The sequence below is a fragment of the Flavobacterium sp. UBA5153 genome, assembly GCA_002413745.1.
In the GTDB taxonomy this organism is placed as follows: Bacteria; Bacteroidota; Bacteroidia; order Flavobacteriales; family Flavobacteriaceae; genus Flavobacterium.
Genome location: DHXP01000049.1, coordinates 1 through 57,671 on the forward strand (window position 1 = coordinate 1; position 57,671 = coordinate 57,671).

52 protein-coding genes and 1 tRNA gene (1 of these 53 running past the window's edge) are annotated in these 57,671 nt (G+C 33.4%); 29 read left to right on the forward strand and 24 right to left on the reverse strand.

Annotated features, from left to right (window positions below):
• The first annotated feature begins 933 nt into the window (after positions 1–933).
• The 7 genes from B2145_RS09690 to hemN all read left to right on the forward strand — a co-directional run bounded on the left by B2145_RS09690 (position 934) and on the right by hemN (position 7,858).
• Complete coding sequence (locus B2145_RS09690) at positions 934–1,410, forward strand: hypothetical protein (protein ID WP_291101597.1); 477 nt, start codon at positions 934–936, stop codon at positions 1,408–1,410.
• A 92-nt stretch (positions 1,411–1,502) separates the two neighbouring features.
• Positions 1,503–1,979, forward strand: coding sequence for a hypothetical protein (locus B2145_RS09695; protein WP_291101600.1), 477 nt, complete (start codon positions 1,503–1,505; stop codon positions 1,977–1,979).
• 3 nt (positions 1,980–1,982) lie between these two features.
• Positions 1,983–2,372 (forward strand): hypothetical protein, encoded by a 390-nt coding sequence (locus B2145_RS09700; RefSeq protein WP_291101603.1) that lies wholly within the window; start codon positions 1,983–1,985, stop codon positions 2,370–2,372.
• Positions 2,373–2,507: 135 nt separating this feature from the next.
• The gene (locus B2145_RS09705; protein ID WP_291101607.1) at positions 2,508–3,119 is read left to right on the forward strand and encodes a GNAT family N-acetyltransferase; all 612 of its coding nucleotides are present in this window, start codon (positions 2,508–2,510) and stop codon (positions 3,117–3,119) included.
• Positions 3,120–3,126: 7 nt separating this feature from the next.
• Positions 3,127–3,516: a hypothetical protein gene (locus B2145_RS09710; protein WP_291101610.1), complete on the forward strand. Its 390-nt coding sequence runs from the start codon at positions 3,127–3,129 to the stop codon at positions 3,514–3,516.
• 596 nt (positions 3,517–4,112) lie between these two features.
• Positions 4,113–6,344 carry a DUF349 domain-containing protein gene (locus B2145_RS09715; protein ID WP_291101613.1) on the forward strand — a complete coding sequence of 744 codons (2,232 nt, stop codon included), beginning with the start codon at positions 4,113–4,115 and terminating at the stop codon, positions 6,342–6,344.
• 149 nt (positions 6,345–6,493) lie between these two features.
• Entirely contained in the window at positions 6,494–7,858 is a 1,365-nt protein-coding gene (gene hemN, locus B2145_RS09720) for an oxygen-independent coproporphyrinogen III oxidase (protein WP_291101616.1), read from the forward strand.
• 196 nt (positions 7,859–8,054) lie between these two features.
• Here the strand turns inward: hemN and B2145_RS09725 are convergent, their stop codons facing one another.
• The 9 genes from B2145_RS09725 to B2145_RS09765 form a co-directional block, all read right to left on the reverse strand.
• Positions 8,055–8,288 carry a YdcH family protein gene (locus tag B2145_RS09725; RefSeq protein ID WP_291101619.1) on the reverse strand — a complete coding sequence of 78 codons (234 nt, stop codon included), beginning with the start codon at positions 8,286–8,288 and terminating at the stop codon, positions 8,055–8,057.
• Between the two features lie 19 nt (positions 8,289–8,307).
• On the reverse strand, positions 8,308–9,009 hold the full coding sequence (locus tag B2145_RS09730) for a sulfite exporter TauE/SafE family protein (RefSeq protein WP_291101622.1): 702 nt from the start codon (positions 9,007–9,009) through the stop codon (positions 8,308–8,310).
• A 67-nt stretch (positions 9,010–9,076) separates the two neighbouring features.
• A complete protein-coding gene (locus B2145_RS09735) occupies positions 9,077–9,526 on the reverse strand; it encodes a FixH family protein (RefSeq protein WP_291101736.1) in 450 nt (149 codons plus the stop codon).
• A gap of 110 nt (positions 9,527–9,636) precedes the next feature.
• The gene (gene ccoG / locus B2145_RS09740) at positions 9,637–11,055 is read right to left on the reverse strand and encodes a cytochrome c oxidase accessory protein CcoG (RefSeq protein WP_291101625.1); all 1,419 of its coding nucleotides are present in this window, start codon (positions 11,053–11,055) and stop codon (positions 9,637–9,639) included.
• A 105-nt stretch (positions 11,056–11,160) separates the two neighbouring features.
• Positions 11,161–12,102: a cbb3-type cytochrome c oxidase N-terminal domain-containing protein gene (locus B2145_RS09745; RefSeq protein WP_291101628.1), complete on the reverse strand. Its 942-nt coding sequence runs from the start codon at positions 12,100–12,102 to the stop codon at positions 11,161–11,163.
• 142 nt (positions 12,103–12,244) lie between these two features.
• A complete protein-coding gene (locus tag B2145_RS09750; RefSeq protein WP_291101631.1) occupies positions 12,245–12,412 on the reverse strand; it encodes a CcoQ/FixQ family Cbb3-type cytochrome c oxidase assembly chaperone in 168 nt (55 codons plus the stop codon).
• 2 nt (positions 12,413–12,414) lie between these two features.
• Complete coding sequence (gene ccoN / locus B2145_RS09755) at positions 12,415–14,607, reverse strand: cytochrome-c oxidase, cbb3-type subunit I (RefSeq protein WP_291101633.1); 2,193 nt, start codon at positions 14,605–14,607, stop codon at positions 12,415–12,417.
• Positions 14,608–14,609: 2 nt separating this feature from the next.
• Positions 14,610–14,801: a cbb3-type cytochrome oxidase assembly protein CcoS gene (ccoS, locus tag B2145_RS09760; RefSeq protein ID WP_291101655.1), complete on the reverse strand. Its 192-nt coding sequence runs from the start codon at positions 14,799–14,801 to the stop codon at positions 14,610–14,612.
• A gap of 126 nt (positions 14,802–14,927) precedes the next feature.
• On the reverse strand, positions 14,928–17,336 hold the full coding sequence (locus B2145_RS09765) for a heavy metal translocating P-type ATPase (RefSeq protein WP_291101657.1): 2,409 nt from the start codon (positions 17,334–17,336) through the stop codon (positions 14,928–14,930).
• 104 nt (positions 17,337–17,440) lie between these two features.
• Between B2145_RS09765 and B2145_RS09770 the strand changes: the two genes are divergently transcribed.
• Positions 17,441–18,121, forward strand: a complete 681-nt coding sequence (locus B2145_RS09770) for a Crp/Fnr family transcriptional regulator (RefSeq protein WP_291101659.1) — start codon at positions 17,441–17,443, stop codon at positions 18,119–18,121.
• A 152-nt stretch (positions 18,122–18,273) separates the two neighbouring features.
• Here the strand turns inward: B2145_RS09770 and mazG are convergent, their stop codons facing one another.
• The 5 genes from mazG to def form a co-directional block, all read right to left on the reverse strand.
• Positions 18,274–19,056 carry a nucleoside triphosphate pyrophosphohydrolase gene (mazG, locus tag B2145_RS09775; protein ID WP_291101661.1) on the reverse strand — a complete coding sequence of 261 codons (783 nt, stop codon included), beginning with the start codon at positions 19,054–19,056 and terminating at the stop codon, positions 18,274–18,276.
• On the reverse strand, positions 19,056–19,376 hold the full coding sequence (locus B2145_RS09780; RefSeq protein ID WP_291101663.1) for a type II toxin-antitoxin system PemK/MazF family toxin: 321 nt from the start codon (positions 19,374–19,376) through the stop codon (positions 19,056–19,058). The genes mazG and B2145_RS09780 overlap by 1 nt, the downstream gene beginning before the upstream one ends.
• Complete coding sequence (locus B2145_RS09785) at positions 19,370–19,621, reverse strand: AbrB/MazE/SpoVT family DNA-binding domain-containing protein (protein WP_291101665.1); 252 nt, start codon at positions 19,619–19,621, stop codon at positions 19,370–19,372. Before B2145_RS09785 ends, B2145_RS09780 begins: the two co-directional genes overlap by 7 nt.
• 116 nt (positions 19,622–19,737) lie before the next feature.
• Entirely contained in the window at positions 19,738–20,253 is a 516-nt protein-coding gene (locus tag B2145_RS09790; RefSeq protein ID WP_291101667.1) for a DUF5606 domain-containing protein, read from the reverse strand.
• Positions 20,254–20,306: 53 nt separating this feature from the next.
• The gene (def, locus tag B2145_RS09795; RefSeq protein ID WP_291101669.1) at positions 20,307–20,894 is read right to left on the reverse strand and encodes a peptide deformylase; all 588 of its coding nucleotides are present in this window, start codon (positions 20,892–20,894) and stop codon (positions 20,307–20,309) included.
• A gap of 189 nt (positions 20,895–21,083) precedes the next feature.
• Between def and B2145_RS09800 the strand changes: the two genes are divergently transcribed.
• Entirely contained in the window at positions 21,084–23,297 is a 2,214-nt protein-coding gene (locus tag B2145_RS09800; protein WP_291101671.1) for an FUSC family membrane protein, read from the forward strand.
• Positions 23,298–23,313: 16 nt separating this feature from the next.
• Here the strand turns inward: B2145_RS09800 and ruvX are convergent, their stop codons facing one another.
• The 3 genes from ruvX to B2145_RS09815 are packed head-to-tail and all read right to left on the reverse strand — an operon-like array spanning position 23,314 to position 24,235.
• On the reverse strand, positions 23,314–23,730 hold the full coding sequence (gene ruvX, locus B2145_RS09805; protein WP_291101673.1) for a Holliday junction resolvase RuvX: 417 nt from the start codon (positions 23,728–23,730) through the stop codon (positions 23,314–23,316).
• Positions 23,731–24,012 (reverse strand): type II toxin-antitoxin system RelE/ParE family toxin, encoded by a 282-nt coding sequence (locus tag B2145_RS09810; RefSeq protein ID WP_291101675.1) that lies wholly within the window; start codon positions 24,010–24,012, stop codon positions 23,731–23,733. It abuts the gene before it with no gap.
• Positions 24,002–24,235 carry a hypothetical protein gene (locus tag B2145_RS09815; protein WP_291101677.1) on the reverse strand — a complete coding sequence of 78 codons (234 nt, stop codon included), beginning with the start codon at positions 24,233–24,235 and terminating at the stop codon, positions 24,002–24,004. The genes B2145_RS09810 and B2145_RS09815 overlap by 11 nt, the downstream gene beginning before the upstream one ends.
• A 99-nt stretch (positions 24,236–24,334) precedes the next feature.
• Between B2145_RS09815 and B2145_RS09820 the strand changes: the two genes are divergently transcribed.
• From B2145_RS09820 to B2145_RS09830, 3 genes are all read left to right on the forward strand, one after another.
• Positions 24,335–25,150 (forward strand): 2,3,4,5-tetrahydropyridine-2,6-dicarboxylate N-succinyltransferase, encoded by an 816-nt coding sequence (locus B2145_RS09820; protein ID WP_291101679.1) that lies wholly within the window; start codon positions 24,335–24,337, stop codon positions 25,148–25,150.
• 18 nt (positions 25,151–25,168) lie between these two features.
• A complete protein-coding gene (locus B2145_RS09825) occupies positions 25,169–26,146 on the forward strand; it encodes a glycosyltransferase family 2 protein (RefSeq protein ID WP_291101681.1) in 978 nt (325 codons plus the stop codon).
• 123 nt (positions 26,147–26,269) lie between these two features.
• A complete protein-coding gene (locus B2145_RS09830; protein ID WP_291101682.1) occupies positions 26,270–27,031 on the forward strand; it encodes a glycosyltransferase family 2 protein in 762 nt (253 codons plus the stop codon).
• Positions 27,032–27,041: 10 nt separating this feature from the next.
• On the opposite strand, the gene B2145_RS09835 is transcribed toward B2145_RS09830, so the two are convergent.
• Together B2145_RS09835 and B2145_RS09840 are read right to left on the reverse strand one after the other, a co-directional pair.
• Positions 27,042–28,007, reverse strand: coding sequence for a hypothetical protein (locus B2145_RS09835; protein WP_291101684.1), 966 nt, complete (start codon positions 28,005–28,007; stop codon positions 27,042–27,044).
• 49 nt (positions 28,008–28,056) lie between these two features.
• The gene (locus tag B2145_RS09840; RefSeq protein ID WP_291101686.1) at positions 28,057–28,944 is read right to left on the reverse strand and encodes a lysophospholipid acyltransferase family protein; all 888 of its coding nucleotides are present in this window, start codon (positions 28,942–28,944) and stop codon (positions 28,057–28,059) included.
• A gap of 82 nt (positions 28,945–29,026) precedes the next feature.
• Here B2145_RS09840 and B2145_RS09845 point away from each other — a divergent pair, with 82 nt between their 5' ends.
• The 8 genes from B2145_RS09845 to B2145_RS09880 all read left to right on the forward strand — a co-directional run bounded on the left by B2145_RS09845 (position 29,027) and on the right by B2145_RS09880 (position 36,028).
• Positions 29,027–29,632: an L-threonylcarbamoyladenylate synthase gene (locus tag B2145_RS09845; protein WP_291101688.1), complete on the forward strand. Its 606-nt coding sequence runs from the start codon at positions 29,027–29,029 to the stop codon at positions 29,630–29,632.
• 42 nt (positions 29,633–29,674) lie between these two features.
• The gene (locus B2145_RS09850) at positions 29,675–30,058 is read left to right on the forward strand and encodes a GxxExxY protein (protein ID WP_291101690.1); all 384 of its coding nucleotides are present in this window, start codon (positions 29,675–29,677) and stop codon (positions 30,056–30,058) included.
• Positions 30,059–30,081: 23 nt separating this feature from the next.
• Positions 30,082–31,497 carry a CCA tRNA nucleotidyltransferase gene (locus tag B2145_RS09855; protein ID WP_291101692.1) on the forward strand — a complete coding sequence of 472 codons (1,416 nt, stop codon included), beginning with the start codon at positions 30,082–30,084 and terminating at the stop codon, positions 31,495–31,497.
• Between the two features lie 56 nt (positions 31,498–31,553).
• Positions 31,554–31,844, forward strand: coding sequence for a hypothetical protein (locus tag B2145_RS09860; protein WP_291101694.1), 291 nt, complete (start codon positions 31,554–31,556; stop codon positions 31,842–31,844).
• 282 nt (positions 31,845–32,126) lie between these two features.
• A complete protein-coding gene (locus B2145_RS09865) occupies positions 32,127–33,149 on the forward strand; it encodes a COX15/CtaA family protein (protein ID WP_291101696.1) in 1,023 nt (340 codons plus the stop codon).
• Between the two features lie 465 nt (positions 33,150–33,614).
• Positions 33,615–34,172 carry a sugar O-acetyltransferase gene (locus tag B2145_RS09870; RefSeq protein WP_291101698.1) on the forward strand — a complete coding sequence of 186 codons (558 nt, stop codon included), beginning with the start codon at positions 33,615–33,617 and terminating at the stop codon, positions 34,170–34,172.
• A 96-nt stretch (positions 34,173–34,268) separates the two neighbouring features.
• Entirely contained in the window at positions 34,269–34,808 is a 540-nt protein-coding gene (locus tag B2145_RS09875) for an IS1096 element passenger TnpR family protein (RefSeq protein WP_291101700.1), read from the forward strand.
• A 161-nt stretch (positions 34,809–34,969) separates the two neighbouring features.
• Positions 34,970–36,028: a nucleoid-associated protein gene (locus tag B2145_RS09880; RefSeq protein WP_291101702.1), complete on the forward strand. Its 1,059-nt coding sequence runs from the start codon at positions 34,970–34,972 to the stop codon at positions 36,026–36,028.
• A 623-nt stretch (positions 36,029–36,651) separates the two neighbouring features.
• Here the strand turns inward: B2145_RS09880 and B2145_RS09885 are convergent.
• Positions 36,652–37,719: a hypothetical protein gene (locus B2145_RS09885; RefSeq protein ID WP_291101704.1), complete on the reverse strand. Its 1,068-nt coding sequence runs from the start codon at positions 37,717–37,719 to the stop codon at positions 36,652–36,654.
• A gap of 538 nt (positions 37,720–38,257) precedes the next feature.
• Here B2145_RS09885 and B2145_RS09890 point away from each other — a divergent pair.
• The 4 genes from B2145_RS09890 (at position 38,258) to B2145_RS09905 (ending at position 48,105) form a co-directional block, all read left to right on the forward strand.
• A complete protein-coding gene (locus tag B2145_RS09890) occupies positions 38,258–40,084 on the forward strand; it encodes a PAS domain S-box protein (protein WP_291101706.1) in 1,827 nt (608 codons plus the stop codon).
• The gene (locus tag B2145_RS09895; protein WP_291101708.1) at positions 40,074–40,475 is read left to right on the forward strand and encodes a response regulator; all 402 of its coding nucleotides are present in this window, start codon (positions 40,074–40,076) and stop codon (positions 40,473–40,475) included. The genes B2145_RS09890 and B2145_RS09895 overlap by 11 nt, the downstream gene beginning before the upstream one ends.
• Positions 40,476–40,681: 206 nt before the next feature.
• A complete protein-coding gene (locus B2145_RS09900) occupies positions 40,682–43,009 on the forward strand; it encodes a T9SS type B sorting domain-containing protein (RefSeq protein WP_291101710.1) in 2,328 nt (775 codons plus the stop codon).
• Positions 43,010–43,032: 23 nt separating this feature from the next.
• Positions 43,033–48,105 (forward strand): T9SS type B sorting domain-containing protein, encoded by a 5,073-nt coding sequence (locus tag B2145_RS09905; protein ID WP_291101712.1) that lies wholly within the window; start codon positions 43,033–43,035, stop codon positions 48,103–48,105.
• 114 nt (positions 48,106–48,219) lie between these two features.
• On the opposite strand, the gene typA is transcribed toward B2145_RS09905, so the two are convergent.
• A complete protein-coding gene (typA, locus tag B2145_RS09910) occupies positions 48,220–50,016 on the reverse strand; it encodes a translational GTPase TypA (RefSeq protein WP_291101713.1) in 1,797 nt (598 codons plus the stop codon).
• A gap of 160 nt (positions 50,017–50,176) precedes the next feature.
• On the opposite strand from typA, the gene B2145_RS09915 reads away from it, so the two are divergent.
• Both B2145_RS09915 and B2145_RS09920 read left to right on the forward strand, forming a co-directional pair.
• Positions 50,177–51,895, forward strand: coding sequence for a PAS domain-containing sensor histidine kinase (locus tag B2145_RS09915; protein ID WP_291101714.1), 1,719 nt, complete (start codon positions 50,177–50,179; stop codon positions 51,893–51,895).
• 5 nt (positions 51,896–51,900) lie between these two features.
• Entirely contained in the window at positions 51,901–52,320 is a 420-nt protein-coding gene (locus B2145_RS09920; protein WP_291101716.1) for a response regulator, read from the forward strand.
• Between the two features lie 51 nt (positions 52,321–52,371).
• Here the strand turns inward: B2145_RS09920 and rpsT are convergent, their stop codons facing one another.
• The 3 genes from rpsT to proS all read right to left on the reverse strand — a co-directional run bounded on the left by rpsT (position 52,372) and on the right by proS (position 54,288).
• On the reverse strand, positions 52,372–52,623 hold the full coding sequence (gene rpsT / locus B2145_RS09925) for a 30S ribosomal protein S20 (protein ID WP_291101718.1): 252 nt from the start codon (positions 52,621–52,623) through the stop codon (positions 52,372–52,374).
• A gap of 36 nt (positions 52,624–52,659) precedes the next feature.
• Positions 52,660–52,731 (reverse strand) — tRNA-Glu (locus tag B2145_RS09930).
• A gap of 78 nt (positions 52,732–52,809) precedes the next feature.
• Complete coding sequence (gene proS / locus B2145_RS09935; protein WP_291101720.1) at positions 52,810–54,288, reverse strand: proline--tRNA ligase; 1,479 nt, start codon at positions 54,286–54,288, stop codon at positions 52,810–52,812.
• Positions 54,289–54,389: 101 nt separating this feature from the next.
• Here proS and B2145_RS09940 point away from each other — a divergent pair, with 101 nt between their 5' ends.
• The 3 genes from B2145_RS09940 to rimO all read left to right on the forward strand — a co-directional run.
• Positions 54,390–55,364 carry a hypothetical protein gene (locus tag B2145_RS09940; RefSeq protein WP_291101722.1) on the forward strand — a complete coding sequence of 325 codons (975 nt, stop codon included), beginning with the start codon at positions 54,390–54,392 and terminating at the stop codon, positions 55,362–55,364.
• A gap of 49 nt (positions 55,365–55,413) precedes the next feature.
• Complete coding sequence (locus B2145_RS09945) at positions 55,414–56,919, forward strand: OmpP1/FadL family transporter (RefSeq protein ID WP_291101738.1); 1,506 nt, start codon at positions 55,414–55,416, stop codon at positions 56,917–56,919.
• 272 nt (positions 56,920–57,191) lie between these two features.
• Positions 57,192–57,671: the 5' portion of a 30S ribosomal protein S12 methylthiotransferase RimO gene (gene rimO, locus B2145_RS09950; RefSeq protein ID WP_291101724.1), read on the forward strand. It continues 822 nt past the right edge of the window; 480 of the gene's 1,302 nt are visible here — the first part of the coding sequence; the start codon lies at positions 57,192–57,194; the stop codon falls past the right edge of the window.

Below are 57,671 nucleotides of genomic sequence, written 5' to 3' on the forward strand. Positions count from 1 at the left end.
CTCGTTGCCACAAGTACTATGACCTCGGCTGACTTCTTCACTTAACCACACGTGGTTGTGAAGACCTCCCCTGGTAAAAGCTTTTTCCTTTGTCCAATCCCTGCGGCATCTACTGAAATACGATTTTGGTAATCTTCGGACGTTGCAATGGTGTGCTTGCTTATCCTCGTATATCAGCCTCTTATGCCGTTTCTGTTCGTCAGTACCGGACTTTGTCGTTTCGCTTCCTTCAGTTCCCACCTCACGATTGACAACCTTGCGACGTACTAATGATTCGGGTTTTCAATCCGCTCATAAGGGACTTGCACCCTCTGGAAAAATAACACTCCATAAGTTGGATTCTTAATCCGAAATTTGTATTTTCGAATTTTTCTTCGAGCTTACAGAGTGTGTCCTGCTTATGCAGGGCACACACCGTCGTTTGGCAATATGGCGGGATTAGGCTTAATTTAAAGATGGTTTTGTACTTGGAAAATTAGTCATTAACCGAAAGTTAAGGCTTCCTTAATCCGCCACATCGCCAAGCGGCCAAACGTTGTGCGACACCCTAAAAACCTAACCAATTAAAAAACAACAATATGAATAAAATAATTAAAGTGTTAATTTTAATGCTCCCGTGTTTAATTTTTGCTCAAAGTGATTTAGAATAATAACTAACTTCAACAGCAGTTTGGCATCAATGGCGTGGTTTGGGCTTATTTCAAAGTTGTTTTTGTAATTGCAAAGCACAATTTAGGATTCTTAATGCAACCTACTTTAATAAATCACGTTTAGCACAACTCAAAATATATAGCAACCAATAATATAAAATCAAACTGAAATATGAAAACATCTTATATTAAGACAAAATCATATTAATAAATTTGAACAAGAAAAATAAAATTTTTATTATCTAACCCTCACTTAATTTTAAGTGAATTAAATTACAACGTTATGATTACTTTTACAATTATTGCAATAGTTGTTATCATTATTATTAAATTCTTAATGTATAGCTCCAAACCAGAAAATCAAATCGAAGCAAATGATATCAGAAAGAAATTTAAGCCTTTTATTGATACAATTATTAATAGTTACATGCAAAACAATGTATCGTGTTCAGTAGAAGATATTGATGATGATAAAAGATGTGTTGTAATTCAAACCGACAAATTATCTATTAACGATGATAAAATTACTCATTTTATTTATTTTATGAATGATTCTTTTAAGATAGAAATAATATATAAGATTTTTTCATTAAAGTTTAATAAAATTTATACGTATAAAGTTTCGGAAATGGATGGACAACGACAAATAAATGAAGCTAAAGATATTTTAAGAAACTTCACTCATTTGAAGTTGCAGTTTGAAAAAGATAATGAAGTAACAATAATTGAAGAAATTATTGATAAAAATTTATATAATTGATTTTTATTACGAATTATTATACTAATATGATCTCATTATTAGAGAATTTTAAAGAAACCATAAAATAAATAACATCGCATAATAGCTAAAATATGGAAAAAAATAATCAAAAAATTGCTCACACAACTTGGTGGATTTTCTCAATTATTGGTATTATTATTGGCTTAATTAATTCTGATAGTAGTTATAGAGATAGTCAACCAATAGCTTATGCGCTTATGGGATTAGTAAATGGTGCTTTAATTGGTTGGTTTTTTGGTTACGTCATTGATCAAATTAAAAATTCATCTACAGTTCAACACATTTCAAAAAAAATTGAAGAAGATAAAGAAAATAAAACAATAATTGAAAATGCAAAATCATCATTAGCAAAATATAACGATGCAAAACATAGGTTTCAATATTTATCTAATGAAACATTAATTCATAAATATCAAACATCAGATATAGATAATTGCGACAATATGGAACAATTAGCTTTAGAAGAAGAACTCGTAAAGAGAAATATATTAAATCATTCTCCAATGCATGAAAAAATGGAGAAAATAAATAATTATTTAAAATCATAAAACATGGGATTTACTATTATACCAATATGTAAAAAATGTGGTTACAAAACAGAATCGATTTCTGTAGGAGGTGGCAGATTAAATCATTTAACACATTTTGGAGCACCTGCTTGGAATATTATTACAAACAACGTAGAGCAAATTAATCTATATGCTGAAATCAAAAAAGTAAAAATAAAACAGCAATATCTTTTTTTCTTTCATCGCAATATAGAAATTGAAAAGATTAATGAAATATATGTTCCATATTATGAGTCTAAGATGTTCATTAAGGATGAGAATATCGGTACTCATAGTTGGAGCGGTAAATATTTTAAAAAAAGTAAAAACTTTTGTCCCAAATGCAAAACATTTAATTTAGATTTTTTAGATGGAGGAATTATGTTCGATTAATTTTTTCTGATATATCACAATTTTATAAAATACAACTACACTTCTTAAGAAAATAAAACTTGATAATATTATGAGTCAAAAGGACATATATAGTATCATATTAATAAGAAAACACAATCCATAATTATTTAAAATATGAATATAATTAAAGATATATTAAACGAGGATTTAATAATTGAAACAGAAAGATTAAAAATATATCCCTTCAAAATTAATCTTAAAACAGCGCAGGATTTATTCGAGATCTACAGTAAATCTACCAATGTTGAAAATTATTGTGATGTGTTTACTGATTTTCGAGAATTTTGCATACATCAGAGCAAAAGAATAAAAACATTTCAAAATCTTGACAACGGTATCATAATGTTTATAATTGAGTTAAAAGAAAATTCAAAAGCTATAGGATTGAGAAATATAATATTAGATGGTGCTTATACAATGAATGGACAGGTAGAAATTAACAATGAAAATTTGATAACCGAAATATTAATAAGTGAAGATTATTGGAGGAATGGAATAGCATTCGAAGCATCAATAGCAATCTTTAAACTATTAAAAGTTAAAGGCGTTAAAAATGTATTGTCAGTTGTAGACTATAATAATACAAAAGCAAACTATTTAGACAGAAAACTTGGATTTCAAATTATAAATTATGATCAAGCTATAAATCAATTTTATTACCACAAAGATTTTGTTATTCATTCAACAAATATTAAACATAGTAATATATTATTGAAATCTCTATAATTTTAATATGAAATTAATTAAGATAGAAAATTGTAAACCAGGTTATATTCTTAAAGGAATTACAAATCATAAAAACCGAGGACACTATATGGTATTTATTAAAGAATACTATTTTCCTGATTTTATAGCAGTAATGATTTCGACTAAAAACGTTGAGAATAAAAATATTTTAATGTCTGAAAACCATTTTGAAAAAAAATTTGATGATAATGAAAATTGTAAAGTAATCTTCAAAAACTCTCATCTTGTTCCTGCTATACTTCATAAATATTTTGAAATGGGACCATTTGAGTTATGCGGAATTTTAACAGAAGATGGAATAAATTTTGTTTCTGAAAACATAGAAAATCTTGATATTGAAAGTTGGTCTGCATATCTTCATAGAACGAATTATTAGTAACACTCAACATTGAATAAAAAAAACCGAACGGCTAACCGTCGTTTGGCAATATGGCGGGTTTTAGGCTTAATTTAAAGATGGTTTTGTGCTTGGAAAATTAGTCATTAACCGAAAGTTAAGGCTTCCTTAATCCGCCACATCGCCAAGCGGCCAAACGTTATCCCAAAAAAAGTATTTATGGCTACTCGCCATTTTTTTTGAATACTATTCTATTCAAAATCCCTACCAGAATAAACTTAATCCAGAAAAATAAATTCATTCACGAAAAAACAAAATAGTGAGGATTTGCAATCCATTCCTACAAACACGAATAAATAAGCCATTCTTAACGAGTGGTTTTTCATTTAAAACACATTCATCTTCAGCAGGAAATACAGTTATTTATCAGGATTCTAGCCCTGATAGCAGCGGCATCCTTTTTTGTTCGCCATTTTCGGCGAACAAAAAAGATACAGCGGATAGCAGGAAATAGCTCCCAAAAAAAACACTTTCACACATAAAATGACTATAAATAAGGGATTTATTTTGAATTTTGAAGCACCTTCACTATCTTTCGCATTCGAAAAAAAATTGAACCCTTACACATTGAAAAAATGTTAGAAGAAAAGACTGATAACCTGCTTGAAGCAGATGGAAATTTAGCAAACAATTCGCTTGAAATGATCCAAATCGAAACAGAAATTTTAGAAGAAGCCGAAACAGTTGAACCTAGCGACAGCGAAATTTCCGTAGAAATGGCCGAAACTGTCGAGACGGTTTCTGATGAAGACTCAAGCGATAGCGAACAGGCGAAGCAATTGACAGAAACCGAAGCTACTATTGAACCCAAAAATCAAACCCCAGTAGATTCTGAAACTCCTGTTTTGGAAGAAATTGAAATAGTTGAATCAAGCAGTAGCGAAATAGCCGAGCTAGCAGAAGAGAATAATGCAACACTCACCGATGGAGACCCGAGCGATAGCGAACAGGCGAAGCAATTGGCAGAGGCCGATACTCTGGTTGAAACCAAAAATAAAACCGCAATAGACGCCATTGCCGACACCAATGCCGAGGAAAGCGAAGACGAAACCCTAAAAAATCGTCACGATATCCCGATGCTGGATTACGACACCTTGTCTTTGGAATCACTTGTGGACGAATTGAAAAATTTGGTCACCAATGAAAAAGTGATGTCGATAAAGGATCACGTAGAAGAAATTAAAAAGTCATTTTTGGCAAAATATTATCATCTTTTAGAAGAGAAAAAAGAAGAATTTATTGCCGAAAATCCAGACACAACCGAAGAATTTCAGTATCATTCTCCGTTAAAAACTAAGTTTGACCAATATTACTCCTTGTTCAGGGATAATAAAAATACACATTTCAAAAGTTTGCAAACCAATCTGAAATCAAATTTGGAAAACAGATTGTCAATTGTCGAGGAATTGAAAGAGCTAATCAATCCGCAGGAAAACATCAAAGATACCTTAAAACATTTCAATGATTTAAGGGAGCGATGGAAAAATGCGGGGCCAATTCCAAAAGACAAATACAATCACGTTTGGAACAATTATCATTTTCATGTAGAAAACTTCTATGATTATTTACACTTGGACAGAGAGGCTCGAGACCTTGATTTTAAACACAATTTAGAGCAAAAACAAAAAATTGTGGCACGTGTCGAAGAATTAGTCAATGAAGCTGATATAAACAAAGCCTTTAGAGAATTACAAGATTTACATAAAATCTGGAAAGAGGATATCGGTCCTGTTTCAAGAGAACATCGTGACGAGATATGGAATAAGTTTAGCGATTTGACTAAACAAATGCACGACAAACGCGAAGTTTTGTTTGAAAATTTAAGAGGAACCGAACTTGAAAATTTAGAAAAGAAAAGAGAAATTGTCGCCAAAATTGAAGTCTTGGCAACCGAAAAAGTAAATGCCCATTCACAGTGGTTGGGTCAAATAGAAAAAGTGGAAGCTTTGCGAACTGCTTTTTTCTCTGCCGGAAAAGTCCCGTCAGAGGTTAATGAGGAAACTTGGACTGCTTTTAAAACTGCCGTAAGGAATTTTAATTCTTTTAAAAATTCATTTTATAAAGACATTAAAAAAGATCAAAACGACAATTTAAACAAAAAAAAGGCTCTCGTTGCCAAAGCAAAAGAATTGCAGGAAAGTCTAGATTTTGCGGCCACTACTCCCATAATGAAGAAAATTCAAGAGGAGTGGAAACAAATTGGCCACGTTCCAAGAAAATATTCGGATAAAATATGGGCAGAATTTAAGGAGGCTTGCAATCATTATTTTGACAAATTAAAAGAGCAAAAAAGCGAGGAAAACGGTGAGGAAGTGGAAGCTTTCGATAAAAAGAAAGCCTATTTGGAAACCCTGAGAGAATTTCAGTTAACTGGCGACCATAAAACCGACTTGGATGCCATAAAATCACATATCGAAACCTGGAAAAACTTTGGAAGAGTCCCTTTTCCCAGAAGACATATCGAAGGCAAGTTTAATAAAGTTCTCGATGCCCTGTTCGAAAAATTAAGCTTGAGCAAAAAAGACAGTGAAATGATGCGTTTTTCCAACAGAATGGATAATTTATCAGAAAATAATGATACCAGAAAACTGGAAAACGAAAAGATTTTCTTGATGCGCAAAATTGATGAAATCAAGAATGAAATTTTTCAATTGGAAAATAATATCCAGTTTTTTGCCAATACCAGAAATGCAAAAAAGGAAAATTCCATAGTCTTGGAAGTCCGCAAAAACATCGAAAAACACAAAGAGGAAATGGAGATTCTAAAAGACAAACTAAAACAAGTCAGAAGTTTGAATCAAGCATAAAAAAAAATAAAAAATATAGAATCCCAAGACACAAAACCTCATTACAATCTTACGAATGAGGTTTTTTTGTGTATAAAAGGCGAATATGATAATTATCATTTTAATATTTAGAAAGGCTCACTATTTTTGAACATTATAAATGCCTTTTTATGAAAAATTCTATACTTCAAAAATACAATGTTCCCGGACCAAGATACACGAGTTATCCTACTGTTCCATATTGGGATGAGGCTGATTTTGATTATCAGGCATGGATAGATACTTTAAAAAAGTCGTTTGCAGAAAGTAATTCCAAAGAAGGATTAAGTCTTTACATTCACCTCCCTTTTTGCGAAAGCATGTGTACTTTTTGCGGTTGCAATAAACGAATCACTAAAAATCACGATGTCGAAAACCCCTATATAGAGGCTGTCTTGAAAGAATGGGCCTTATACTGCAATATTCTTGAAGAAAAACCCATTATAAAAGAAATTCATTTGGGTGGGGGAACACCTACTTTTTTCTCTACAAAAAATCTAGAAGATTTAATAAATGGTATTTTTTGCTATGCCGAGAAAGCCGAAGATCACGAATTCAGTTTCGAAGGCCATCCCAATAATACAACTCGAGCACATTTGCAAAAATTATACGATTTAGGATTCAGAAGAGTTAGTTTCGGTGTACAAGATTACTCTGAAAAAGTTCAAAAAGCCATTCATCGCGAACAACCTTTTCACAATGTGGCAAAAGTAACGTTTTGGGCAAAGGAAATTGGTTATACTTCCATTGGCCACGATATTATTTTTGGCCTGCCTTTTCAGGAAATTGAAGATGTAATTGATACTATCGAAAAAACAAATTCTTTACAACCTGATAGATTGGCGTTTTATAGTTATGCCCATGTGCCATGGATAAAAGGAAGTGGACAGCGAGGATTCAATGATGAGGATATTCCAAAAGACGAAGTAAAACGAATGTTGTATGAAGTTGGAAAAGATTTATTATTCGAAAATGAGTATTATGAAATAGGAATGGATCATTTTGCCCTGAAAACTGATAGTTTGTACAAATCTTTCGAGAATAAGATATTACATCGCAATTTTATGGGGTACAGTTCGTCAAAAACACAATTGATGATTGGTTTAGGCGTATCTTCCATAAGCGATAGTTGGTATAGTTTTGCCCAGAATGTGAAGACCTTGGAAGAGTATTATAAAATATTGGAGTCTGATAAATTACCCATTTTTAGAGGGCATTTATTAACTGAGGAAGACCTCATTATCAGAAAGCATATTTTGAATTTAATGTGCCAATTTGAAACTTCCTGGAAAGATAAATCCAATTATTTTAAAGAAATTCCAGAAATTTTAATCCAACTGAAAGAAATGGAGAATGATGGTTTAGTTATCATTGAAAACGACAGTATTCAGGTTACTGATGCCGGAAAGCCTTTTGTTCGCAACATTTGTATGGCATTTGACTTGCGTTTAAAAAGAAAAGCACCCGAAACGAAATTATTTTCGATGACCATTTAAAAAAATAAATTAAAATCACTATCCGTTACTAATCCCAAGACACGAATTTCACAAATTAGCACGAATTTTATTCAAATAAAACATTCGAATCAATATTGAATTTGTGCAAATTCGTGACCCGAGACCAAAGGTCGAACAAACGAAGTAAATTCGTGTCTGAAATAATAATAGTCCGCTTAGCGGACAGTCATATAAATTAATTGTTCTCCAACATTGAGAATAACTCATCCTTAATATAAAGAAACTTTGCTTTCAAAGAATGTAGATATTCATCCGTAGTGATTTCTACATCGGTATTTATTCGGTAGATTTCATGTTCCAATTCATGATATTCATCAAATAATTCTCTAAAATGAGGGTCGTCAATTTTCAACTGATGTATCTTTTCCTGATATTCAGGAAACTCGTGTACTAAATCGTGTCTTTCCATAAAATTTTATTTAAAATTATTAATGACAATTTGGCTGCTCCTGTACAAATAAACTCATATTAGCTGGTGAAACGTAAGGGATTCCCAAGCCTAAACCTCTCAAAATAAATAATATTCCGATAATTACGGCTACGTAAGGAATCACTTTTTGAATTTTATTCCGAATAGATTTTGTCAAAAACGAATTGAGATACACCACGCTGCTCATCATTGGAACAGTGCCTAATCCGAACAAAATCATATACAAAACCCCAAGACCGGCACTTTGCATGGCAATAGCACCAAACAAAGCGACATAAACCATGCCGCAAGGCAAAAAGCCGTTAAGCAAACCAATTGTGAATAATGATTTATAACTCTTGTTTTTAAACTGGCTTCCCAAAGTGGTCTTGATTTTAGAAATCAAGACGAAAATGGGTTTTGAAAAATTGTATTTTGCAAAAACTTTTTCGGGAATTAAAATGATGGCGATCATCGCAACACCAATAAATATCGATAATTTTTGTTGCATTCCGGCAAGAAAAAATCCTTTTCCAACCAGTCCGAAAATTAATCCAATTGTAGCATAAGCCATCAATCTCCCCAAATGATAAGTGATAATTTGAGTGGTTTTCTTGGTTGGATTATTCCTGTCCACAGGCAACATCATAGCAATAGGACCACACATTCCAATGCAGTGAAAACTACTGATTAAACCGAAGAAAAAGGCCGTGTATAACATAGCTAAAGTTTAAAAATTAAAAGTTACAAAAACTCTATTTTAGACTTTTTAACTTTCGACTTTATGACTAATTAATATAAATAGTTTCTTTTGTAAGATAGGGCTTGCCGCCGTATTGCCACTCCATATTGATTTCCCAGCGACCGCCTACCAACCTTTTTTTAGGTATGAGCAAAGAGGAACCAGAAAGTGAAATTGGAACATCAAAATCTAGTTTTTCGTTAGACGACCTGTAAAAAGATACTTTTCCCTTGATATCTTTCGGAATAAATACTTCTGGAAATATAATTGCAACTCCCTCAGAAGCATTAGATATTACGGGCTTTTGAGCTAAATCCTGAGCATTTTGAACCCTTACCATTTCATCTCCAAAATGGGCATCGTGTTTATAATATTCATCGACAACCAATTCATTGTTATATTTGGAATCTGATTGGACTTTGATAACAAAATATAAAATGAAAGTCATAAATAATGCAAAAGCAATTACAACTCCTGTTCCCCAATTAATTTTCATGTGTTGATATTTATTGTTTTTATCTGTCGCATGTAATTCGCAATCATTATTGGTGTTTGCAACCAAACCTTTGATTCTGCTCATTCATATATTTTTTAAAGCTTGAAAAATTAATCAAAACTTTGTGGACTTAAAAAACTGGTTTGGCTGGTTTCAATTTTTTTATTCCCATCGTAAACTTCAATTTTTAGCTTCGTTTTGTCGCTTTCCAATAAATTCTGGTTGATTTCTATAAATATGGTTCCGCTTTTCATCCCCTGTTTTGGCACTTTTAAATCTTGCTGACCAACTACTTTTAGGGTTCCTTTTATCCCAACCAATTTGAAATGAATATCATCAAAATCATTATTGGTTTTATTAATAATTTTAAAAGTATAGATGTTGCTGATATTATCGCCTTTATGTTGAAATAATTGCCCCGGCAATCTCAAAAAGGTGGCTTCTACTTCGGTACGTAAAAATAATAATCCAATCAATATTCCAACAAGAATAAACAATACGGCACTATAACCTTTCATTCTAGCCGTAAATTTGAATTTGGATTTTTTTTCAATTTCATCTTCAGATGCATATCGAATTAGTCCTTTAGGCAATCCAACGCCTTCCATTATGGCATCACATTCATCAATACAGGCGGTACAATTAATACATTCCAGCTGAGTTCCATTGCGGATGTCAATTCCCGTTGGGCAAACGTTTACACATTGTTTACAATCGATACAATCGCCTTTTCCGGATGAGGCCCTATCTTCTTGTTTGTTGAATTTAGCCCTTCCCAATTCCTTTTCTCCCCGAACAAAATCATAGGCAACATTAATAGATTTATCGTCCAATAAAACCCCTTGCAATCTTCCGTAAGGACAAGCAATGATACAAACTTGCTCTCTAAACCAAGCGAAAATAAAATAGAAAACTCCAGTAAAAATAGACAATGAAATCAAGGTGCTAACGTGATTTTCAGGTCCTTCTTCAATCATTCTGATTAATTCGTCACTTCCAATAAGATAAGCCAGAAATATATTTGCAATAAAAAATGAAATCAATAAAAAAACAAGCCACTTTATTGCTTTCTTTCTGATTTTTTCGGCATTCCATTCTTGTTTTTCCAATCGAATTTGGGCTCCACGATCGCCTTCAATCCAATATTCAATTCTTCGGAAAACCATTTCAAGGAATATGGTTTGTGGACAAATCCATCCGCAAAATATTCGACCGAAAATTACTGTAAAAAGGATAATGAAAACTACGCCAACAATCATAAAAAGAACGAAGAGGTAGAAATCTTGTGGCCAAAACGGAAATCCAAAAATATTAAATCGACGTTCCAAAACGTTGAACATCATAAACTGATTGCCATTAATCTTTATAAAGGGATTTGCAATAAGAATAATCAACAAGAAATAACTTACCCACTTCCTGTAGTCATAAAACCTACCAGAAGGTTTTTTTGGGAAAATAAACTTCCTATTTCCTGCTTCATCAATTGTCCCTATGGTATCCCTAAAAGCTTCGTCTGGAATTTTTGACATTTCTTTTGATTGTTATATTTTTTTAATCATATAATCTTTGTCAAAGTTATAAACTTTGACAAAGATTATGAAAGTATATCCATTATTTATATAATAAAATATTCACTATTTTTTTACTGTGATGCTATCTGATTTCGCGGTAGCAGCACCAACTTTTGTAGGCGCACTTGGATCAACCCAGATTTCTCCTTCTGGTGCTTTTGGGTTCACTGGATTGCTTCCCTTCAATGACAAAACATAACTCGCGACAAGTTGAATGTCTTTTGGCTTCATTCCACTTTTTGACCAAGCAATCATACCTTTACCATCGCGACCACCATTTGTAATGGTGTGGAAAACATTTTTAATGCCACCCCCTAAAATCCAATTATCATCCGTTAAATTTGGACCTATCAAACCACCGGCATCAGGTCTGTGACAAGGAATACAATTTTTCATAAAAATTGATTTCCCAGCACCTAAATCAGCAGGACTAGTCAATAAAGTAACGGTTTTTTCATCCATTAAATCCGGAGCTGTTTTTTTGTATTCGGCAATAGCAATTTGAGCTTGAGCCATTTCTTTTTTCAATTCCGTTTCTTGGTTATCTCCTCCCATAACTTCAAATCGAACAAGATAAACTACTGCAAAAATAATACAACCATAGAACAAATAAACCCACCATGGTGGCAAACTGTTGTCTAATTCCTTGATGTCGTCATAATCATGATCCAATAATAATTGGCCTTCATTTTCAATTGGCTCTGATTTTGTCAAAGCTTTCATCAGTTTTTTGAACCATTGGCTTTCTTTATAACTAACAGTGCTAACTTCCTTTAGTTTTGCTTTTTGTTCTTCCGTAAGCAATTGATAGGTAATAGTATCTACCGCACTAATAGTGATTTCAATCGCTATTAAAAGGAAAAGAAACACGAATAAAAAGAGGGAAACCATCGGGAATTTTATAAAAGCGGGTTGGCTTCCAGAGTCAATAAAATATTCCATTGCACCAAAAACGGCGAAGAAAACAACAAGAACTCTTATGTATGCCGGGATTAATTTTTTCATTTTTTTTAGTTTTATAGTTTCCTTACCCCGACCCTCTCCAAAGGAGAGGGAGTCGAAACTGGAAAAGATTATTATTTATTTTTATACAATGATTTAAAGTTATCAGAATTGAAAATCTTCAATTCAATAACTTATAATCTGATTAATCGTTCAATGGAATTTGACTCAATTCATCAATTTTTTCCTTCTTGTATGAAATAACCCAAATGCCAAGTCCTACAAAAAAAACAAAGAAAATCAATAAAGCCATTATAGGATAAGTCTCAATTCCTTCGATAGTTTCTAAATTGTGTTTTATTTGTTCGAACATAACTACTGTTTTTTGCTGTTATCTTTTACTTTAATATCAGTCCCCAATCGTTGAATATAAGCTATAAGCGCAACGACTTCTCTTTCATTCATTGGAACAAATTTCTCTCCTCTTGCTTCGGCTTTTTTCTTGCTATTGTCATAACTTTTTACAAAGTCGGGATCATTTTTAAGACTTTCTTCGATTTTCATTGCTTGCGCTCTCAAATCTTTCGGTCCATTTGCAATCTGCTCATCCGTATAAGGAACACCAAGAGTCTGCATCGCTTTCATTTTCTTTTCTGTCAATGAAATATCCATAGCTTCATTGGCAAACAACCATTTGTAAGCTGGCATAATCGAACCTGCTGAAATGCTTTGTGGACTCCAGAAGTGATTAAAATGCCAATTATCATTATATTTTCCACCTTCTCTCTCCAAATCTGGACCAGTACGTTTAGAACCCCAAAGGAATGGGTGGTCATAAACAAATTCTCCCGCTTTAGCTTGTGGTCCGTAACGTTCTACTTCACTACGGAAAGGGCGAACGGATTGAGAGTGACAACCTACACATCCTTCACGAATGTACAAATCACGACCTTGCAATTCTAACGGAGAATATGGTTTTACACTGGCTATCGTTGGAATATTCGATTTTATCATAATGGTGGGTATAATTTCTATAACTCCTCCTATTAAGATTGCTACTGTAGCTAAAATTGTTAACTGAATAGGTTTTCTTTCTAACCAAGGATGGAATTTTTCGCCCTTTACTCTACCTGCGCTAATTTTTACTAAGGCTGGAGCTTCGGCTAATTCATCTTCAATTTTAGAACCTGCCCTTACGGTTTGAATAATATTATAAACTAGGGTCAACATTCCTGTAAGATAAAGTACTCCACCTATAGCTCTCATCCAATACATTGGCATAATTTGAGTCACGGTTTCAAGGAAATTTCCATAAGTTAATGTTCCATCGGGATTAAATTGTTTCCACATAGAAGCTTGGGTAAACCCTGCAACATACATTGGAATCGTATAAAGTATGATTCCCAATGTTCCAATCCAAAAGTGAAAGTTAGCTAATTTGGTAGAATATAATGTGCTTTTGGTCATTCTTGGAATCAACCAATAAATAATACCAAATGACATAAATCCGTTCCAGGCTAATGCACCAACGTGAACGTGGGCAATAATCCAGTCTGTATAATGTGCAATAGCATTTACACTTTTTAGAGATAACATTGGCCCTTCAAAAGTTGCCATACCGTAACCGGTAATCGCCACAACGAAGAATTTTAAAACCGGATCAACACGCACTTTATCCCAAACACCTCTTAAAGTTAAGAGTCCGTTTATCATTCCTCCCCAAGATGGAGCAATCAACATTATTGAAAAGGCAACTCCTAAATTCTGTGTCCAAGTTGGTAAAGCAGAATATAATAAATGGTGCGGTCCAGCCCAGATGTAAATAAAAATCAATGACCAAAAGTGTACGATTGATAATCTATAAGAATAGACTGGTCGATTAGCCGCTTTTGGAACGAAATAATACATCAATCCCAAAAATGGCGTGGTCAAGAAAAAAGCAACCGCATTATGACCGTACCACCACTGTACTAGCGCATCCTGAACCCCTGCATAAACAGAATAGCTTTTCATTGCACTTACCGGCAACTCTAAACTATTAAAAATATGTAAAACAGCAACAGTTATGAAAGTGGCAAGGTAAAACCAAATGGCAACATATAAATGACGTTCTCTTCTTTTAAGAATTGTACCAATCATATTGATACCAAAAACCACCCAGATTAATGCAATGGCAATATCTATAGGCCATTCTAATTCGGCATATTCTTTTGAAGTACTGTAACCTAATGGCAATGAAATTGCCGCCGCAACAATAATTAATTGCCAACCCCAAAAATTCAAATTGCTTAAAAAATCGCTGTACATTCTGGCCTTCAATAATCGTTGGAGCGAATAATAGATTCCGGCAAACATTGCATTTCCCACAAAGGCAAAAATTACCGCATTGGTATGTAAAGGTCTCAATCTACCATAACTCAACCACGAAATTCCGTCGGTCATATTTGGGAAAAGATAAAAGAAGGCTTCTAATAGCCCTACAGACATCCCCACAACCCCAAAAAGGATGGTTGCGTAAATGAATTTCTTTACAATTTTGTTGTCATAATAAAATTGTTGCATTTCCATAATTAAATTTGTTTTTCTTTGGTTATTTGTATTGATTTTGGATTCTCTGTTATAAGTTCATCGTCAAAAAGCATTCTGACGGAAGGAGTGTAATCATCGTCGTATTGTCCCGTCTTTACCGCCCTTATAAAAGCAATAAAAAAGACAATAGCAACTAATATACTGATGGAAATTAGTAAATATATAACACTCATACCTTAAAGTTAAATTGACAAAAATACCTTACTATTTTTTTTAAAAATATGACAATTATCATATTTTGTTTTTTTGTTAAAAATATGAAAATTTATTTTGTGTTTGCCAATTTTATCTGTTTTTATCTATTTTAATCTCCTGGCATAAAAATTACTCATCACTGTTACAAAACTGACAATTGTGATTGTACTTAAAGGCATTATGATTGCGGCCACCAATGGCAATAAGTTTCCGGTTATGGCAAATGATAATCCCACAACATTATACACTAACGACAGCGTAAAACTCATTTTGATTGTTGTGATTGCTTTCTTGGAGAGTTTTAAAAAGTAATCCAGCCTCTTGAACTCGCTAGCATCAAGAATTGCATCGCAAGCTGGCGAAAAAACATTGACATTTTCCGAAATCGAAATCCCAATGTTACTTTGCGCCAAAGCACCGGCATCGTTGAGACCATCGCCTACCATCATCACATTTTTTCCTTCTTGTTGCAGCTTTTTAATGAATTCTAGTTTTTGCTCCGGCTTTTGATTGAAGACCAATTCGGTTCCTTTGGGCAATATGTTTTCCAAAGTGGCACGTTCGCCTTCATTATCACCAGACAAAACCTTGATTTGATAATTTATACTTAATTTATCGAAAAGTTGCTCCAATCCCTCCCTGTATTGATTATTGAAAATGTATTTTCCGTAATAAATTTCGTTAATCTTGACATGAACCGAAGTCCTCACCCCGACCCTTTCCAAAGGGGAGGAAGCCAAAACTGGTATAGGGGAGTTTTGGGCTACAAATTCATCAGAACCTATTTTAATTTCTATAGTACCAATTTGAGCTTGAATGCCTTTACCTGTAATTTCTTCAAAATGATTTATTTTTAATCGTTTACCTTCTGGCAAAAAATCATACAACATCCTGCTTAACGGATGATTCGAAGCCCGAAGCACATTTTTTATCAGTACAATATTTTCATCCGAAAGAACTTTTCCTTCATAGGAAATATTCGATTTTTTATTAGTCGTAATCGTTCCCGTTTTATCGAAAACTATAGTATCGACTTTGGCCAGTTGCTCTATGACCAATGCGTTTTTGAGGTAAAATTTATTTTTGCCTAAAATTCGCAGTATGTTTCCCATGGTAAACGGTGCCGTCAATGCCAATGCACAAGGACAAGCCACAATTAACACTGCCGTAAAAACATTGAAAGCGGTGTTGACATCAATAAAAATCCAATAACCAAATGATGCAAAAGCAATCAATAAAAGTATCGGCGTAAAATAACGGCTGATTGTATCCGTAATGGATTTATATTTTTGTGTCACATTTTTCTGAAATACGTCGTTACTCCACAATTGGGTCAGATAACTTTGTGAAACCGAATATAAAACCTCCATTTCGATTACTTTGCCAATTTGTTTGCCCCCGGCAAACACTTTATCCCCCGATTTTTTTGTAATTGGAACGGCTTCTCCGGTAACAAAACTATAATCAATTTCGGCTTTTTCACTAATCAAAATTCCATCAACAGGAATCAGTTCTTGGTTTCTGATCAACAACCTATCGCCTTTTTGGATGTCATAAATTGGAACACTTTCCTCGGAAGTATTGCTGTTAATTCTCGTGATTGCAATTGGAAAATAGGATTTGAAATCCCTTTCGAAACTCAAAAAACTATAGGTTTTGGTTTGGAACATTTTGCCCAAGAGCATAAAGAAAATCAAACCCGTCAGGCTGTCAAAAAAACCGGAACCATAATTCATTAGAATATCAAATGTACTTCGCACAAACATTACTATTAGTCCTAAAGCAATTGGAATATCAATATTCAGCATTTTGGATTTTATGCTTTTGTATGCAGAAACATAGTATCCGCTTGCCGAATAAAGGAAAGACGGCAATGACAATGCAAAAATCAGCCAACGGAAAAAAGGCCTGTAACTATCTAACCAATATTCTTTGACCTCAAAATATTCGGGAAAAGAAAGCAACATAATATTGCCGAAACAAAAGAAAGCCAATCCCAGTTTATAAGTCAAACTTCTATCGATATTGTTCTTGCCTGTTTCGTAATTTTCTAAACTGATATATGGTTCATAACCGATGGAACTCAATAAATGAACAATGGTTTTAAGTGAAACTACTTCGGGATTATATGTAATTCTGATTTTCTTTTCGGGAAAATTGACCTGCGAAGTGCTTATTCCTTTTTGAAGACGTTGCAGATTTTCGAGAATCCAAATACATGAACTACAGTGAATATGAGGAATATTAAGCGATATAATAGCCGTTGTATCTTCTTGAAATTCCAAAAGTTTTAAGACTATGCTTTCATTATCCAAAAAGTCATATTTACCGCTAATATCAAGCGGAGTCGCTCCGGGAGCTTTTTCGAAATCATAATAGCAAGTCAAATCATTGAGACTAAAAATTTCGTACACGGTTTTGCAACCATTGCAACAAAATTGTTTTTCATCAAAAATAATTTCTTCTTCTTTTACAATATCCAATCCGCAGTGAAAACAGTTGTATGCGTCCATAAATTTGCTTTTCTTGACCTTTTGCAAATGTACTAACCAGAAAAATTAAATATATGATAATTGTCATTTAAATTTGTATTTTTGCAAACCAATAAATATTTTATATGAGTAAGTGCGAACAATGTATTGTTAGAGAATTTAGCTCTTTAAAGGCGCTCAATAAAGAAGAACTAGTAAAACTTGCCGAATGCAAAACTTCCTATATTATCAAAAAAGGCGAACCCATTTTTGAAGAAGGAGAAAGTGTAAATGGTATTTATTGTGTAAAAGGTGGCGTATGTAAGCTGTCTAAATTAAGTGCAAACGGAAAAGACCAGATTGTAAAGTTAGTTAAGCCCGGAGAATTGCTGGGTCAGCGTTCGATGATCAGTGATGAACCGGCTAATTTGAGTGCCGTGGCACTTGAGGATATGGAAATCTGCTTTATTCCAAAAAGTGAAGTCCTGAATATGTTCGACAAAAATAACCAGTTTTCGATGAACCTGATGAAAGTTATTTGTGGCGATTTGAAAGACGCAAGTGACCATGTGGTTTCTATTTCTCAAAAAACGGTTAAAGAAAGGTTAGCAGAAACGCTAATCTACCTTGAAGATAGTTTTGGTAAAAACGAGGATGGTTCGTTACGCATTCAGCTTTCACGAGAAGAACTTGCAGGGATGATAGGTACGGCAACTGAAAGCTGTATCCGCTTGCTATCCGATTTCAATAAATTAGGATTGATTGAATTGCTTGGTAAAAAAATCGTCATCAAAGATATTGTCAAACTCAAAAGAATTGCTGAATAATTTCTTTGGGAGATAATCCGTAAATTACAGTTTCTTTGCTTCATTCCAAAATTTGGTATTTGAAAATCAAAGATTTTCCAATTCCTATTTATTAGGAAGACGCTTTGCCTCTTCCCAAATTTGGTATTTGAAAATCAAAGATTTTCCAATTCCTATTTATTAGGAAGACGCTTTGCCTCTTCCCAAAAAATATCCATTTCAGCCAGAGTCATATCCATCAAAGGTTTTCCTAATTCTCCAGCTTTGCTTTCCAAGTATTGAAATCTTTTGATAAATTTTTTATTGGTGCGCTCCAAAGCGTCTTCTGGATTGATGTTTAAAAACCGTGCATAATTGATCATCGAGAACAACACGTCACCAAACTCAACTTCCATTTTTTCTTGATCGCCAGCTTCGACCTCAACTTGAAATTCTTGTAATTCTTCCTGAACTTTATCCCAAACTTGATGTGGTTCTTCCCAATCGAAACCCACTCCTTTTACCTTGTCCTGAATTCTACTGGCTTTTACCAATGCCGGCAAACTTCGTGGAACACCTTCTAAAACCGACTTTTTTCCTTCCTTTAGTTTTAATTTTTCCCAGTTTTGTTTGACTTCTTCTTCATCTTTTACCACAACATCGCCATAAATATGGGGATGACGATGTATGAGTTTATCGCAAATTTCGTTGCAAACATCGGCTATGTCAAAATCGTTGGTTTCGCTTCCTATTTTGGCATAAAAAACAATATGTAAAAGCAAATCGCCCAACTCTTTCTTGACTTCATTCAAGTCGTTATCTAATATGGCATCGCCCAATTCATACGTTTCTTCGATGGTCAAATGGCGTAAACTTTGCAAGGTTTGCTTTTTGTCCCAAGGACATTTTTCGCGCAAATCATCCATAATGTTCAATAATCGCTCGAAAGCTTGGAGTTGTGTCTGTCTGGAGTTCATTAGTTAACTAAATATTCTTTTAATACATTTTTTACCTTTTCAACGTCATTTTTTGCGAGTGCAGCAATTTTAGTTTTCAATCTAATTTTATCAATACATCTAATTTGGTCAAAACAAATTTGTCCGATTTTATTTTCTAAAACAACTCCCACTCTCATTGGGAAATTTCTAATTTTTGAAGTAATTGGAGCTATTAAAACGGTGTTCAAAAATTGATTTGACTCGTTTGGAGAAATTACTAAACAAGGTCTTACTTTATTGATTTCACTTCCTAATGTTGGATCAAGAGCAACCCAATAAATTTCATATTGCTTTACCATTGCCAATCATTTTCTTGTTCATCATCAAAAAAATCAGGAATCAACAAATTAGGTAGTCCATTTTTATCAATTTCCATTTTTATCAATTCGCCCCAACCTTCACGAACTTTTTTTGACGGACTAATAACTAATTTACCTTCATTAATTTCTAAATTTACGACACTTTTGAAGCCCGCAATTTTTAGCAGTTTAGAAGGAATAATAATCCCCTTAGAATTTCCGATTGTAATTATATTTGTTTCCATAATTTAAAAAATAAGAGCAAAGTTACAACATTATTATAACATTTTATATTTATAGATAAAAAAAACCTGCCTCAAAAAATCAAGGCAGGATTAAAATATATTTCAGAAAGCAATAATTACTCTTTCTTGGCTTTGGCCTTTTTAGCCGGAGCTTTTACTGCTGGAGCTTTTACTTCTTCAATTTTTTCTTCGATAACTTCTTCCGCTTTTTCTTCAATTACTTCTGCGGTTCCTTCGACAACCGGAGCTTCTTTTGAAACTAATCCTTTTGCTTGAAGCAAATTATACCAATTCATAACTTTCTTGATATCCGAAGGATACACTCTTTCTGAATCATAATCCGGTAGAATTTCCTTGAAATAGGCTACTAGCTTTTCATTGTCTTCCTTGTGGGAAATAGCCGGTCCATTATCTTCTTTGATGGCAATATTTCGCATTACTTCAGCCAACGGTTTTTCTTCGTTAGTGGTGTAAATTGAAATTTCCGATAATAAACTTACATTAACCTTCAACCCAACGGTACTTTTTTTTCCGTCAAGTAATGATTCTGCTACAAATCCAGTACGGGTTTGAACTTTTAATGCATACAAACCTGGTTTGCCAGAAATGGATAATATTTTTTCTAAATTCATTTTTAAATTTTATTTTTTAAATTGATATTGTCATTGATATTGTCATTGAGCGTTTATCTTCCTTTTTTGTTGCAAAATTTCATTCGGTAATCAGGTCTGGTTTTGCCATCCATGATGTTTTGTAATTTCTTCTTGATTAGTTTTTTCTTTAATGACGAAATCAAATCGGTAAACAAAATACCTTCAATATGGTCGTATTCGTGCTGAATAACTCTCGCTACCAAACCATCAAACACTTCGGTTTTTACGTTAAAATCTTCATCGCAGTACTCAATCGTGATTTTTTCGTTTCTATAAACGTCTTCACGCACATCAGGAATACTGAGGCAACCTTCATTAAAACCCCAAATTTCCCCTTCTTCCTTCAACATTTTGGCATTGATAAAAGTTCGTTTGAAACCTTTTAATTGTTCTTGTTCTTCTATTGGCAAATCTTCATCCTCGCTAAAAGGCGTCGTGTCAATTACGAATAAGCGAATACTCATTCCTACTTGTGGTGCCGCAAGACCCACGCCATAAGCATTGTACATCGTCTCGTACATATTGGCAATGATTTCCTTCAAATCCGGATGTTCTGAAGTAATCTCCTCACCCATTTTTCTTAAAACCGGATCGCCATATCCTACAATTGGTAAAATCATTATTCTTATATTAAGTATTGTCTACTATAAATTCAAAATTTCTTTCTCATTGAATTTCAGTTGGCAAAAATAGTAAAAAAATAGACATTCAATTATCCTCGATTGATAATTAAATTCAGCTTTGAAATCAAATTCAATTATTGTAGCTATAAATGGTACAATTCTTACCTTTGTAATTAATGCAAATGTATGATTAATCAAATACAAAAATTTACCGATACTACTTATTTTATTAACGCGCTGAAAATAACAATTGCAGCTGTTATACCTGTTTTATTGTTTACTTATTTCGGTAATTTTCAAACAGGATTTACCATTGCCCTTGGCGCTTTTTTCACCTATCCAAGTGATATTCCCAGTAGTTTAAAAGACAAAATAAAAGGAGTTACTATCACTGCTCTCCTTATTTCTAGTGCAAATTTATTGGTTAATATTGTATATCCTTATCCTTGGGTTTTTTATCCTTTTTTGGTGCTATCTGTTTTTTTCTTGTCTATGCTTTCCGTATTTGGAAAACGGGCAACAATGGTTTCATTCTCGGCTTTACTATCCGTTTCATTGGCATTTTCTCATATCAATTCGGGTTGGGAAATGGTTCTACACGCTGCGCTTTTACTTGGCGGAGGTATATTTTACCTATTGATTTCGCTTCTATTTAATTATGTCAGACCGTATCGCTATCTCGAAATTCAAATTGCAGAATGTATCAAATTAACTGCCAAATATTTGAAACTAAGAGGTGATCTTTGGGTTCCAACCATCGACAGAAAGGCGATTATCGAAAAACAATTACATCTTCAGATAGAATTAAATGACATTCACGAAAACATTCGAGAAGTGCTAATTAGTAATTATTCCGGTTCTTCTAACCAAAACCGAAGACTTCTTATCGTTTTTATTTCATTGGTAGAAATTTTGGAACTTGCACTATCAACTTCATTTGACCATAACAGATTACACAAAAAATTTGAAGAACATCCAAAAGTATTACTCACTTATCAAACCCTGGCTTATAATCTCGCTGCAAGTTTAAAAAGACTTTCAAAAAGTGTAAAAAACAAAAACAAGTTTATTCCAAAAAACACTTTGATCAAAGATTTGAGCAATTTGGAGCTTGCTATTGCCGATTATAATAATGTCTTAAGTAAAATCGATGCTTCAGAAGGTGTTTTTATGCTAACCACAATGTTGCAATATGCCGAAAAACAGGTAGAAAAAATCAAAATTGTACAACGAGCATTTTCCTCTGCAATCAGCACCTATGATTTTAAAGGAAGAGACAAAGATTTAGAAAAATTTCTAACTCCTCAATATTATCTTTGGAGTACATTAATTGAAAATTTAAGCTTCTCCTCTACTCTTTTCAGACATTCATTGAGATTAACCGCAACTATTTTATTTGGTTTTATAATCAGTAAAGTATTTTCCTTTCATAACGAATATTGGGTTTTACTCACCATAGTCGTGATTATGCGTCCCGGTTATGGATTAACAAAAACAAGGTCTTTTGATAGGATCTTCGGAACTATTATAGGCGGAGCGATTGCTTTCGGAATTCTTTTTTTAGTTCACGATGGGATTATAATTAGTTCATTAGTGATTCTTTCAATGCTCTTGGGTTTTTCATTTACAAATATTAACTACAAGATTAGTGCAACATTCGTTACAATGTATATCGTTTTTATTTATGGTATATTAACTCCGAATGTTGGAGAAGTTATTCAATATCGAATTATAGATACTCTAGTCGGAAGTAGTTTAGCTTTTCTCGCCAATCACTTCTTGTGGCCTTCTTGGGAATTTTTAAACATTCCTATTTATTTAAAAGAATCAATCAAAGCAAATAAAAATTACCTGAAGGAAATTTCCATTTTTTATAACAAAAAAGGAGATATTTCTACATCCTATCGATTAGCAAGAAAAAATGCTTTTATCGAAATAGGAAATCTTATGGCTTCTTTTCTGAGAATGGCACAAGAACCAAAATCAAAACAAAAGCAACTGCCGCAAGTTTATAAACTCGCCGTGCTCAATCACACTTTACTTTCATCATCAGCTTCGTTAGGAACCTATATACAATCGCACAAAACTACAACAGCATCAAAAGCATTTAATGTTGTTGTGGATGCTGTAATAAAAAATTTAGACAATGCTATTTTACTTTTGAAAGAAGAGACTATTGATACAACCGAAAAAACGAATAAAGACGATTTAGCACTCCGATTTACCGAATTAAAAAACATTCGTGAAAGAGAATTAAAAGAAGGGAATCCTATTGATGAAAAAGCATTTCAATTAAAAATGCAAGAAGCACAATTGGTTATAGAACAACTTATTTGGCTTGTCAATGTATCGGAAAACATTGTAAAAACGACAAAAGTATTGATGAAATCACAATCGTAAAACGAGAATAACATCCCTAAAACATTTTTCGAGACAAATAATCCTGCAACATAATCGTTGCGGATATTTCGTCAATCAGTGCTTTGTTTTGACGTTGTTTCTTTTTTAATCCGCTGTCAATCATCGTTTGAAAAGCCATTTTTGAAGTAAAACGTTCATCTACCCGAATGACTTTCATCTCCGGAAAGTGATTGGTGAAATGAGTAACAAATCCTTTTATAATCGAAGCACTTTCCGATGGTTGACCGTTCATTTGTTTGGGTTCGCCAATGAGGACTGCCTCTACTTTTTCTTTGGAAAAATAATCTTTCAAAAAAGCGATTGCTGTTGCGGATGGAATGGTCGTCAAACCCGAGGCAATAATCTGCAGTTCGTCCGTAACGGCTATCCCCGTTCGTTTTTGTCCGTAATCTATGGCGAGAATTCTTGGCATTTATAAGGATTCTTTATGTTTTATAAAACCGAAAACAGTAATAGCATCTTGCTCTAAATCAATTTTATAAACGCAAGTATAACCTTTAAAAACACAATCACGAATGTTTTCATCGTTATAATAAATAGATTTTTTGGAATGAAAGGGTTGCTTCAAGTCTTTTCTTAATTTTTTAATTAAATCACTTTTGAATTTTCTTGCAGTTTGAGGTTTGTCTTTTGAAATATAACGAACTTGATTATTCAATTTTTCGATAAATTTTGCTTCAAAACTAACTTTCATATTCTGAAATAGTTTTTTCAAGAATTGCATCTAACTCCTCAAAAGAGTAAAGTTTTGCTGTTCCGCTTTTAATTTTTCCCAAAGAAGCATCTAATTCTCTTTTATTTCTAATAAACTCCTCGTCTTCCCAAACGATTTTCAATTCATCGGATGAAAATGTACTCAATAATTCCAAGATTTTGGCTTTTATTTCTGGCTGAAATTCTAATCTAATTGCTTCCATAATCAATACAATTTAAAGTACAAATATATAACATTTTCAATTCAATTTGACTTTTTGCTTTTGGTTAAAAATCCTATCTTTGTCCAAAATCTAACGAATATGAACGAATTACAATCCATCATAGAACAAGCTTGGGAAAACCGCGCTTTGTTACAGGAAACCGCTACAACAACTGCCATTAGAGAAGTTATAAAATTATTGGACGCAGGAAAACTGCGTGTTGCCGAACCAAAAGGGGACGGCTGGCAGGTAAATGAATGGGTAAAGAAAGCCGTTGTTATGTATTTCCCAATTCAAAAAATGGAAACCCTAGAGTCTGGAATTTTTGAATACAACGACAAAATGCTTCTTAAAAGAGATTATGCCGAAAAAGGAGTTCGTGTAGTTCCAGGAGCATCTGCCCGTTATGGTGCTTATATTTCGAGCGGCGTTATTTTGATGCCAAGTTATGTAAACATTGGTGCTTATGTAGATGAAGGAACAATGGTAGATACATGGGCAACCGTTGGAAGTTGTGCACAAATTGGAAAAAACGTACATTTAAGTGGCGGTGTAGGAATTGGTGGCGTTCTTGAACCATTGCAAGCGGCTCCGGTAATTATTGAAGACGGAGCGTTTATAGGTTCACGTTGTATTATTGTCGAGGGTGTTCACGTAGGAAAAGAAGCTGTTCTTGGAGCGAATGTTTGTTTGACTGCTTCAACAAAAATAATTGACGTGACTGGAGAAACTCCAGTAGAAAGAAAGGGTTTTGTTCCTGCACGTTCTGTCGTGATTCCGGGAAGTTATACCAAAAAATTTGCAGCCGGAGATTTTCAGGTCCCTTGCGCCTTGATCATTGGCACACGCAAACCATCAACCGATTTGAAAACGTCTTTGAATAATGCGTTGAGAGAATATGATGTTGCCGTATAAACTTACACTACACTTTTAATGATTGATGTTTCTGTCGTTATTGTAAATTACAAAAGTTGGGATGCATTAAGAGAATGTCTTGAAGCCCTAACAACTATCCACAGCAATAGATTTTCTTTTGAAACTATTGTTGTGGATAACCATTCTAATGACGGAAAATTAGAAGCATTCGAAACTCTATTTCCCTCCATTAATTTCATTAAAAATTCAGGAAATAATGGCTTTGCCAATGGTTGTAATACTGGAGCCAATTTAGCAAAAGGGGATTATTTACTCTTTCTAAATCCTGATACAGTTGCTGGCGAAAATGCCATTTATGAACTTTGGAATAGCGCAAAAAAAAACCCTGATTTTGGCATAGTTACCTGCACCCAACTTAACGAAAAAGGGAAAACATATAAAGAAGTTCGGTTTTTTCCAAGTTTAAAAACCTTGTTTGGTTCCTTCCGAGCTATCAATAAACTTTTTACTAGAAGCAAAATCATTCGAGATTTCAATCCAGATAAAACAATAATTTTTCCAGATTGGGCGACTGGTGCCGTAATTTTTATGAGTGTAACTTGGTATGAAAAGATTAAAGGTTGGAATGAAAAATATTGGCTTTATTTTGAAGATGTAGATATTTGTAAACGTGTCGCTAACCAAGGTGGAAAAGTAGCTTTGTTAAGACAGACATCAATTTTACACAAACATGGCGGTGCTTCAAGGATTAATATCAAAACCAAAGCACTAACAAAAACCGAAGTATTAATTTCACAACATGTTTATTTTAATGAGCATTCAAGAGGTTTTGAGCGCCTATTAATTCAATTTTTAATAGTATCGTCTTTACTTTTTGAAAAAACGGTAATGGCAATCTTGGGAATTATATTCTTTTTCGTTCCAAAACTAAAAGTGAATTTTTATATCTTTAAAAATCTTTTAACCTACTATATTTCCGCCATTTATAATCGAACATGGACAAGTTCTCGATCAATGCTTTACAAACAACATTAAGATAAAGAATCTTAATAAAAAATAGAATCAATACTTTTAATTGTTATTATTGATAAGTACAAAACTTATGCAAACAGAACTGACAATTACGGTAAAAAGAATTCAATCTTTAAAAAAAAACTGATGCCTACTAATAATACAAAACTGTCTATATTAATTTTAACCTATAATGAAGAGCGTTATATTGGTGAATTATTAGAAAAAATAGGATTTGCAGATGAAATAATCGTTGTAGATTCTTTCAGCACAGATAAAACAATTGAAATAGTAAAATCATTTCCGCATGTAAAATTGATTCAAAATAAATTTAAAAACTATGCCGATCAAAGAAATTTTGCAATTGATAATTCAAAAAATGATTGGATTCTTTTTTTAGATGCAGATGAAAGACTTACGCCCAAATTGAAAGTCGAAATAGTGGATTTACTAAAAACTACTCCAGATGCAGATGCTTATTCAATGCCAAGAGTTTTTATGTTTAAAGATAAAGCCATGCGTTTTACAGGCACACAATCTGATATGGTTTTACGGCTTTTTGATAAAAATAAATGCCAGTATCAAACTAATAAATTGGTACATGAAAAGCTAGAAATAAAGGGAAAAGAAGCCCAATTAAAAAATAAAATGATTCATTATACCTATTATGATTATTTTGTTTTTAAGAAAAAAGTAGCCTCTTATGGCAGATTGAAAGCTGAAGAAAAAAATTTAAAAGGCAAGAAATATAACATTATTATGCATTTCTTCCATCCTATTTTTACTTTCATAAGCTATTATATTCTAAAATTTGGATTTCTCGATGGTTATCGAGGAATTGTATTGTCGTATTTATTTGCTTATAGCGTTTATGTTCGCTATGAAGAGCTTAAAAAATTACAACAATAGACTTTAAAATTTAACCATCTATAAAAACTTTTTTAAACTTTTCCATTACTTTACTAGGCGAATAATCCTTTGAATAAGCATCGTAATCCTTTAAAGGATTTGGAGTAAAATTTTCGATAATAGTGGTTAATTTTTCTTTATTTTCATAAAGTATTGCTTTATCTCCTAATATATCAATATGCGATTTTTCTTTTGAATTTTCCCAAGTAATAATAGGCTTATTTGAAATTGAAAATTCACCAACAGCTATACCAAAACTTTCTCCTTGTTTTCGCGCATGTAAATAAGCATCACAAGTATTTATAAACTTAGCTTTGTAAATTTCGTCCACAGTTGACGGCAAAAATATAACATTATTATAAGGCCTAAATATGGTTTTAAAAACAAACGAATCTGTTCCTAAAAATAAAAAATAAATATCTTTTCTTTTTCTAGATATATGCTTAACTACAGATTTTACGAAAGAAATATCGAATGTTTTATTACCTCCATGACGCCCAAAAACTATGGCATCCTCTGGAATATTTAATTCTTTTCGCAAATTAAATTCACTTTTTTCAACATGTATCATATGAGGCACAAAAGGTGAAACACCATTTGTCATTTCTTGCGAAAGCCACTCCGAAACATAGGCATAAACATCACCATGTGGTTCATGATTTTTAAAAACAGAATGAATTACTGTCTTACAACATGAAACCTCAACACCATCTTTTTTTCCTGATTTTATAGCATAAAAAATATCTGATTTTTCATTTTCTACAATTTTTTCCAATTCAGATATTTCACTATAATCAACTACTTTGAATTTTTTATTAAATCTTTCTACTGCAGAATCATAGTTGTGTTTATTAGTTTTATTATATAAAATTACCGATTCATTATTCAATATTTCTTCATTGAAAAGAGCATAATTATATACTGCGTTAGAAGTTCCTCTATAGGATAATTGATTTTCATGAAATATAATTTTCATATTTATTTATTTTAATTATTTTTTATATAAAACCATCTAATCCTCTATTTTAAAAAAATTTCGGATTCTTGTCTTTATGCTTCCAACGATTATGTGTCCAAAAATAATATTCTGGAGCTTCAATTATTTGTTTTTCTACTTTTCTCAAAAATAAATCTGTAATTTCAAAATTTGGAACTTCTTTTGCATTTTTAGACATTACCTCAAATTCAGCCTCGTAAAACCCTCTTTTTATTTTTTTAACTTTCAAAAAGATTACATTCATATCAAATTTTTTAGAAAGCATTTCTGCTCCTACATATACCGGGACCTCAATATTCATGAAATTTGCCCAATAACTGTTTTTTCTTACAATTGGCGATTGATCACTTGCAAAACCGTATAATGACTTAATATTTTTGTCAAAATTATTTTCAATCAAAGAAATAGATTTATCAATAGGAATTAAATGAGCCTTAAATTTTGATCTTATTTTCCGAACTAAAATATCAAAATATTTGTTTTGAATAGGCTTATAAATAGCGTACCCTTCATACGCTATTTTACTATTCATAGACACAACCCATTCATAACTAGCATAATGAGAACACATCAAAGCAATGCTTTTTCCTTCTTTTTCAAGAGAATTATAAACTTCTAAATTTTTAAAAACAAACCTTTTATTTATTTCTTCATTAGAAATTCCCATCGTTTTTATCATTTCCAAGAACATATCACACAAATGCTTGTATGATTTTTTTTCGATATCTAATTGTTCCTTTTCTGATAAATGAGGTAAAGCTAAAGTTAAGTTTTTCCTAACCACTTTTTTTCTGTATCCAAAAATATAATATACGAAAAAATAAACGATATCAGATAAAATATACAGAAGTCTAAAAGGCAAAACCGATATTAATAGTAAAATCGGGTAGGCTATCAAGTAAATTAAAAGTTGCATTTTTTTATTATTATTTTTTGCAAATATAACTAAAAGTATATACTTTAACTTTGTATTATCTTTGCCAAAATAATTTTATAAAATGAACATCAACGAAGAAGTACTCAAAGCATTTGAAATAATACAACAAGGCGGAATAATTCTTTACCCCACTGACACCGTTTGGGGAATTGGCTGCGATGCAACTAACCCAGAGGCTGTTGCCAAAATCTATAAACTCAAGCAACGCGCCGAAACGCAAAGCATGATTGTTTTGATGAATGGAGAAAAAATGATGTACAACGTATTCAAGGATATTCCTGAAGTGGCATGGCAAATTATGGATTTATCCGACCCGAGTCCCGCTAGTTTGCGGGACGAACAGGCGAAGCAAAAACCAATTACCCTAATTCTTGACAAACCGCGAAATGTAGCGCCAAATTTGATTGCTCCCGATAACACTTTGGGAATTAGAATCGTAAAAGAACCTTTCTGTTTCAAATTAATGGAAAAGATGAAAAAACCATTGGTCTCCACCTCGGCAAATATTTCAGGGCAACCCACTCCGAAAAGTTTCAAAGAAATTAGTCCCGAGATTATAAAAGGTGTGGACTATGTTGTAAATTTGCAGCGCGAAAAAATTGCCGGAAAACCATCTACAATCATCAAATTAACGAATGATTCGCAGGTAAAAGTGATTCGAAAATAGATTTTATTTACCGCAGATTCGCAGATTTTAAATAAAAATAATATGTCTGAATATTTATACGAAGAAGAAAGTTATCAGATTATCGGATTATTATTTGAAGTGCATAAAAATCTGGGTAAAGGATTTTCTGAAATTGTTTATAAAGATGCTTTAGAATTTGAATTTCAAAATCTTAACGTCCCGTATGAAAGAGAAAAAGAATACTCTGTAATTTATAAAAACACGGTCTTAAACCACAAATTTTATGCAGATTTTATAGTTTTCGATAAAATTATTCTTGAAATAAAAACCATAGATTGTTTCAACAACAGTCATTATAATCAATGTTTAAACTACTTAAAGGTTTCTAAAAACAAATTAGCAATACTTGTAAATTTCAACTTAGTATCTTTAGAATACAAACGCATCATAAGTTCAAAAAATTAATTTGCGAATTTGCGGTAAAAATTATGAATTACACAAAAGCCTTAAACAATAAAATATTCGAAGTCATTTCTCAAGCATCCCAAGAACTTAATATCGAAAGTTACGTAATTGGTGGCTTTGTGAGAGATTTAATCCTTAGAAGAGATTTCAAAAAAGATATCGATATTGTTGCCGTTGGCAGCGGAATTGAACTAGCGTTAAAAGTTTCGGAATTACTTCCCAAAAAGCCAAAAGTCCAAGTTTTCAAAAATTACGGAACAGCTATGCTACGTTTTGGAGAAATTGACGTTGAATTTGTGGGTGCTCGAAAAGAATCTTATCATTTTGAAAGCCGAAATCCGGTTGTCGAGAACGGTACGCTCGAAGACGACCAAAACCGTCGTGATTTTACCATAAATGCTCTTGCGTTGTCTTTAAACAAAGCTAATTTTGGAGAACTTTCAGATCCTTTTAACGGATTGAAAGACATGGGAAACAAAATTATCAAAACACCACTCGATCCAGACATTACTTTTTCTGATGATCCGTTGAGGATGCTTAGAGCGATTCGTTTTGCGAATCAATTAGGTTTTGAAATCGACGCAAAATCATTGGAATCAATCGAGAAGAACAAGGATAGAATCAAGATTATTTCGGGCGAACGAATTGTTGACGAATTGAATAAAATCCTTGAAACTGATAAACCTTCGATTGGATTTTTATTATTGTACAAAACTGGGCTTTTGGATATAATTCTTCCAGAATTGACGGCCCTAAATCAAGTCGAAGAAATTGAAGGTCAAACCCACAAAAATAATTTTTATCACACGCTGGAAGTCGTCGATAATATTTGCCCAAATACGGACGATGTTTGGTTACGCTGGTCGGCACTGTTGCACGACATAGGAAAAGCACCAACCAAACGCTTCAATAAAAAACAAGGCTGGACCTTTCACGGACACGAGTTTCTTGGCGGAAAAATGGCCAAAAAAATATTTGAACGTTTACACATGCCGTTGAACCACAAAATGAAATTTGTGCAAAAAATGGTTATGATGAGTTCACGTCCCATTATTTTATCGCAAGATGTTGTTACCGATAGTGCGGTGCGCCGTTTGGTTTTTGATGCCGGTGAAGATGTCGAAAATTTAATGACCTTGTGCGAAGCTGATATCACCACCAAAAACCCGAATAAATTCAAAAAATACCATCAGAATTTTGAAATCGTTCGCAAGAAAATTGTAGAAGTCGAAGAACGCGATCACGTTCGAAATTTTCAGCCACCTATTTCTGGGGAAGAAATAATGGAAATATTTAATTTGAAACCGTCACGCGAAATTGGAGTTTTAAAAGAGGCCGTGAAAGAAGCAATTCTTGAAGGCGAAATCCCAAATGAATATCAAGCGGCGTATGATTTTGTTATTAAAAGAGGAGAAAAATTAGGATTGAAGAAAGTTTAACCACTGTTTAGGATAATTTTTAAAGATTTTATTTAATTTTACTAAAAATTGAGACTATGAGTACTTCTGAATTAAAATTAGATTTGATAGCCCAAATTATTGCAACTAATGATAGTGTTCTTTTGGATAGAATTAGAGAAATCATAAACTCTTATGAATCAAATTTGTTAGTTAATGAACCAACTTCAACGTATGAGAAAGTAGATTCTGAAAAAGTTTATGTTTTTAATGAATGGCAACAAAAAAGAATTGATATTGCTTTAAAACAAATTGAAAATGGCGAATATATTTCTGATGAAGAAGCTCAAATTGAAATAGAAAAATGGTTCGAAGAACAAGAAAAATAGTTTGGACAAGCTTTGCAAGGGAATCAAGAACTGCAATTTTTTTGTATTGGAACAAGAGAAATAAATCTAACAATTATAGCAAAAAATTAAACCTATTATTTCAAGAATCATTGCAACAACTTATCGTTTTTCCTGAAAGTTCCATAAAATCAAATAATCAAAATATTAGACTCAAAATCGCAAGTCATTTCGAAATTATTTACTCAGTATCAGATACTCAAATTTTCGTTATAGACATCTGGGACACTCGCCAAAATCCACAAAATTTTCCAATTCAAATAAATGAAAAATAAAAATAAATCAATAATAATCTGGCTACTTTCAGGTTGTTTTTTAGTGTTTGTAATGGTTGTCGTGGGCGGAATTACACGCTTGACAAATTCTGGACTTTCAATGACCGATTGGCATTTGGTAACGGATACTTTTCCACCGTTGACAGAAGCGAAATGGCAGGAAACCTTTGAACAATACAAACAATTTCCAGAATATCAAAAAATCAATATTCACAACGATTTTACTCTTTCCGATTATAAATACATCTATTTCTGGGAATGGTTTCATCGGTTAATTGGACGTGTTCTTGGATTTGTTTTCATCATTCCATTTGTTTATTTTTTGATTAAGAAAAAAATTGACAAAGCTACATTGAACAAATGTTACATTCTGTTAGGAATGGGTGCTTTGCAAGGATTTTTAGGTTGGTTTATGGTGCGAAGCGGTTTGATTGACAATCCAGATGTCAGCCATTTTAGATTATCATTGCACTTGACTTTTGCTTTTATCACCTTTGCTTATACACTTTGGGTGGCTTTGGATTTGATTTACCCCAACCGAAATGAAGTCATTCTTCCGCTCAGAAAAATTGCCCGTTTTGCTTTGGCTTTCTTATTACTTCAAATTATTTACGGTGGATTTGTTGCTGGACTGAATGCTGGATTAATTCACAATCATTGGCCAATGATGAGCGACGGACAATTTCTCCATGAAAGTGTTATTTTAGAAAAAGACACTTGGTTTAAAAGACTTACCGAAGGCAAAAGTGGTGTTCAATTTGTTCACCGAACTTTGGCCTATGTGGTAGTTGGATTGATCTTGTTTTTATTCTATAAAAGTTCCAACTATTCACTTTCACAACAACAAAAAAACGGTTTAAATTCTTTGGTAGTAATTGTGTTTTTACAATTTACACTGGGAGTTTTTACTTTGCTTTATAGTGTTCCTTTGTGGTTGGGATTAACACATCAAGTGGTTGCTTTCTTTTTGTTGACGGCAATGACTTATACTTTGCATCGATTATCAAAGTAGTGAATTTTTCAATGGTAATTATCAAAAAATCATCATAGAAATAATCTATACCCATTGTCTAAAATATTATTTATGAACTAGTTATATAAAATCATATAATCTATTAATTTAAGAATAATTTCACCCGATTCAGTTTTAAATTTCGAGTGTTTTCCTCTACTCCCCATAACTTCACCCTATCCAAAAGAAGGTAAAACCAGTTTGAAATGGAAGTTATACCGCTAGTTATTTCAAATTAGTCCAATAAAAATTGAACTAAATGAAATATACAGCGGCATTATACTAGAACGATTGGACTAAAACATACTAACCAATGGTATTACTGTACAACACAATATTTTATTTTGCTGAGGCAAATATATTTAGCCAAAAAAAAATCAAGAAATATTAGCTGACTCAATTATATGATTTTTAGGATAAATTGCATTCATTTTCTTTTATATTTACGATAAACAATTGCCTTTTATGAAAACAGAAAAAGAAAAAATGATTGCCGGAGAACTCTATCTTTCCGGAGGGAATGATCTCAAAAAAGAACGTCGCAAAGCCAAAAATTTGCTCCATCAGCTGAATATAACCGAATACCGAATGACCAAAAAAGCACGGTTGATACTTGCTGAATTGATACCAAATGCTGGCAACAATTTGTATATTGAGCCTCCTTTTTTTTGTGATTATGGGTATAATATTGTTTGCGGAGACAATGTCTATTTCAATGTTAACTGTGTTGTTTTAGATTGTGCCAAAGTTACCATTGGTTCTAATGTATTGTTTGCACCCGGCGTTCAACTATACACCGCATCGCATCCATTAGAATCTGAAACTCGCCGCACACACGAACTTTCGAAACCCATAACCATTGGTAACGATTGCTGGATTGGAGGAAATGTAATTATATGTCCCGGAATAACCATTGGAAATGGTTGTGTAATTGGTGCAGGTTCGGTGGTTACAAAAGACATTCCTGATAATTCGATGGCGGTGGGAAATCCGGCAAAAGTGATTAAAAAATTAAATCTTTAAATTCTATAACTAAAAATCTTTTCAACAAATCGTAATTCGTAATTCGTAATTCGTAATTTATATTTTACCTTTGCTTTTTCAATAAAAACACCCATTATGGTTTATAAATTTAGAGTAATTCTCGATGCCGAAGAAGATATATTTAGAGATATTGCGATACTTGCCGATGATACTTTAGAAGATTTTCACAACGCCATTTTCAATTCCTTTGGCTTTGACGGGATGGAAGTGGCCTCTTTCTATACTTGTGATGCTACTTGGAATCAAGAAGATGAAATTCCAATGTTTGATGCCGGAGATATTCCAGGTGAACAAAAAACGATGAGTGATTATTTGCTTTCGGATATTTTGGATAAGGAAAATACCAAAATTATCTATGTCTATGATTTTATCAATATGTGGACTTTTCTAGTAGAATTAGCTGCTGTCGAAGAAATTGTTGCAGGAAACACCTATCCAGAAACCATTTTTTCTCACGGAGAAATGCCTGACGAGGCGATGGAAAAACATTTTATTGCCGATGATGATGAGGAAAATTACAATGAATTTGAAGACGACCTTGACGAAGATGACCTTGACATGTTTAGCGGGGACGATAGTTTTGAGGACTACGGGTCTGAGGAAAATTGGAATTAATCCTCTCCCCGACCCTCTCCAAAGGAGAGGGAGGTAAAACTAGATAAAAAAGACACTTCTCATTTCGGAGTAAAAAACAACAAAAAATACAAACTAAAAACACTCACCTCTCGTCTTCCCTCTCCTTTGGAGAGGATTGGGTAAGGAAAACTTCTTCAAAAATGATCAACTTATTTAATACACATATTGAAACTTTATCAATCCACAGAGTTGGAAACAAAAGTCGCAACGAAGCACTATTCTTATCGGAACAATCCTTTAATTTGAACGATGAAGTTGTGCCTTTGATGAAAGAATATTTCTTTAGACCTTTCAGGGAAAAAGAAGAAAACTATTTTCAATTTGCCCACGAAGTTGATTTGGAATACAATGATATGTTCAAATTGGCAACTCAAATATTCGAAGATCCAAGTAGTTTGCATGAAGTATCCAAAAAAATAACCACGCATTTATTTGAGCAATCAAATCATCCACACATTAAAAACGGAGAGGTTTATGTTACTTATTTAACCAATGTAAATATCGACAATAATGTTGTGGATGCCATTGGGATTTTCAAAAGCGAATTACAATCCGATTTTTTACAGTTTGAAGAAAAAGAAACGAATCTCGAAATGATTTTGCAACACGGCATAAACCTCAGCAAACTCGACAAAGGCTGTTTGATTTTTAATTATAAAAAAGAAGAAGGATACAAAATCCTGACTGTCGACAGCAACCGCTATGATGCACGTTACTGGTTGGAACATTTTCTTTCGGTTGACGCATTTGAAGATGAAAATTTCATCACCAAAAAATACTTGAAATTCTGCCAAGGTTTTGCAAAAGATGTTGTTTTTCCTGCCGAAGACAAAAAAGAAGAAGTTATGTTCATGAATCGCAGCGTGAATTATTTTGCAAAAAATGACCAGTTTGAAGAAAGTAATTTCTTGAATGAAGTTTTGGACAATCCTGATTTGCTTCCTGAATTTAAAAACTACAAAGTAGATAAAGGCGAGAAATACAGTATCGAAGACGTGACTTCGTTTCCTATTGCCAATGCCGCAGTCTCTGATGCCAGAAAATCCATCAAAAACGTAATCAGTCTCGACACCCATATTCAAATAAAAATGGATTTCATCAATCCGGAAAGTGCCGAAAAATATGTGGAAAAAGGTTGGGACGAAGAAAAACAAATGTATTATTACTTAGTTTATTTTAATAAAGAAGTGAAGAACTAGCATTTAGTTCTCAAAGTAATAAATAATTCGATCCTCAATTAGTAAAATAATTGGGGATTTTTTATTTTTTTTCTCTATTCAACGTCAAATTATTGCACTGAAACAATCAAATAAATTATTATTTGTAAGTATTTATATATACAAATTATTTAATTATGTATTTAATCGATTTTATTTGACTTTTAACCGATTGTTTTTTAAGTTTACTATCCCAAATCTAAATGACTGAATGTGAACACTAATACAATAAAGAAAAGAATTTTATCAATAAAAATTTTGTGTTCGTTATTCGGACATAAGATTATCATAACCAGAAACGTGACAGGCCACTTTAAGGAGTATAAATGCTCAGTCTGTGGTTTAGAATTGACAAACGACCTTAAAGGCCATAAAACATTTCTCACCCCCGAGCTCAAAGACATTAATGAAGCATTAATTAGTCTTTATAAAAAAAACCATTTCTCAATCCAATAATTTCATCCTAAAGCCCCAAAAAGATGCTATTACTAATTTTAATAAAAAGCCTACACCTATTGAGACAGAAAATAAATAGGGATCGAATTACACGAATGGCCCAGATATAACTTTAATTTACCTGCACAAAGTCTATTTTAATTGGGTTGTTACTCGACGTTAGGATTAAAGACATCAACGTTTTTATAATTCCTTGTGATAAAATCAAAAGTTGCGTTCAGTACATTTCCCATAGATTTTGCTCTTTTAAAATTCAAATCACGGGTATAACGGAACAATTCTAATTTTAGTTGCTCTACATTTTCTTCCGGAGCAATAATATCGTTGCTCATAATTTGCAATAATTTCCTGATGCGGTTTTCAGCCGAATTAATTCTTTTGGCCAGTATCGCCCGTTCTTCATTTTTATACTGCTCAATTGAACTTCCCTGAAGTTTATCTTTGACCAATTTTACCATGGGATAATTTTCCTTAAAAAACTGTGGCCTATATACTTTTAAATTTCCTTCATAACATTGCTGGTCAAAATCAATGGGACGAATTCTATAAACCACTTGATCAAAATCGTGAATGGGAACAATTACATAATTATAAGCCCTCATATCTCCAAGAAGCCGAATCATGCAGCGCTCATTGAACTTTACAAACTCTTTTGCAATTTGTGATTTCTCTACATCCGTACATTTCGTCAGAAGCGTTTCCATAAATACATCCCCTGGAATACCCATAATATGTTCCTCTATCAAGGTGTCTTTATAAACCAAAAATTGTATTTTATCCGGAGAAAGAATATGCTCTAATTCTAGTCCATAAACGCGGGAAGCATCGGCCTTTTTGACGTAAAAATAAACATAATTATCATTCAAAATATTCCTGACTTTAATTCGAAAAGGTCTGGAATTTCCAAAAGTACAGTAGTCAATTGCATCAATATTCAAAATTTTTATTGTTTCGGGATTACCATCTGAATACAAATAAGAATACACTTTCTTTAAATTCAAATCGATTTCATTTCTTTCAAATTCGCTATAATACACCCGAATCCACAATGTGTCTTGATCGTTTTTATCAAATACATTTATGGAACCTGAAAAGCGCAACAAATCATCATAAAAAATAGAGACTTTAGAAATTCGGTCAAATCGTTCCAAATAATCTAAAAGCAAATTATTTAAAGGATAAGTTGGTTTTTTGAAAACCATTAATGGCTGACTCATTTAGGATACATTTTATGCAAATTTACATTAAATTATAGTTCAGTAGTAATGAAACCCCAACTACTTCATCCTTCATAAAATCTGAATCACAATTATTCTGAAAACCAAGGTGTAAAAAAAAGCCACATACGTTTCAATTTTTGAAAACCACATAAAACGTGACCAAACAAAACAAATGCAATCAAATAAAATGGGTTGAAAAAGGTTGAAAATAAAGAAGAACCAATCCGTTTTTCCTTGGTATATACCAATAAAAAAAGCTAGACATACAATATTCAGTGGCAGCTGCAGTTCTGATATTGTAAAAAATGAAGCAATCTAAAAACCAATCCTCTAGTACAAAAGTAGTTGGGTGTTTTTTATATCAATTCTTAAAATTAAAACACGAAAATTACCTTTTTCAAAATCGTCAAATTGTAAGTGTTTTAATGTTTTTAAAAAAATATTGTATTTAATCGCATTAATTTGCCGTTTGTCGAATTATTTAATATATTTGGCCATCCACGGGACATTTAAATCATTAAATTTAAAACCTACTATGAAAAAGTATGAACTCTATTTCAAGGCTGCTCAATCAGTTAAAATTGGGATTTGGAAAGTAAACTTAGAAACCAATCAGGTTTCTTGGGATGATGTCACAAGAGACATTCATGAGGTTGCTGATGACTTCATACCAAATATTGAAAATGCAATTAATTTTTATACTGAAGGGGAGGATAGAAATAAAATCAAATCAGTTGTTGAAAGAGCCATTGCTGAAGGAGTTCCTTTTAATGAAAAATTTCAAATCATCACCGCTGAAAAAAACATCAAATATATAGAAAGCATTGGTCAGATTGTATACAAAAATGAAAAACCCAGCCAATTATTAGGCACTTTTCAAGACATTACAAAGGAACAGAATTTGATGAATGAGCTTCAGTTGAGTGTTGAGAAATTCTTTTCTATTTTTTCGAGTGCCAATGATGCCATTTTTATTATTGATTCTTCAAATGGAGTCATAACAGATTGTAATACAAGATCTATGGAGCTTACCGGATACAACAATTCAGAATTAATAGGTTTGCACAATTCTGAATTATTTCCGGTTAAGCAACGAAAAGGAATCAAAATTTTCCTTGCCAAACATTTAACAAAAGACGATTATATTGTTAATGAAACTTACATTAAAACTAAATCCGGAGTCATAATTCCTGTAGAAGTGGCTTCCGGCAAAAAATTTAAGGTAGATCGACAAACTTATTTGGTTTGCTTTTTCAGAGACATTACTGAGCGAAAAATTGTTGAAGAAAAAATGAACATGCTGTCACTTTCGGCCTCCGAAACCACAGACACTATAATAATCACAAATCCAAAAGGAAAAGCAGTCTGGGCAAATAATGCTTATTTAAATCTGACAGGCTTCAGTATGGAAGAAATATTAGGTGAAAAGCCAGGACATTTGGCAATAGGCCCCGAAACAGATTTGCTCACATTAAATAAAATGCGAAAAGCCATTCTGGATAAAAAAAGTGCAAAAGTCATTATTATTAACTACAATAAACTAAAAGAAAAATACTGGTTCGAATTGAATATCACCCCTGTATTTGATAGCCAAGGGAATTGTATCAATTTTGTGGGAGTAGGTCGAGATGTCACTTCCCGAAAAGAAAAAGAATTAGAACTCAAACGACTACTGGAAGTCACAAATAATCAAAACAATAAGCTTTTTAACTTTGCCCATATCGTTTCGCATAATATCCGCTCCCATACCAGCAATTTATCCATGATTGTAGATGTTATGGAAAACACGGAGGATATAGACGAAAAATTATCCTACATTGATTTATTGAAAGAAGGAACTGAAAAACTATCTGAAACGATAGAATATTTGAACGAGATCATCACTATTCAGGAAAACGACACAATTGAAAAAAAGAAAATTCTTTTGAAAGATGAAATCGAAAAAACAAAAAGAGCATTGAGTTTCTCCATTAAAGAAAGTCAAATAACGATAACCCATACCATTCCGGAAGATTTAATCGTGAACGTCATTCCCGCTTATTTGGACAGTATTTTACTGAATTTATTTACAAACGCCATAAAATACAAATCCACAGAATGCAAAGCCCTTTTAGAAATTGGTTTTGAAATCAACGAATATTATACAATAATAACCTTTAAGGATAATGGTTTAGGATTAGATTTAGCCAAAAACGGGCATAAAATTTTTGGTATGTATAAAACCTTTCATGGTAATGAAGATGCAAAAGGAATTGGATTGTTTCTTATCAAAAATCAACTTGAGGCTATGGGAGGAAAAATCGAAGTGGAAAGTGAAGTAGGCCAAGGCTCCCTTTTTAAAATTTATTTAAATGAAAAATAAAAAAACCTACATTATTGATGACGATAAAATATCGTTAAAATTAATGAGCTTGCTTATTTCCAGAAATAAGTTTAGCGAGGAAATCAATTCGTTTTCTAATGCTCAATCTGCGTTAGACGAATTAAAAAAAAATTGTTCCGATATAGAAAATTTACCCGATATAATTTTGCTGGATTTGAATATGCCTGTCATGGACGGTTGGCAATTTCTGGATGAATTCATCTGTTTACCAATAGCGAAAGACATTTCTGTTTTTATAGTCACTTCTTCAATTAATCCCGTTGATATTGAAATGTCAAAAAAATATAATATGTTAAAGGGCTACATCATGAAGCCAATCACGGCAGAAAAATTGAAATCTATGACAAATTTAATTGGTGTAATATCCTAATTCCAATTTAACCGCAACAAATTCTTGTCTTGCTCATCCCCTATAAAGTCTAAAAAAACAAACTCCCTTAAAAACAATACTCACTATTCATAGCCTCAATAAACGTTTTGGCAGTATCAAATACGCTGATTTGATGACACAATGCAAATGCATCAAACTTTAAGCGATTATTAAAAAACAGAGATTTGTAGTATCTTTGTGAAGCTATGAGATCCGTAAAATCGATTTTATTTTTCACCTTTATTTGTTGCTTTACAACTATTGTATTTGCACAAAATATTACCGTAGATGACGCTAAAACAGCCCCAGAACTGGTCGAAAATGTGTTGGTAAACAGTTCTTGTGCCAATGTTTTAAATATCATGGTATCAGGAAATACCACAACGGGACAAAATAGTTATGGGTATTTTAATAATCAAGGCGGCAGTTTTCCTTTTAAGGAAGGCGTACTTTTGAGCACTTGGAGTAGTCAAAATTCTATAGGACCTTTTCGCAGTGATATTGGAGGAACGTCATCTTGGGCAGGGGATTCCGATTTAGAAAAGGCATTAGGTCTGGTTTTAAACTCAACTGAGAATGCAACGGCTTTAGAATTTGATTTCATACCTTTAACGAACTTTGTAAGTTTCGATTATTTATTTGCCTCCAATGAATATGTAGAAGATTTCCCATGTAACCATTCGGATGGATTTGCATTTCTAATAAAAGAAGGAAGTGCTGCTATTTATGAAAATTTAGCCTTAATTCCAGAAACAACGACAGCTGTTTCATCATATAATATTCATCCTGCAATATCTAGCTTTAAAGATTCCTATGGAAACCAAATTGATGGCTGTTCAGCAAAAAATGAAACCTATTTTGGGTCATTAAATACCGCTATAACAAATACTAGTCCTATAAATTATAGTGGGCAAACTATAAAAATGAAAGCTCAAAAGGCCGTTACGGCAGGAAAAACCTATCATGTAAAATTAGTTGTTGCTGATAGTGACAGCAAATACTGGAATTCAGCCGTTTTTCTGGAAGCAGGAAGTTTTATTGAAGAAATAAAATTAGTAACCGATAACCCGAATCCAATTTGTTTTGGAAACACAACAATAATTAAAACAGAACTTACAGATCCTACTAATGTTTATAAGTGGTATAAGGAAGGGAACTTGATTCCTTGTTCCGACTCAAGCTGTGAAGTTTCTGATGCCGGTATTTACAAAGTTGAAGTGACTTTTGGTTCATCAACCTGCTCAATTAAAGGCGAAATAAAAATAGAATACACTCCAGAAATCGTACTATCAAACACAATACTAATACAATGTGATGATAATGGAGACGGAATAACCATTTTTGATTTGACCAAAGTAGACAACATCATAAAAAATAATGATTCGAGTTTAAGTCTAGCTGTGTACTATGAATCTTTAGTTGATGCTCAAAATAAAAAGAATCCCATTACGAATCCTGCAAATTATCAAAACACAACAACAAACCAGATGATTTTTGCAAGAGTTGAGAATACTTTTGGTTGTGCAAACTATGCGAAAGTTACACTTCAAATTTCAAAGAATAGCATAGCTCCACAAAATCCCGTTTCAACTTGTGACGGTGATGTTAACCAAGATGGCCTGTACCATTTTGATTTAAATACACAAGTTACACCTCAGGTTTTGACTGGGTTAACTGCTGGATTAATTGTAGAATATTATTTAAATCCTAGCGATGCCGTTTCTCAAAAAAATCCTTTGCCAAACATTTTTAATAATACTACCGCAAATCGACAAATTATCTATGCTCGAATCGTAAACGGTCCAGATTGTTATGGAATTGTTCCCATTACACTTGTTGTAAATACATTTGACCCACCCAATTTTCAAGATGAAACGGCTGTTTTGTGTGATGGCTCTTCAACAAATTTAAGCGTTGCTTCCGGTTTTTCGAGTTATTTGTGGGATACTGGTGCTAATTCAAATACGATTGCAGTTACAACTCCAGGAAATCATTCAGTAACCGTTACTGATACAAATGGATGCACAAAAACAAAAAAACTCGCTGTTACTGTTTCCGAAATTGCAACCATAACTGGGGCAACCATTAATGATTTTGCAGGAAACGAAAATTCAGTTTTAATACAATATACCGGGGTGGGAAATTACGAATTTTCGCTTGACGGATCCTATTTTCAGGATAATCCTTTCTTTGATAGAATTGCGCCCGGAACCTATACCATTTATGCACGAGATAAAAATGGTTGCGGATTGTCGATTCCGTATGTGATTTATGTTTTGGATTATCCCCGTTATTTTACTCCAAACGGTGATGGATATAATGATGTTTGGAGAATTAAAAATCTTGACTTATTCCCCAAAGCCACGATAACCCTTTTTGACCGCTACGGCAAATTACTGAAACAAATCAGCTCATCCGGTTCTGGCTGGAACGGAACATTCAACGGATATGAATTGCCAGCGGACGATTACTGGTTTAATTTAAACTTTGGTGACGGGAAAGTAATAAAAGACCATTTTTCATTAAAAAGATAGACATATTTTATTATTTTTATCCAATGAAAAAAGCGGCATTCCTTTTCTTTATTTTCGTATCCATAAGTTGTTTTGCCCAATTTAGCAAAACACATTATATACCGCCGTTAACATGTGCCACCAATTTAGCCGGTGATCATTATTTATACATCTCAACTCCGAGTATCAAAGACGTTAATTTCAAAATTATTGAAATTGGCGGAAGCATTATAAACAAAGTGGTTAACAACAGCAACCCAGTTGTGTATCCTATTGATCAAGGAGACAATACACAATTATTTACCCCTAAAACAAATATTGGAAAAGTAAGTAATAAAGGATATGTAATAGAGGCCGACGATTTAGTTTATGTAAGTGTAAGAGTAAATTCAGGTTATAACTCGCAAAACAACACTTACGTTCATGCCGGAGGACTTGTTTCAAAAGGAAATAGTGCCCTTGGTACAGCATTCAGATTAGGCGCCATGCTAAATCCGCTTTATGATACCTCGCTATTAAATTTCGCTTCCATTTTATCAACAGAGAACGGCACGAAAGTTACTATTTCTAATATTCCAAACGGCACAATACTTTCAAACGGCACAATTGTTAATGGGACAATAATTGTTACTTTAAACAAGAATGAAAGCTATGTTTTGGCTTTTGTAAACTATACTAATTCTGTTTCTAACAGTTCCAAGATGATTGGTGCTTTGGTCGAATCGGACAAACCAGTAGTAGTGAATTCAGGTTCATTTGGAGGAAGCAATAGTTCAACTGTTAATACTCAGGGTAATCCAAATGGAAGGGATGTTGGTTTTGATCAAATAGTTCCTTTTGAAAAAACAGGAAAGGAATACATTTTTGTAAAAGGAAAGGGAACAGATGAGTTGGAACGCGTTTTATTGATTGCCCATAAAGCCAATACTATCATTTATTTAAATGGTAGTTCAAGCCCCTTTACTACTCTGATTAATGCAGGAGATTATGTCCCTATTGATGGAAGTCAATTTAACAATGGTAATTTATATGTTACTACCTCCGAAAATGTATTTGCTTATCAAAGTATAGGTGGTATCGCGTCACCTGCCAATCAAAATTTGTTTTTTGTTCCCCCATTAAATTGTGCCACGCCAAATACTGTTGATAATATTCCATATATAGATAAAATAGGTGGTGTATCCTATAGTGGAACTCTAAACATAGTCACCGAAACAGGAGCTACAGTTCTAATAAACGGCAGTCCTATCGGAATTTCGCCAGTTACCATAACAGTTCCAAATACATCAACCACAACTTACGAAAGATATACCGTAACTGGTCTATCAGGCAATGTTTCAGTAAAATCTACCAAACAAGTTTATGTTTCTTACTTTGGAACAAATAATGCTGCAACTTATGGCGGTTATTATTCCGGTTTTGACACAAAACCCGAAATTACATCCGAAATAAACATTGGTGCTTCTTCCTCTTGTATTCCTAATGTGGTTTTGAAAGTAAATTCAATAACTGCTTATGATACCTTTGAATGGTTTTTTAACGATGTTAAAGCTCCCGGCATTTCAAACCAAAACACTTACGCCCCGACTCAACCAGGTTTCTACCAAGTAAAAGGAAGTATAACTGGTTGTAGTTCGATGCTTTCAGATAAAATTCCGGTTAGTAGTTGCTCAACCGATATAGATAATGATTCAGTAAATGATAATATTGATTTAGACAACGACAATGATGGAATTACCAATTGTACCGAATCGTATGGCAACCAAAATATCGATGTTTCAAATGCTGCCGTAGGAACTATAGCTATAGGTGGTTATTCCAATTCCTTTACGGGAGTAATTACAGCTACTGGAGGAACATTTACAGGAAGTACCGATGGCAGTTTTATTACGGAAGTTCCAGCCGGAAAAGGAAATAGTGTAACTTACAAAATGGATTTTGACAAACCCATAAGTTTAGGACTTGAATATATCACCACAGCAAACACAACCGATCTATTAAATGCCGATGCCGAATATGTCGTCAATTCTGATATTGATAAAACCATAACTGTACTTAATCCTGACAATCAACTTTTGATTGACACCAATTATGATGGCGTTTATGAAAGTGGCGTTACCCAATTTTCTTCCTTTGAAATACGGTTTAGATTAAATAGCACTACTCCTTTGGCAGCCGGAACAGGAACCTTCAAGTTTTTAACGTACTTGACGAATTCGATAAGTTTCACCCATAAAAATCTATCCGACAGTGCTCCAAATAAATCGACATTAAAGTTCTTTGCTGTTTGCGTCCCAAAAGATTCTGATGGCGACGGTGTTGCTGACCAATTGGATTTAGATAGCGACAATGACGGAATTCCCGATAATGTAGAAGCCCAAGGTAAAAAATTTATTCCATTTTCGAATAAAGACCTAAATAAAGATGGATTAGACGATGCTTATGGAACAGGAATTAATCCGGTTGATTCTGATACGGATGGCGTTCTGGATTATTTGGATTTGGATAGCGATAATGACGGAATTTACGATTTGGTAGAATCTGGAAGTAGCGCAACAGATGCTAACAATAATGGTATTATTGATGGAAATGCTTTTGGAACAAACGGTCTTTCTGATTCTCTTGAAACACCAACAGATTCCGGGGTTCTTAAATATTCTGTTTCAGATACTGATGGCGATGGTATTAAAAATTATATAGATCTTGACAGTGATAATGATGGCTGTAACGACGTCGTTGAAGCCGGTTTTACGGATTCCAATGGCGATGGTTTGTTAGGAAACATTGCCCCTCCAACTGTCAATGGATTGGGAATTGTAACAAGCGGAAATGTTTATAAAGCGCTTCCAAATAATAATTATATAATTGCTGCCCCAATTAGTATAACCAGCCAACCCGTGGTTTCACCAACCTGCGAATTGCAAAATGCCACAATTACATTAGTAGATAATGGAGGAAACACTTATCAATGGCAAATTTTTGCTGCTGGAAGTTGGAATGATCTTGCTAATGATGATGCAACTTATGCCGGAACCAAAACAAATACTTTGTCAATAACAAGTGTGAAAAATGCCATGAATGGTTACAAATACCGTGTTCAATTGAACAAAACGGGGAATTCTTGCGGTTTGCCTTCAGCCGAAACCGCATTAACCGTTTATGCTTTACCAGTAGTCAACAACGTGACCATTATTCAATGCGATGATGATGCCGATGGAATTACTCAAATAAATTTAAAAAACCAAAATAGTAACATTTCATTAAATTATAAATTAGAAACTTTTAAATATTATACTTCAAAAATTGGAGCCACAAAAGATAGTGTAGCTGATTTTATTCAAAATGATTCAACCTATGTAACCGCAAGCAAAAGTATTTGGTCAAGAATCATTAATAAAAATGGTTGTTATAGTATTGCAGAAGTTAAAATTATGATTTCTGCTCCAAAAGTATCACCCAAATTACAAGTATTTCCACCCGTATGTGATGATAATTTGGATATAAATGGTATTAATAATGCCAATAACAATAAAAGAGATGGTATTGCAACATTCGATTTTAGTGGAGCAACAGCCAATTTAGGGTTACCTTTTGGGTATTCTGTAACTTATTATCGGAAAAAAGAAGATGCAGAATCCGAATTAAATCCTATTTTAGATCCGAGCCATTACAGAAACATTGGTTATCCAAGTTCGCAAGATATTTGGGGAAGAGTTAATAGTCCGATAGATAATTCTTGTTTTGGACTCGGACATTATGTTACAGTAAACGTTGAAAAATTACCTTTTGCTAATCCCGTTACAATTCCTAGACAATGCGATGACAATCAAGATGGGATTTTTACTTTCAACACGTCAAATTTAGAAACAACTTTATTAGGAACTAATCAAACATTTCCAGTTACTGTGACCTATTTTGATGCTGCAAATAGTCCTTTGAAAGATGCTAATGGAATTTTGATTACAAGTCCTTTTCCTGCAACATTTACAACGAAATCCCAAACCATAAAAGCTGTCGTGACTAATAATTCGGCATTAAAGTGTTTTGATGAAACACTTATTGTATTTACAGTCGATGATTTGCCGGAAGCATTTCCAATTCCAGTAAATTTAACAACAGTTTGCGATGATGAAATAAATCCTTTAAACCAAGATGGCAAATTCGCTTTTGACACCTCTACATTCGAAGCAACAATTTTAGGAGGACAAACAGGAATGACGGTTAAATACTTTGACAATAATGGAAATCCATTATCAAGTCCGTTACCAAATCCATTTATTACAGGGACACAAAATATCACAGTTATTGTAGAAAATCCAATAAACACAAGCTGTTCTGCAAAAGTAATTTTACCATTCACGGTAAATCCATTACCAAATATCAACTTGAATACAAATGGAAGCGAAAATGAATTAGTCTGTTCCAATCTTCCTGCCTTTTTTGTAAAACTCGATTCAGGAATTCAAGACGGCTCTCCTGCAAATAATTACACTTATGTTTGGTCAAAAGATGGAACTGTTTTACCTGGCGAAAAGGCGCCAACATTAGATGTAAACGCTGAAGGAATTTATACTGTTGAAGTAATTACTCTTTCCGGTTGCAGCAGAATTCGAACCATAAAAGTTACCGCCTCGGATGTGGCACATATTGAAAACATTGTTATTGTTGATTTAACCGATGTAAATTCGGTAACCGTAAATGTTAGCGGCCAAGGTAAATATGAATATAGTTTAGACGAACCTTACGGTTCTTTTCAGTTATCCAATTTCTTTGATAATGTGCCAGCTGGAATTCACGAAGTATTTATTAATGATATAAATGGATGTGGCACAGTAAGTAAAACCATTTCAATAATTGGTGTTCCAAAATATTTTACCCCGAATGGTGACGGATATAATGATTATTGGAATGTAAAAGGAGTGAATGCCAGTTTCAATTCAAATTCGACTATTTACATTTTTGACCGATACGGAAAACTACTTAAACAAATAGTTCCTTCAAGTCAAGGTTGGGACGGCACCTTCAACGGCACACCTTTACCATCTGATGATTATTGGTACACGGTAAAATTAGAGGATGGAAGAGAAGTCAAGGGGCATTTTAGTTTGAAACGATAAATTAGAATCTAATTATAAATGAAAGAAAAAAATTTCGAATCTTATTTGATAAAAAAAGTAAAACGCATAAAAAAAGCCATTCGAAAGAATGGCTTTTTATTTTAAGATATAAAATTAGATTTTAAATCTTTTTCTATCAGTTTCTGTCAAATATATTTTTCTCAAACGAATAGATTTTGGAGTTACCTCAACATATTCATCTTTTTGAATGTACTCCAAAGCTTCTTCTAGTGAGAAAATAATAGGAGGGATAATCCTTGCTTTTTCATCATTCCCAGAGGAACGAACATTAGATTGTTTTTTCATTTTAGTCACATTCACGCACATATCATCGCTACGGGAATTTTCTCCAATTACTTGACCTTCGTAAATTTCATCATTAGGACTAACGAAGAATTTACCACGATCTTGTAATTTATCGATAGAATAAGGAATCGCTTTTCCGTTTTCCATAGAGATTAACGAACCGTTGTTACGTCCAGGAATTTCTCCTTTGAAAGGCTCATATCCTATGAAACGGTGTGACATAATAGCCTCGCCAGCTGTAGCAGTAAGCAATTGATTACGCAATCCGATAATTCCACGAGATGGAATATTGAATTTTATAATCATACGCTCTCCTTTACCTTCCATACTCAACATTTCACCTTTACGAATAGAAACAAATTCTACTGCTCTACCAGAAAGTGTTTCTGGTAAATCGATTGTCAATTCCTCAATCGGTTCACATTTTTTACCGTCAATTTCTTTGATGATAACTTGTGGTTGACCAATCTGTAACTCATACCCTTCTCTTCTCATTGTTTCAATAAGAACAGACAAGTGAAGTACTCCACGACCAAAAACCATAAACTTATCTGCTGAATCAGTTTCACCCAACTTCATTGCTAAGTTTTTTTCCAATTCTTTATTCAATCTATCTCTAATATGACGAGAAGTTACAAATTTACCCTCTTTACCAAAGAAAGGAGAGTCATTAATAGTAAACAACATACTCATTGTTGGCTCATCAATTGCAATAGTTTTTAATGCCTCAGGATTATCAAAACAAGCGATGGTATCACCAATTTCAAAACCTTCAACTCCAATTATTGCACAAATATCTCCAGCAATTACTTCTTGTACTTTTTTACGACCAAGACCTTCAAAAGTATGTAATTCCTTAATTCTTGATTTCATTATTTTTCCGTCTCTTTTTACCAAAGAAATCGGCATTCCTTCTTTCAAAACACCTCTTTCAAGACGACCAATGGCGATACGACCTGTAAATGCAGAGAAATCTAATGATGTAATCAACATTTGTGGTGTTCCTTCAGAAACTTTTGGAGCTGGAACGTGAGCTAATACCATATCTAATAATGGCTCGATATTTTCGGTGATGACGTTAAAATCATCGGACATCCAGTTATTTTTGGCAGAACCATAAACAGTTGGAAAATCCAATTGCCATTCTTCAGCACCTAATTCGTACATTAAATCGAAAACTTTTTCGTGTACTTCTTCAGGAGTACAGTTTTCTTTATCAACTTTATTAATAACCACACAAGGTTTTAATCCTAAGTCGATGGCTTTTTGCAACACAAAACGAGTTTGTGGCATTGGCCCTTCAAAAGCATCCACAAGAAGACAAACGCCGTCTGCCATATTTAGAACACGTTCTACTTCACCACCAAAATCAGCGTGACCAGGAGTGTCGATTATGTTTATCTTTGTTCCTTTATATACTACAGAAACATTTTTAGAAGTAATGGTAATACCCCTTTCGCGCTCCAAGTCATTGTTATCAAGAATTAAATCTCCAGCATTCTGGTTGTCACGAAATAAATGACAATGATACATAATTTTATCAACCAAAGTAGTTTTACCGTGATCGACGTGGGCAATAATTGCAATGTTTCTAATAGCTTCCATCTGTATTTTTTTGAGGTTGCAAAGGTACACTTTATTTTCATATAAAAAATCTTTCTATAATAGTTTACATTTTGTTAACTATTATTGTTAAAAAATAAACATCATAAAATAAGTTTTTAACGATGTTTAATAATTAAGTATAATTATTTATATTTGAATAATGAAAAACAAAACCAATCAAATAACCGTAATATATATACTTATATCCATGTTTTTGGCTATTGTCTGTAATAAATTATTCCTAGAATATATTTCTCCAATAAAATACCTTTCCTATAGTTTCATAAAAGACGCACTATTTATATTGATTTCCGGAATAATTCTTAAGTATGTCTTATCAAAAAACGACATTAAAAACTCCGCAGTTTTTAAAAAATTAAAGAATACAAATGATGAAATTAAAGAATCTAATGAAAGGTATGATATTGTGGCAAAAGCAACAAGTGACACCATTTGGGATTGGAAAATACAGGAAGACAGCCTCTTATGGAACAAAGGAATTGAAGTTGTTTTTGGGTATAAACAAGACGAAGTAGGTAAAAGCTCGAAATGGTGGTTTGATAATATCCATCCGGAAGACAGCATTAAAATGTCTATAAAACTATACTCATTTATAGAACAGAAAACCGAAAAATGGCAAGATCAATACCGATTTAAATGTGCTGATGGCTCCTATAAATACGTTTTGGACAGAGGATTCCTTTTAAAGGATGAAAATGGCAAAGCCGTAAGAATGATTGGAGCAATACAGGATATAACCAAGCAAAAAGAAGAAGAGCAACGACTAAAATTATTGGAAACCGTAATTACCCAAACAAAAGACTCCATAATCATCACCGAAGCCGATTTAAATGATGGTAAAATTCCAAAAATAGTATATGTAAATCCAGCATTTTCCATTATGTCCGGGTACCAGTCCAATGAGATTATTGGGAAATCCCCAAATATTTTAATGGGTCCAAATTCTGATAATAAAGAATATGAAAAACTAATCACTGCCATAAAAAACAGAGAAGAATGCCAGGTAGAAACCATCAGTTATACAAAAAACAAAGATGAATATTGGGTAAGTTTCTCCATGTTGCCTGTTTATAATTCAGATGGGGAACTTTCGCATTGGGTTTCGATACAAAGAGACATTTCAGAGGAGAAAAAACAAGAAGTAGAAAAAGAACAACTTATTCGGGAGTTAACACGAAACAATAAAGACCTACAGCAATTTTCCTACATTACTTCTCACAATCTTAGAGCCCCATTATCAAACTTAACCGGCCTGTTGAATTTAATCGAAGATATTCCCATCGAAAATCAAGAATTAAAGGAAATATTGGACGGTTTTAAAAAATCGACTCATTTATTAAATGAAACCATCAATGATTTAGTAAAAGTAATTGTCATAAAAGATAATCCATCCATTCAAAAAGAAGATATTGAATTAAAAGAGGCCTTTGAAAATGTCTTTAGCCAACTGGATTTTCTTATTGATTTACACAAACCCATTATAAAAATTGATTTTGAAAAAGCATCTTTTTTAAATACAAACAAGGCCTATCTAGAAAGTATATTATTAAATCTATTGACCAATTCCATAAAATACAAATCCGAAAATCAAAAATTAAAAATAACCATTACTACTAATCCCAATAAAGATGACGATACTATTACCATGGTTTTTAAGGATAATGGAATAGGAATCGATTTAGAAAGGAATAGAAATAAGATTTTCGGTCTTTATCAAAGATTCCATGATTACCCTGACAGCAAAGGATTGGGGTTATATCTCGTGAAATCGCAAGTAGAAACTATGGGAGGAACCATCGGTATTGAAAGTGAAGTTGATAAAGGAACCGAATTTACATTAACGTTTAAAAACAAATAAAAAATATGTTGGACACCATTTTATGTATTGATGACGATCCCATTACCATAATGTTATGCAAAATGGTAATTACAAAAGCCTCCTTTTCAAACAAAGTAATCACGGCATCTAACGGTGAAGAAGCCTTGCGCTATTTTAACACGCTCAAATCCCTGACTGATGACAATAAATCAACAACATACCCCCAATTAATTTTTTTGGATCTAAACATGCCTGTAATGGGTGGTTGGGAATTTTTGGATTGCTTTAATACCGAAGACTATTCTGATTTTAATGCCTCAAAAGTTATTATACTTTCTTCAACAATTGACCCGGAAGATTTAGAGAAGTCAAAAAAATACCCTATGGTAATTGATTTTTTATCAAAACCAGTTTCTAAAGAGATGCTTGAATATATAAAAACAAAATTTAATATTACTTCATAAAAAAAGCTCTCAAAAATGAGAGCTTTTTTTTATATCCATAAATTGTAATAGTTACAATTTAGAAACGTGTTTCGTTAATTTAGATTTCAAATTAGACGCTTTGTTATCATGAATGATATTCTTTTTAGCTAATTTATCAATCATAGAAATTACGCTCGACAATTTAGAAGCAGCATCTACTTTATCAGTAGCTATTCTTAATGCTTTGATTGCATTACGAGTAGTCTTATGTTGATATCTGTTTAGAACTCTTCTTTTTTCGTTGCTTCTAATTCTCTTTAAAGCTGACTTATGATTTGCCATTTTCTTGAATAATTTTTTCTTTATTAATTTTTTTTGTAGCCCGTAGCGGAATCGAACCGCTCTTACATGGATGAAAACCATGCGTCCTAACCGATAGACGAACGGGCCATACTTCTCTAATGCGGATGCAAAAATACAACTATTTTTTAGACGTGCAATAGTAGAAGCAAAAAAAATATTTTTTTTTTAATATGCCTTCGCAAACAAGACTCTTCCAACAGAAGGATTCCCAGTGAGAATACAGCTTCCAGCCTGCTCTACTCTATCTAAAGGTATGCATCTAATAGTCGCTTTTGTCAAATTCTTAATTTTCTCTTCGGTCTCCGCAGTTCCATCCCAATGGGCGGATACAAAGCCTCCTTTACCTTCTAATGCCTCCTTAAACTCCTCAAAACTATTCACTTCGGTAATATGCGTATCACGATATTCTAAGGCTTTATTGAATAAATCAATCTGAATTTGTTCCAAAAGTTTTTGGATATAAATTGCAATTTCATCCTTACTTATCGTCTCTTTCGACAAATTATCTCGTCTTGTTATCTCGAAAGTTCCATTTTCTAAATCTTTTGGACCAACAGCAATTCGAACAGGAACTCCTTTTAATTCCCATTCCGCAAATTTAAATCCTGGTTTTTGGGTAGTTCTGTCGTCATATTTTACCACAATTTTTAATTCTTTCAATTGTGAAACCAATATATTGACCGCAGCAGTAATTTCATCTAATTGTTCATCTGTTTTATAAATAGGAACAATAACCACTTGGATAGGCGCCAAATTTGGAGGTAAAACCAATCCTTTATCATCTGAATGCGTCATTACCAAAGCACCCATCAATCGGGTAGAAACCCCCCAAGAAGTTCCCCAAACGTATTCCTGTTTCCCTTCGGCATTAGCAAATTTCACATCAAAAGCCTTGGCAAAATTCTGTCCCAAGAAGTGTGAAGTTCCTGCTTGTAAAGCTTTCCCATCCTGCATTAATGCTTCGATACAATAAGTTTCTTCGGCTCCGGCAAAACGTTCGGTTTCTGTTTTGATTCCTTTTATAACTGGAATTGCCATGAAATTCTCGGCAAACTCGGCATATACATTCATCATCTTTTCGGATTCCTCAATAGCTTCACTTCTTGTAGCGTGTGCAGTATGGCCTTCCTGCCATAAAAATTCGGCGGTTCTCAAGAATAATCGTGTTCTCATTTCCCATCGCACCACATTTGCCCATTGGTTAATCAACAAAGGTAAATCTCTATAGGATTGAACCCATCCTTTAAAGGTGGACCAAATTATCGCTTCGCTTGTGGGACGAACAATAAGTTCTTCTTCGAGTTTTGCATTGGGATCAACCATTAACTTCCCAGGATTATCAGGGTCGTTTTTTAATCTATAGTGAGTCACGATAGCACATTCTTTAGCGAAACCTTCGGCATTTTTTTCTTCGGCTTCAAACATGCTTTTCGGAACAAACAAAGGAAAGTAGGCGTTTTGATGTCCTGTTTCTTTGAATTTTCTGTCTAATTCTGCTTGCATTTTTTCCCAAATTGCATAACCGTAAGGTTTGATAACCATACAGCCTCTAACTCCTGAATTTTCGGCTAAATCGGCTTTTACAACCAGCTCATTATACCATTTTGAATAATCGTCTGCTCGTGTGGTAAGGTTCTTGCTCATATTGAATAGTTTGGCACAAATTTTGTTTTATTTTTTTTAACTAAATAGTTCAGCAAAACTAACTATTTTTGTAGTGTGCAACAATAAAAAAACCCACAGATATGAAAACTAATATTTTTTCCTCCCGAAATGCCTCACTTTATTCACTAATTGGATTTTTGAGTATTCTGGTAACCTCTTGTGGCTCTTATCAAAATAGCTCCTATTATGATACTGATGGTATTTACGGAAATACTGAAAACAGAAATACTGAAAAAGTGGTTCAGGACAATAAAAATAATCACTACAAAGGTTATTTTAATTCCTTGCAGAACAATAATCAACCCACAGAAATTTTTACTGATGTAAATAATTATGGCAATTACAACACTTCAAACGATACTATCCAGAATTCAAACCAAGATTATGCCGATTGGGGAAACAATTCCGGAACAACTTCCATAAATGTTTACACTAATCCTTGGAATATGTCAATGGGATTTGGGTTTGGCTATCCTTATTATGGTTATGGATTCGGTTATCCTTATTACGGGTACGGTTGGGGCTATCCAAGTTATGGTTGGAATTATCCTTATTACGGATGGGGTTATTCCGGTTATGGTTACGGATATTCTGGTTATGGCTATAACAATTCTAATTATTCTTATAATCCAAGTCGAAGAGGTTCATCCTATTCCAATACAATAAGCGGCAGTAGGTATTCTCAAACAAAAACTAGCTCGGTAGCAAATACTGGTAATTACAGAACTTCCGCTCCTACTTCTAACGTATCCAGAAGCAGTTCGACTAATTATAGAAGTAGCCCAACAACTAATTACAGAAGTAATTATATTATTAATAATACCACTAGAAACAGTACTTTACTTAATAGAAGAAGTTCGCAAACTCAAAATAATTCGTCCAATTATCCTACAAGATCTAGATCAACATACACAAATACACAACAAAGTTCCAGCAATTCAACAAGAAACCAGAGTTATACTCCTTCAAGTTCAAATGACGGAGGGGGAAGGTCTTCTGGCGGTGGATCATATGGCGGCGGTGGTGGAAGATCTTCAGGTGGCGGAAGAAGATAATTATTTATTCCATTTCATAAAACAAAAACAAACCCTTACTCTACATAAAATGAAAAAGTACATATTCCTACTATTTGCCGGCTTCACTTTAAGCGTTGCCCAGGCACAAGAAATAACAGATGCTGTGCGATACGCACAAGACAACTTAAATGGAACGGCACGTTTTAGAGCTATGAGTGGTGCTTTTGGGGCTCTCGGCGGTGATTTGTCTTCCATAAACATAAACCCCGCAGGTTCAGCAGTTTTTTCAAATAATCAAATTGCGATAACCCTAAGCAATTACAACACAAAAAATAATTCCGATTATTTTGGAACCAAAACAACCCAAAAGGACAACTCATTTGACCCAAATCAAGCCGGTGGTGTTTTCGTGTTTAAAAACCAGAATTCAAATGGCAATTGGAAAAAGATTTCGTTGGCTATAAACTATGAAAACACGAATAATTTTAACAATTCATTGTTTTCTGCAGGAACTAATCCGACAAATTCAGCGGCTAATTATTTTTTATATTATGCCAATGGAGTACCATTAAATACTTTGGAGAACTCAACCTATGGGGAATTAGACCACGGTGCACAACAAGCTTTTTTGGGTTACCAAGGTTATGTTATAGATCCTGTTGACAGTAATAATCCAAATAACACCTCCTATACTTCAAATGTTCGTCCTGGCGGAAATTACTATCAAGAGAACAACATCTATACTAAAGGTTATAATGGAAAATTATCCTTTAATGCTGCAACATCCTATAAGGATAAATTATATTTAGGGATAAACTTAAATTCGCATTTTACAGATTATACCCAATCTTCCAGTTTTTATGAAGACAATAACAACACTTTGGATAGCAATGACAGGGTAAATAGATTGCAGTTTGACAATGAATTATATACTCACGGCACAGGATTTTCATTTCAAATAGGAGCCATTGCGAAAATAACCAATGAAATCCGTTTAGGATTGGCATACGAATCACCTACCTGGTATCATTTGAGTGATGAGTTATCACAAAAACTAGTGGCAGTGAGCAGTAATACGAGTGGCGAATTACCCCCAGATGTTGTAGATCCAAAAATCACCAATTATTATGCCCCTTACAAATTACAAACGCCAAGCAAGTTTACAGGAAGTTTTGCTTATGTTTTCGGGAAATCCGGATTAATAAGTATTGATTACGCCATAAAAGATTATAGCAACACTAAATTTCAGCCCGAAAACGACTCTTATTATAGAGACGTAAATAGCTATATGAGTGCTACCCTTAAAAGCACGAATGAATTGCGACTAGGTGCCGAATATAAAATTAAGGAATGGAGTCTGCGTGGCGGTTACCGTTATGAACAAAGTCCTTATAAAAATGCGACAACTATTGGTGATTTGAATGGTTATTCCGCAGGATTGGGATATGATTTTGGTTCAACCAAATTGGATTTGGCTTATTCATCAGCACAAAGAGATTCACAACAAGGATTTTTTAGTAATGGTTTTACTGATGGCGCCAAAATAAATTCGACAAATAATAACATTTCCTTGACTTTGTTGTTTGAATTGTAAAGCACCCTAAGCATGAAGGAGGGAACTTGTGATACTTAAAAAAAACAGATTTAAACCACTTTTGATTTTATACCAGAAGTGGTTTTTTTCGAAAGGTTGTTAAAACCCAAAAGTTTATAAAATAGCCCCGATAGCAATGAAAATCCCACGCTTTTGGACGTGGATTGCAATGAATAGCGGGACTAAAGGTTCATAAATAAACAAAGGTTGATGCTCCTAAAAATAAAAATCGTAATTTTGCCGACTTCCCAAATTATCGGGAGTATAAATCTATGAGAACCAAGTCTTTAAAAAAGAACAAAATCAACGTAATTACCCTTGGGTGTTCGAAAAATGTGTATGATAGCGAAGTGCTTATGGGACAGCTAAAAGCTAGCGGAAAAGATGTCGTACACGAAGAAGAAGGAAACATCGTTGTCATCAATACCTGTGGATTTATTGATAATGCCAAGGCAGAATCAATAAATATGATTCTGGAATATGCCGACAAAAAAGAACGGGGTTTAGTTGATAAAGTTTTTGTTACTGGATGCCTATCAGAACGATACCGCCCTGATTTAGAAAAAGAAATCCCCAATGTGGACCAGTTTTTTGGCACAACAGAATTGCCTGCTTTGCTAAAAGCTTTGGGTGCCGATTATAAACACGAATTGCTTGGCGAACGCTTGACGACAACTCCAAAAAATTATGCCTATTTGAAAATTGCCGAAGGCTGTGACAGACCGTGCAGTTTTTGTGCCATTCCAATTATG

Excerpts from the sequence above, each read along its gene's own strand:
- B2145_RS09690 (WP_291101597.1), top strand. The coding sequence starts at position 934 with ATGATTACTTTTACAATTATTGCAATAGTTGTTATCATTATTATTAAA.
- B2145_RS09695 (WP_291101600.1), top strand. The coding sequence starts at position 1,503 with ATGGAAAAAAATAATCAAAAAATTGCTCACACAACTTGGTGGATTTTC.
- B2145_RS09700 (WP_291101603.1), top strand. The coding sequence starts at position 1,983 with ATGGGATTTACTATTATACCAATATGTAAAAAATGTGGTTACAAAACA.
- B2145_RS09705 (WP_291101607.1), top strand. The coding sequence starts at position 2,508 with ATGAATATAATTAAAGATATATTAAACGAGGATTTAATAATTGAAACA.
- B2145_RS09710 (WP_291101610.1), top strand. The coding sequence starts at position 3,127 with ATGAAATTAATTAAGATAGAAAATTGTAAACCAGGTTATATTCTTAAA.
- B2145_RS09715 (WP_291101613.1), top strand. The coding sequence starts at position 4,113 with ATGTTAGAAGAAAAGACTGATAACCTGCTTGAAGCAGATGGAAATTTA.
- hemN (WP_291101616.1), top strand. The coding sequence starts at position 6,494 with ATGAAAAATTCTATACTTCAAAAATACAATGTTCCCGGACCAAGATAC.
- B2145_RS09725 (WP_291101619.1), bottom strand. The coding sequence starts at position 8,288 with ATGGAAAGACACGATTTAGTACACGAGTTTCCTGAATATCAGGAAAAG.
- B2145_RS09730 (WP_291101622.1), bottom strand. The coding sequence starts at position 9,009 with ATGTTATACACGGCCTTTTTCTTCGGTTTAATCAGTAGTTTTCACTGC.
- B2145_RS09735 (WP_291101736.1), bottom strand. The coding sequence starts at position 9,526 with ATGAAAATTAATTGGGGAACAGGAGTTGTAATTGCTTTTGCATTATTT.
- ccoG (WP_291101625.1), bottom strand. The coding sequence starts at position 11,055 with ATGTCAAAAATTCCAGACGAAGCTTTTAGGGATACCATAGGGACAATT.
- B2145_RS09745 (WP_291101628.1), bottom strand. The coding sequence starts at position 12,102 with ATGAAAAAATTAATCCCGGCATACATAAGAGTTCTTGTTGTTTTCTTC.
- B2145_RS09750 (WP_291101631.1), bottom strand. The coding sequence starts at position 12,412 with ATGTTCGAACAAATAAAACACAATTTAGAAACTATCGAAGGAATTGAG.
- ccoN (WP_291101633.1), bottom strand. The coding sequence starts at position 14,607 with ATGGAAATGCAACAATTTTATTATGACAACAAAATTGTAAAGAAATTC.
- ccoS (WP_291101655.1), bottom strand. The coding sequence starts at position 14,801 with ATGAGTGTTATATATTTACTAATTTCCATCAGTATATTAGTTGCTATT.
- B2145_RS09765 (WP_291101657.1), bottom strand. The coding sequence starts at position 17,336 with ATGGACGCATACAACTGTTTTCACTGCGGATTGGATATTGTAAAAGAA.
- B2145_RS09770 (WP_291101659.1), top strand. The coding sequence starts at position 17,441 with ATGAGTAAGTGCGAACAATGTATTGTTAGAGAATTTAGCTCTTTAAAG.
- mazG (WP_291101661.1), bottom strand. The coding sequence starts at position 19,056 with ATGAACTCCAGACAGACACAACTCCAAGCTTTCGAGCGATTATTGAAC.
- B2145_RS09780 (WP_291101663.1), bottom strand. The coding sequence starts at position 19,376 with ATGGTAAAGCAATATGAAATTTATTGGGTTGCTCTTGATCCAACATTA.
- B2145_RS09785 (WP_291101665.1), bottom strand. The coding sequence starts at position 19,621 with ATGGAAACAAATATAATTACAATCGGAAATTCTAAGGGGATTATTATT.
- B2145_RS09790 (WP_291101667.1), bottom strand. The coding sequence starts at position 20,253 with ATGAATTTAGAAAAAATATTATCCATTTCTGGCAAACCAGGTTTGTAT.
- def (WP_291101669.1), bottom strand. The coding sequence starts at position 20,894 with ATGATTTTACCAATTGTAGGATATGGCGATCCGGTTTTAAGAAAAATG.
- B2145_RS09800 (WP_291101671.1), top strand. The coding sequence starts at position 21,084 with ATGATTAATCAAATACAAAAATTTACCGATACTACTTATTTTATTAAC.
- ruvX (WP_291101673.1), bottom strand. The coding sequence starts at position 23,730 with ATGCCAAGAATTCTCGCCATAGATTACGGACAAAAACGAACGGGGATA.
- B2145_RS09810 (WP_291101675.1), bottom strand. The coding sequence starts at position 24,012 with ATGAAAGTTAGTTTTGAAGCAAAATTTATCGAAAAATTGAATAATCAA.
- B2145_RS09815 (WP_291101677.1), bottom strand. The coding sequence starts at position 24,235 with ATGGAAGCAATTAGATTAGAATTTCAGCCAGAAATAAAAGCCAAAATC.
- B2145_RS09820 (WP_291101679.1), top strand. The coding sequence starts at position 24,335 with ATGAACGAATTACAATCCATCATAGAACAAGCTTGGGAAAACCGCGCT.
- B2145_RS09825 (WP_291101681.1), top strand. The coding sequence starts at position 25,169 with ATGATTGATGTTTCTGTCGTTATTGTAAATTACAAAAGTTGGGATGCA.
- B2145_RS09830 (WP_291101682.1), top strand. The coding sequence starts at position 26,270 with ATGCCTACTAATAATACAAAACTGTCTATATTAATTTTAACCTATAAT.
- B2145_RS09835 (WP_291101684.1), bottom strand. The coding sequence starts at position 28,007 with ATGAAAATTATATTTCATGAAAATCAATTATCCTATAGAGGAACTTCT.
- B2145_RS09840 (WP_291101686.1), bottom strand. The coding sequence starts at position 28,944 with ATGCAACTTTTAATTTACTTGATAGCCTACCCGATTTTACTATTAATA.
- B2145_RS09845 (WP_291101688.1), top strand. The coding sequence starts at position 29,027 with ATGAACATCAACGAAGAAGTACTCAAAGCATTTGAAATAATACAACAA.
- B2145_RS09850 (WP_291101690.1), top strand. The coding sequence starts at position 29,675 with ATGTCTGAATATTTATACGAAGAAGAAAGTTATCAGATTATCGGATTA.
- B2145_RS09855 (WP_291101692.1), top strand. The coding sequence starts at position 30,082 with ATGAATTACACAAAAGCCTTAAACAATAAAATATTCGAAGTCATTTCT.
- B2145_RS09860 (WP_291101694.1), top strand. The coding sequence starts at position 31,554 with ATGAGTACTTCTGAATTAAAATTAGATTTGATAGCCCAAATTATTGCA.
- B2145_RS09865 (WP_291101696.1), top strand. The coding sequence starts at position 32,127 with ATGAAAAATAAAAATAAATCAATAATAATCTGGCTACTTTCAGGTTGT.
- B2145_RS09870 (WP_291101698.1), top strand. The coding sequence starts at position 33,615 with ATGAAAACAGAAAAAGAAAAAATGATTGCCGGAGAACTCTATCTTTCC.
- B2145_RS09875 (WP_291101700.1), top strand. The coding sequence starts at position 34,269 with ATGGTTTATAAATTTAGAGTAATTCTCGATGCCGAAGAAGATATATTT.
- B2145_RS09880 (WP_291101702.1), top strand. The coding sequence starts at position 34,970 with ATGATCAACTTATTTAATACACATATTGAAACTTTATCAATCCACAGA.
- B2145_RS09885 (WP_291101704.1), bottom strand. The coding sequence starts at position 37,719 with ATGAGTCAGCCATTAATGGTTTTCAAAAAACCAACTTATCCTTTAAAT.
- B2145_RS09890 (WP_291101706.1), top strand. The coding sequence starts at position 38,258 with ATGAAAAAGTATGAACTCTATTTCAAGGCTGCTCAATCAGTTAAAATT.
- B2145_RS09895 (WP_291101708.1), top strand. The coding sequence starts at position 40,074 with ATGAAAAATAAAAAAACCTACATTATTGATGACGATAAAATATCGTTA.
- B2145_RS09900 (WP_291101710.1), top strand. The coding sequence starts at position 40,682 with ATGAGATCCGTAAAATCGATTTTATTTTTCACCTTTATTTGTTGCTTT.
- B2145_RS09905 (WP_291101712.1), top strand. The coding sequence starts at position 43,033 with ATGAAAAAAGCGGCATTCCTTTTCTTTATTTTCGTATCCATAAGTTGT.
- typA (WP_291101713.1), bottom strand. The coding sequence starts at position 50,016 with ATGGAAGCTATTAGAAACATTGCAATTATTGCCCACGTCGATCACGGT.
- B2145_RS09915 (WP_291101714.1), top strand. The coding sequence starts at position 50,177 with ATGAAAAACAAAACCAATCAAATAACCGTAATATATATACTTATATCC.
- B2145_RS09920 (WP_291101716.1), top strand. The coding sequence starts at position 51,901 with ATGTTGGACACCATTTTATGTATTGATGACGATCCCATTACCATAATG.
- rpsT (WP_291101718.1), bottom strand. The coding sequence starts at position 52,623 with ATGGCAAATCATAAGTCAGCTTTAAAGAGAATTAGAAGCAACGAAAAA.
- proS (WP_291101720.1), bottom strand. The coding sequence starts at position 54,288 with ATGAGCAAGAACCTTACCACACGAGCAGACGATTATTCAAAATGGTAT.
- B2145_RS09940 (WP_291101722.1), top strand. The coding sequence starts at position 54,390 with ATGAAAACTAATATTTTTTCCTCCCGAAATGCCTCACTTTATTCACTA.
- B2145_RS09945 (WP_291101738.1), top strand. The coding sequence starts at position 55,414 with ATGAAAAAGTACATATTCCTACTATTTGCCGGCTTCACTTTAAGCGTT.